Raw genomic sequence first — 57,671 nt, 5'->3', positions numbered from 1 at the left:
CATAATTACCTGCTCTTTCAAGCCCAAGGCGGCGATTTCGGCTTTTAAAAAGTCCTGATAATCCGGTTCCAAATCGTGTTTACCGCCAACCACTACACAATGAGCATCAGGATACTTCTGTAAAATTTTGGGCATTGCTTGCACCAATACGTGCATTCCTTTCCATCGTTGCAATCGCCCAACAATTCCAATCAACGGTCCGTGTAAAGGTAAGCCCAACTTCCGCCGTGCCTCTTCAGGAGAAGGTAAAGCATCAGGCTCAAATCGGTCTAGTGCAACACCAGGATAAACCAAAGGTGTTGGTCTGTGAGGCCAAATCTCTGCCTGTGCTTGCTTGCCATCTTGCGAGAGGGTGATAATCGCCCGCGCTGGGATTAAAGTAGCGATTCGCACCAACCAAGTCTGATCACTAGGTACTTCCAATTGATACCACACAGCAGGCAACCCCGCCAGCATTGCCGCCACACCTCCAGATATATGCGTGATCCACATCCAATTTACAATTATATCTGCACGTTCGCGGCGGGCGATCGCAGCTATCCGAAAAACAGCGCCAATAAAACGGTGGATTTGGCGTAAACGTCCACTTTCCACAACTCGCGCATCAATACCAAGCGACTTTACTTGTTCTACCATCGGGCCGTCTTCTAAAAATATCACCAGCCACTCAACACCGGCATTACGTCCCTGCTGCACCAAATCCCAAAGCATCATTTCACCGCCACCTCGTTGCTCGGCTAGTGGCATTACAATAATTACTTTCATAATCTATAACTATCCTATTTAATTTGTAATAATCAGAACTCCGACTTCTTATAGGCAATCTGAGGATTGCTATAGTATTTATGTCCTGCCATAGCCATAGCTAAAAACCCCCAAAGAATCATTCCTGCTACACTCAACATCCCACTACCAATAACTAACTGTGCAGAAGAACTGATACCAATGGCGCGGGCAGCACTAACAAAACTATCAAAACGACCTTCACCATAGCTGCTAACACTAATAATCAACAAGATTAATCCACCCATATAAAATATCGCTCCAAACCAACCAAGGGTGAAAAACATATCTAAAATCCCACTATCAATCACCACCACTTCAATTTGACCAGTTTTTTCGTTGACTTTCCAGATATTTCCTAAGCCGTTACCTAAACCATTAGAAAGGGCTAAACCAAGATTTTTGTCATAACTTCCTGATCTATCTTTAAAGCTGCCATCTTCTTGAAGATTAGAAAAAGTTTCCAATCGGGCTGCTAAAACCCCAGAAATTGGCTCGATAGTTGTCAATGGTACAACACAAATTGCCATCACCAAAATTATGATAATTAAGCGCATTTGAATCTGGGCTTTGACTGAACCCATAATCATAATTATTCCAAATAACCAGCCTCCCCAATTAGTACGTGCTTGTGTTAACAGAAAGGATAAGTAACCAACAGCTGAAGCCGGAAAAATTAAGTTTCCCGAACTGGTAAATAACAACAGCAACCCAGCCTGCATCACGGAACCAAAGGGACCGACTGAGTGCAATGTACTCCAGACGCGCATCCCGAAAGGCACAGGGTTTCCCGAACTCATGAATAGTTTTGATTGGATGAGCCAGTACCTATCCCACTCAGGAGCTACCACAAATTGATATACGCCATAAGTTCCTAAAATCAACACACACCAGAGGAATGTTCGCTGAAAGTTCTGGCGATAGCTGGGATAATCTCGCCAGTTTATAAATAAGTGAAAAGCGAAAATGATCGGACTGAGCCAATCCATCAATCCGCGTGCTACAGGGATAGGTGGATTGTAAATTAGACCGATTAGAAAGCCATAGAACACTCCGATAAAAGCCAAAACAAATGGCAAGCCCCCTTGACGAGCGGCGCTGGGAAAGTGTCGGAAGAATGTTGCTATGGTGACAAACACCACTAAGTAGGGTGCTATGAGCATTTGACGGCTAGGGTCCCAGCCCACCCGATAGTCAACTAAGCGGGTAGCTAAGGGTGTGAGAAACCAGATCCACCAGGTAAAGCTGATGTAGAGAATGGGATGCCGCAAGTATAAAAATACGGCTACTACTAAAGCTGTTACGGGGTAAATTAGGCGCAATGCGGCAGTAGCACCAGCAAAATAGCAAACTACAGTTAGTAATACAAAGCCTGCGATCGCCATCCAACCCTGTAGCGATCGCTCTTGGGGAGAATAGCTTTCTTGTAAAAAACTATTGAAAAGTATCTGCTTAGAATTCATTCAATTTGAGATTTGAGATTTTGGATTTACAGATAACGCCATCTGCGACTTTCTCTCAAACCTAACCCCCAAACCCTTCCCTACAAGGGAAGGGGAGCAAAAATCAAAGCCTATCGACCTTTCGGGGAGAGGTTTGGAGAGGGGTTCCAAGGATAAGTCGCACATCGCGTCACATAAGTAAATTTGAAGGCTTAAAAATAATTCACAATGAAATAATCGGTCTACAATTACGAATTACGAATTACGAATTACGAATTGCTTATATCCTTGCCAACGCCCACGCCAGGATGCTAATAACTTCTTACCAGCCAACTGCCCTTGGCTAGGTAAAAATCTCAGGCATTGTACTAAACCTAAACTATCGCAGGTACCCACAAATACTGCCCATAACAAAAATATAATTCGGCGGATAAATGGCAGATGCTCTAATAAAACTAAGGTTTCATTATGGACTAAATTAATAAAAGCAATTTCATTAAAGTTATTTCGCTGATCTTCATCAAAACGTTGTGCCGGATAGTGATCTACAGCAACGTTAGGATCATAAATTATCTTCCAACCAGCCCGCTTTAATGCCAGAGTAAATGCCATTTCAAAGTGTACCTGCGCTCCTGCACCACGCATCCGCTTATCAAAGCGCAATTGCCCGATTGCTTGGGTACGAAAACTCATATTTACACCTTTGAGAACATCGACTTCGCGCGGTTCTCCTACTCCCAGATGATGGTTGCCAATCACTCGCCCAAACCACTGCAACTGTCCAACTACTAAACGGGATTCGTCTTCTAATTTGCTGCCGTGGTGTATCCAATCACGTCCTCCCAGACCGCCGAGACGACTATCACAGGTAAAGTAAGCGGCGATCCGCTCTAACCAATCCGGGTGGGGTGCCGCATCATCATCAGTAATAGAAACAATATCGCCCTCCACTGCTGCTAGTCCGGCGTTGAGGGCTGCTACTACCCCCGGTTGTGTCACTTTCACAGTATGCAGTGGCAGTTTGTGTGCGTTGAATTGGGCGAGAAATTGCCAAGTTTCTGCATCTGTATCGCGGACAACCACTATCACCTGATCCACAGGTTTAATTTGCTCCTGTAGCGCCAAAAGGCAGCGTGAGAGGTCTTGTGGACGGCGATAAGTCGGTATGAGAACGGTGTTCCGCATTCTTGCTTAACTCCTCAAATAGATCCACATAAGTTTGTGCCATCTTAGTCCAGCTATATTGTTCTGCCACAGAGCGAGCAGCTTGACCCATCTGTTGCATCAGGGCGTCTACACTCACCAAAGACATCAACGCCAGAGCTAAAGCATCGATATCATCTGAGTCAGGTAAGACGATGCCACATTCTGGTGTCACTAACTCTGCACCTCCGGTAGCTGTGGCAGTAATTACTGGCAGTCCTGAAGAAAGTGCTTCTAACAATACGAGGGTGCAAGCTTCGTATCGGGAAGGAAAAACAAATAAATCTACTGATCGCATAATTTCGGCGATATCACGTCGATATCCGACAAAATGCACGCGTTCATTTAACCCTAATGATGCTGCCAGTTGCGGAAAAGGGCTACCTTCGATATGACCCACCACCGCCAGATGTAAATCAGGAACTTTCACCAAGGCGTGCAACACTGTATCTAAATTCTTTCTGGGTGTGCGAATGTCTCCGGCGAACAGTGCTAGGGTAACGTTCTCTGGCAAACCTAATTTTTGGCGATGCCTACACTGGGCTACGCCTACGCTTTCACCAGGGGCAAACTCTTCTAAGTCTACGCCATTGACAATTACGCGAATCCGAGAACGCGGTACACCAATGTTGACTAATTCTTGAGCTACCTTTTCGGATACAGCGACAACAACCTGCGCTTTTTGGAAAGCCTGTTTTTCCCAACGGGCATTAAAAGCCGTAAACAGCCATTGGTAGAAACCATACAAATCGCGGCGGTTGCGGGAAATGTGAACAGGCGATCGCAACCATGAACTGTGGACAAAATGTACAGCATTCACATCAGCCGCAGCCAGATTAATTGCTCCATTGATTTTAACTAAATCAATGCCAGAGCGATTTTTACATAACCAATCTGCACTTTTTTGGGCAAATATGAAATTACGAACAAATTCTGTAGGATAGCCTTTGACTGGAATTTTAACCCAATTAACTTGGCTATTATCTTCTAGTTTTGGTGCGACTTCACTAGCCAATAATGTCAGGTTATGCCCACGACGAATTGCTTCTTGAGCAACTTCGTAATTTACCCGCCCCTGACCATCACCTTTTTTGATTTTATGGGTAACAATACAAAGTTTCATACACTACCTTCCTTAATAATAAAATCTCAGGCAAAGGCGGAAAGCAAGAATTAAAAATAATCTTATTCTTATTCTCTCTGTGTCCTCTGCGTCTCTGCGGTTAGTTAAAAAAATAGTTTCTACAACTCAAACAATAGTGTTATATTATTTTGATATTTTCATTAACTTAGTTGCTAAAAATCGGGGACTAAAACTAAGAGCAAGTGCCGCCATAGTTCGCAGATTAAACTTTTGTTTTTTCAATGCCTGCCAAAAATAAGGACGTGCTGCTGCCATTTGTTCACTTCGTAGTAAACCAATTCCCAAAGTTGTATTAGCTTCCAACCATTTCTGTTGAAAATACGTCCTAAATTCCTGTAAACGAGCATCTTCCATAAAGACTTGATAACAAAACATTTCACTTTTAGCTTTGCGGATTTTCGCTTGCACATCTCGACTACCACTGAGCATAGTATCAGTTTGCTCATGGGCACGATATCGCGTCAATCTTTCTGGATAGTAGTAAGCACCATAACCAGATATACAGCAAAGATAGGTTAAATATAAATCCCACATACCACCAACTTCTGAGGGAATACTATCCCAATTCACAAAAATATTGCGAATTACACAAGCTGCCGCAGTCGGTATACTTTTATCTATTAACCCAATTTTATAGAAAGGTTGATGAATTCCTGGTGTTAGTTTATCTCGCTTGTAACCGTGTGTGTTTTCTTCAGTTCCAGCATGATTAATTCTGCCATCTGCATCTATGATATATTGGTCACAAAAAGCAATAATTAACTCAGGATTTGCTTCTAGTGGGGGTACAAGCTTTGCTAAAAAGTCTTCATTCCAGATATCATCATCATGGAGACTAGCAAGATATTTACCTCGTGCTATTTTGAAGGCATGCTGCTGATTAGCTAACATACCTACATTTTGCTGATGTCGCCAAAATCTGATGCGTGAATCACCAAAAGATGCAACAAGTCCTTGGGGATTGTCTGAACTACAATTATCAGAAATAATAATCTCAATATTTTGATAAGTTTGTTTTATAGCACTAGCGATCGCTTGCTTGAGATACTCTGGTCGATTATATGTGGGAATAATAACGCTAACTAAAGGTTGTGGGGATTCTTGATGCAATAACATATTTTTTTATCTTTATATTTCATAGTTAAAAGATGCACTATTTGATGTTTTGCTCAAACTAAGCTTATTTAGCTTGAGGGATGCTATGTGTATATAAACTTTTCCTTCTAGAAGAAAATTCAGCGATTGTTTTTGTATAAATTCTCCGCAGACTTTTTACATGAGCATTCATTGTAAATTCCTTCATCAATAAAGCATGACCTTGTTCGCCCATGTGTCGGCTTTTTTGATGATCTCTATACAATTCATTAATGGCATCAGCCAGCTTTTTGATATTATTACTTTCAACAAGAATACCCGTTTCACCATCTTGTAAATGTTCTGGAATACCTCCGACTGCACTACCAATTACAGGTCGATAACGAGCATAAGCTTCTAGAGTTACAAGACCCGCAGGTTCAGGCCAAACACTGGGAAAGATGACTGCAAAAGACTGTTGATAAAGTTTATTTAATTTCTCGCGATCGCACCAACCATGCCAAGTGATTCGGTTACTCAATCCGACGGTGTTTACTAACTTTTCTAAACGCGGTCGTTCCCAGCCTTCACCTGCAATATCAAGTTGAATTTGCGGGTCTGTATGTATTAAGGTTTTGAGTAACCATTCCAGACCTTTATCAGAAACAATCCGTCCAGCAAACAAAATTCTATGATTTTGGTGGACTTCTAAACTTAGAGGTGCATCTGCTGTTTGCGGTACAGATATACCACAGTGTAACGTTACAGTTTGCTCAGGGGGTACACCATTTTTAATCAACTCTTGTCGCACATATTCACTATTAGCAATAAAAGTAATTTTTATCTTTTTTAATACATCTAAAAAATTTTGAGTAGTTTGAAGTTCTTTAAAAGTTCTTAAGGGTCTACGGCTACCACATTTATCTACTAATTTACCCCGGATACATCCTAAGTAAGAAAAGTTGCGATCGCAGATTGTGCGCGGCTCTGCTAAATATTTTGTGCCACTAGGACAGTAGAATGAGTGATTATGAACACTGAAGATAGTCGGACATTCGCCTGTAACCTGTAATAGTAAATCTGGGCTGTGAATGTGCAGCAATTTGAATTGACTTTGGTCAACATTTTTAAGCGATTTTATCACGCGATCGCTAACATCAGGTGGTCGATGTTCAAACAGAGAAGCTAAATAAGTTTCAACACCTCCGCCTTCACCTACGTCAAAATTTGAGCATTGGTAAATTAGGTCTTTATCAAATATTTTCTGGTACATATTTTGTGTTCTTGTTCAGCGATACTATTTCCCCAATAGCTAGGGGCGTACACTTCTACGCACCTACAGCCAATTTATCTGTGGCAAATATTTTGGGAAATTGATTTAATTTTAACGAAGTTTTAGATAAGGTTTCTAATCTGATGGCCTTACTTCATACTGCATTTGATGATATTTCCAAAGCTTACCTTTGAGTTCCAGGAGTTCTTGATATTTACCTTGCTCTACTATCCGTCCCTGTTCTAAAACTACAACTTTATCTGCTTTAGAAATGGTAGAAAGACGGTGAGCGATCGCAATTACTGTTTTCCCAACAGATAGCTTTTCTAATGAATCTTGAATTAACCGCTCAGATACAGAATCTAAGGCACTAGTTGCTTCATCCAAAATCAAAATTTCTGGGTTCCGTAGTAAAGCTCGTGCAATCGCAATTCGCTGTCTTTGTCCTCCAGATAACCGCACACCCCGATCTCCTAATTGGGTATCAAAACCTTCCGGCATTTCCAAAATAAATTCTAGTGCATTCGCTAGTTGAGCAGCTTCTTTAATTTCATCATTAGTCGCTTCTGGAGTACCGTAAGAAATATTCTGCCAAACATTAGTATTGAAGATAAAAGTATCCTGACTGACGACAGCTATTTTGCGCCGTAGGGAGTTAATTTCAAACTGCTGGACATCAATTTCATCTATGAAAAGATATCCATCTGTAGCATTATAAAATCGAGGAATTAAATCAGCAATAGTTGTTTTACCAGCGCCAGATGCTCCGACTAATGCCGTCATTTTTCCCTTTTCAATCGTTAGGGTAATATTATGCAGCACTAGATTGTCATCATCATAGCCAAAATCTATAGAGACTAAATCTATTGACCTTTTTAAACCTTTAAACTCAAATTTGCCATTTTTAAAGTAATATTTTTCATCACTTTTCAACAGATTTTTAATGTTGTCTGCTGAACCATGTAGAGTACTGAGATATGCTCTCGTGCCATTAATATCTTGAACGAATGGTATGAAGCGAAATAGCACAAAGAAAAAGGTTAGCAAAGAAGCAACTTGTAGTGTTCCATTGGTAACAAGGCTAGTAAACGCCAAAATAATCATTCCGATCAATACCGTAGTTGCTACACCTTCGGCAATTGGTTTAACAAGTGTCCAAGTAAACACAACTTTTGTTGTAGTACTTATTACCTTATCACTAGCTTTGTAGTAACGCTGACGCTCAAATTCTTGGGTACCACAGGAATGAACAGTGCGAATGCCATTAATAAATTCTATGGCTGTTGATGTAAAATTAGCATTAGCAGTTGTCATCCCAAAACTTGATTCTCTGACTCTAGCGTTCAGAGTTGACAACCCCACACCTAAAAGTGTAAATAGTAATGCTGAAATCAGTGTTAGTTGCCATGATATCAAAAACATTGATATTAAGTAAACAAAGGTTGTGAGTCCTCTAGTTACTAAAAAGGCTGCGCCACTGAAACCCTGTCTGATCCTTTCGATTTCTGTAGTAATTGTGTTAATTAGTTCACCAGAACGAGTTTTGGCAAAGTAACTTAGCGATAAAGATTGTAACTGTTCAAAAATTTGCTTACGTAAGCGATCGGCAAGATGTAGTTGAGATAATTCAGTATAGACTTGAGAAAAGTAGTTAAAGGTTGCACGTAACCAAGTACTGAATAAAATCAGCAAGGATACGCGGTATAGACGATTAATTGCGGATGTTTTAGCACCCAGAATCCAAATATCAAACCAGCCTATTCCTGTGTGGACAGGTTGAGCACTGGGGCTAGTTAAACTTTGCAAAAATGAAAGTAAAAAACCAATACTCACACCTTCAAAGGTTGCCGCCAGAACTGAGAATATCAGAGCTAAAATTGCAATTTTGCGAAAGTGTTTAAATTCTCGCAATATCAAATAGTTGTCTTGCCAAAAGCTGGTAGCTTTGAGCAGATTGCTGAGTGGTTGAGGAAATTTGAAATGCATGGAGTTTATAATAATAGTTTGGCAGGGTAGATAGACGGCTATAGATCAATACGGTTCAGTTAAGGCTTTACTTTTTGCCAAAGTGAATTTTTTTAACGAACCGCCTTCGCGCAGCGTCTCGTTAGAGAAGGACGCAGAGGACGCAAAGGAAGAGAAGGAAGAGATGGAATAAATGCTTAACTAAACTGTATTGCGCTATGGATGCTACGTGAGCAATTTTTGTTTTAGCTAGGACTTACGCAAAATTGTCTCAAAAAGCCGATTTGTCGTAGTGGTAATTCATGTAGCTTTAGCTTTCCTACGGAACGCTACGCGAACCCGCAGGGTATTACCGCTACTTCAGAACTTTTTTGCGTAAGTCCTGTTAGCTTAAGTGCGGTAGATCAAATCATCAATTACCGCACAGATAAATTACAGTGTTTGGCTATCCAGATGTAAGAGGTGAGGCTGGGTTTCTACTTCCCATGAAGCTGTAATTTCTGGTAGTTTATTTAGCTGTACTGCATCTTCTAAAGTCCAACAACAAGATCCGGTTAAACTCATGTCACCCCGCAGCACGTTAAATAACTGGGGCAAATTGTCAAAACCGTATTTACGCATCCAACGCCCTAGCGGTGTGATGTTGTGCTTTGTAGTTGTGCAAAACATCATCGCCTGAAAGAGTTTACCCCGTTCTCCAACACGCCACTCACGACAAAAAAGTGACCCTGGCGAGTAAACCTGCATTAATACAATCAATCCCAACATGACTGGACTTACTAATAACAGCAACATGAAGGCAGCAATCCAATCAATTAGTCGCTGTAATTGTCTCCAGGGATGGTTAGGTAGTTTATTGCTAGCGGGTATACTTAGGAATATTGGTTTTTGAGCTTCTTTACATGCATCTGCCCAAAAGCTGAGTAAAGCCTCACCCAATTTTGGATCTATGCTTACCAAACTTACAGGAGAATGTTGTAAGCATTCTACTAGCGATCGCTTACTATCTAATGAAGGCAGATATGGTTGTTTAACTCGTCCAAGCGGCTTCACCAACAGCTTACCCCGTCGCCAATACAGTGTGCAATACCCACGATTATCTTGGTGTTGCTGGGTTACATCATATAAATTCTCTAAAGTTGGAATTATTGAAGTTGTCATATGTCTTTGGGATTATACAGGAGTTAATTGCTGAGGAGTTATCAAAGGCTATCAATGCCAAAGACCCAAATCCAAATCTGTTGTAAGTCCAAAAAGTTGGAGTAATTCGTAATGACGTTCTCTGCGTACTCCTGGCGGAGGACAAGCTACGCGCAGCGTGTCGTTCGCGGTAGCGTTGCGTAGCAAAGACAGAGGCTACGCCTAGCTTGTCCTCCGCAGGAGTACGCGGACTCGCTAACGTAACTATGTTTGATATCATGTCCGCATAATCACTTATTAAAAAACTCTCCGCGTTAGCCTAAACAATCAGTCTTTAAGCGAACATGATATCAGATGTAGTCTAAACCGCAGTCTGAAACAAAGCTACCTGTGGAGTTGGGATTCTTAAACCCTATGCTTAATTACGAGCAACTTTACTATTAATATTCATGGGCAAATCATGATTTTCCGGAAAGTACTGACAGTAGAGAAATCTAGAGGGAAATTACCCATGAATCTATATCTACGTTTAATTACGCTGAGGTGTTCATTGTGTCGATAGATTTAACAAAACCAGTCCACTGTTATCTTCTAGCTTTTTGAAGGTGCTTTAATCTCTAGATTATAAGACTATGTGGAAATAGCGATCGCTCAAATAAATTCTTTATGTACTCTTTAAAGAGCCAGTGATTTCTCTGATAACCCATAAAGATAGCATAAATATACTGAAATTTTCCTGATCGCAATATCATGACCTCGTTCCCAGTCTCCGACTGGGAATGTCTATTTTGAGGCTCCGCCTCCCTGACTCGCGGCAGAGCCGCAATGAACAGCATTTCCAGTCGGAGACTGGGAACGAGAAAAATGCGAAATCCCCGACTTCTTTAAGAAATCGGGGATCTATAATATTGCTGTACTAATTACTTTTCTACAGCTTGTCGCAGCGCTAATTGCTGTTGTTTGATATTGGGTACGTAATTAATGCTAGAGTTTGATACCCCGTTAGCTACAACCCCAATTAGATTTAACTTACTTAACATGGCTGTAGCTTGAGTCAACTGACTTCGCGTTACAATACCAATGCTTGCCACCATGATCACGCTACGACAAGATGATGCGGTAAGCATGGCATCCACTAAGCCGAGAACTGGGGGAGCATCGATGAGTACCAAATCGTAGTTTTCCTCAAATGCTGCCATTAATTGCATCATCCGAGGGGAACTCAACAGATTAGCTGGATCAGCAGGTCTCGGACCAGCAGTCAAAATATCAATGTAGGCGGAACCTGAGTATTGAAGACTAATTTGGTTGGGTAGAGTTGCATCACTCGCCAATAGAGTTGAAAGTCCTTGTTCATTCGGAAGATTCAGTTGTACGTGCAGACTGGGATCACGTAAATTAGCATCAATTAGCAACACCTTTTTGTGTAAACGGGCAGCACTCATTGCCAAACCCAACGCCAAAGCTGATTTACCCTCATCGGCTAAAGCCGAGGTGATCATCAAAGATTTCAAGTTAGTAACAGTATTTAAAAGTTCAATGTTTTTGTAAATCAGATCCAGCGATTCCCAACGCGGTGGAGATTGCAATACCTGAATTGTCCAGGGAGCGAGAACTTCTGGTTTACCAAAAGGCAACTTAATCATTGATTCTCTAGGTTTGGCTGGCGGTAATTTGGGAGTTGTTCCCAACAACGGCATGGCCATTTGCTTCTCTAACTCAGCAGTGGTGTGAACTGCATCATCAGCCGATTCCCGAATAAAGGCAGCAATACCTCCTAACATGAACCCAACGACAGCACCTAACAATAAGTTCTGCTGGAGATTGGGGCCTAATTGTGCGCCTTTTTGGGGTTCTTCTACAACTTCCCAATTAAATCCACCCTTGGAAAGTTCTTGCCGTAATTGCTGTTCTGCTCTTAAAAGTTGCTCTAACCTTTCACGACTAAATTGCAACTGCGGTAGCATTCGATTGTAATAAGCCAACAGAGGCGGGAAGCGTTTAATTTCCAAACGTAGCTCGTTTTCTTTCTGAGCTAAAGTTTGATCACGAGCAGTTAAAGCAACGATAGTGGTCTGCGTTTCTACTAGCTGACCAGCAAGGCCGAGATCAATTTGACCAAGCTGCCCTCGTTCGAGAAGAGAATCTCCAGAAGTGAATCCACCAGCAGACTTTTCGCCTAAAGTTCTTCCTACTTCTTGTTGCAATAATTCCTTCTGGCTCTGAAGCTGTTCTTTGAGCTTTTGCACACTCGGAGTTTGATCTGTAAAGCGTAAGCGTTCTTGTGCTAGTGCTAGTTCGCTTTTTTGGATTTCGTTCAGTAAACCTTGATAGCGAGTAGATTGACTCAGACGAGAAGCAACTAGAGCATTTTGGGGAGAACGATTAAGTTGTTCTTCTAAAGATTTTTGACGTGCTAAAGCTTCCCCATATTGAGCGCGAGTTGTCTGTCTTTCTTGGGCAATATTGTTCAAAGCTGTCTCAATTGCTTTCGCCTGTGACTCTGGATCAATTAAGTTCTGATTTCTCCGAAACCTTTGTAAATTTGTCTCAGATGCGTTTACTTCTTCACTGGCTTTACTTAACTGTTCCCTAATAATTTGCAGACCTTTTTGTAAACGCGAATTCTGTTGTTCTTTGTTATATTCCACATAAACTTGTCGAATTGCACCCAGAACTTTTTGTGTCTTTTCTGGATCTCCAGCAGTGTATTCAACTTGAAATATTTTAGTAGCGACATTATCTTCTTTGCTCCTTAGTTGAGTTAAGACCAAAGAAGCTTTAATTTCAGTTGAACTTATATCTGGATAATCAGACTGAAGTTTATCAACTGCTTTTTGGATAAGTCCCGAACTTTGCATCAAGTTAAGCTGTGTGGCAGTATCTATGACCACATTAGAGTCAGTAAACTGGTTGTCTAACCCAGCACCTTCTGTTTTACCTTGATAGTTAGGTTCTACTAGCAGTTGCATGGAACTTTTATAAGTAGGCTTAGTCTTAAAAGTTACCAAGCCCGCAAGAGCAATAGAAGTAATTAATACTGCTAAGAACCAAGGAAATCTCCTCACAAATACGGCAAACAATTGTCCGTAACCTACTTCACTTTCAGAAGCTGGACTTATCTGAGGATTTAGACTATTTTGAACCACTTTTATTATCCTTGTCTTCAAGACTTACGCTAAGAGATTCTCCGAAGAATACCTATTTTTTTACAACTCGCCAACGAGGAAATAGAAAATAAATAGGTAATCTTATAGTGAAAAGAGATTCAGAAATCAAATGAATAATTGATGTACACCACAAGCTTGGTTAATAATTTGCTCAACTTTACCAAAAAATGCATTTTCTGAAAAGTTTGCTACAGCATGATTACGGATGCGATCGTAATCCCAAGAAATGCCCTTGGCTTCTAGTAATGCAATTTGTAAAGATTCGGGTGTTTGTCTTTTGAAAAAGACTCCTGTTTGACCTGGGATTTGAGTATCTAATACTCCACCTGCTCCATAGGCGATGACTGGTGTACCACTAGCATTAGCCTCTACTGGCACTAATCCGTAGTCTTCTAGGGCTGCGACAATAATAGACTTGGCTTTGGAAAACAAGTCTTTGCGGCTTCTATCACTTACATGTCCTAAGAACTCAATATTTTGTAATGCTTTGGATTTTAATCGTGCTTGTTCTGGCCCGTCACCTGATATTAATAACCGCCACCCCAACCAGTTAAAAGCTTCGACTATTATATCAAGTCGCTTATAACTGATCATCCGGGCGGAGGCCAGATAATATTCATCTTTTATATCTGAAAAAACAAATTTACTAGTATCAATTGGATAGTTGACCATCATTGCCTTTTTGCCATAAATATTTTCAATACGGCGGGCAACAACACTAGAATTAGCAATGTAAAGGTCAGGCTCCTGTGCATATTTCAGGTCTACCTTTCTCATGACTTGGAATACTTCTTCGATTAAAGGAGCAAAATATCTATAGTCTCCATACTCTTTTAAATAAGTTGCTGTATCCCATAAGAAACGGGTGACATTATGGCAAAAACAAATGTGGTGGGCATTGGGATTTTTTCGCACTGCTTTGGCGAAGCTGGTGCTACTGCTAATAATTAAATCGTAATCTTGCAGATCCAAGGAACGAAAGGCAGGAAAATATAGAGGAGCCATCGACCTGAAATATTTTGCCGCACACGGAATCTTTTGTAAGAAAGTTGTATTAACTATGCGATCGCCTAAATCAATAGTTTTTTCTGGATCGTACAAAGATGTGAAAATATCGGCTTCAGGATACCGTTTACAAAGCAGTTCAAACACACGCTCTGCCCCACCTCGCTGGGTTAAATAATCATGGACTAGAGCAATTTTCATGAATTTGACCTAAAGTTTCGATCAGGTTTGCTTAAACGCTCCCCAGCAAGTTACTATTAACAACTTTAGTGTCCCGCAGTATAGCTTCCTATCCTCTTTACGAAATTCTTGCTACAAATTAGATGCCTTGGAGATCCCCCCAACCCCCCTTAAAAAGGGGGGCTTTATCTGATCTTTACCCCCTTTTTAAGGGGGTCGCCGCAGGCGGGGGGATCTTATCCAAACCGTATTAGGGGCGTACAGCTGTATGCCCCTACAGCCAATTCATTTGTTGCAAATGTTTTTGAAACCGATATTACCCAACCGCTACTAAGATTTTTTCTAGGGCGAAATAACTGTTTTGCTCAGTTCGTAGTTGGTCACAAAGTCTGCCTTCAGGTAATTCTACATCCTCGTATGTGAGGACTTGATCCTTAGAAATATCTCGTTTCAGGCGACACCCTTCAGCTAAACCAATTGGTAGGAGATTTTGCTGTTGGACGATATCGGAATTCTCACATTGTCCGTAGGTCATGTAGTAGCCGATGCCATCTAAGGTTTCTCCTGCTTTCAGGTCGATTTTGGCAGTGGTGATAACATCTACTAGCGGGCCTGCGAGTGGAGACATAACGGCATCACCGAACAGGACAGCACGCGCTACAGACAGGGGAACTTCAAAATGACAGAGGTGATAAGGAGTATAGAAGCTGTAAAGAGGGCCTTCGCCTAATTTGTATAAGTTGAGATAGTGGCGTTGCTTGGGATCGTCGTGAGTGGCAAATACATATACGCCTGGGCCAGGTTTTGCTCCAACTACATAATCGACAATGCCGCCCAGTTCCTTGAGTTGTTCAACATCATATAACTGGGTCATTTCATCGACATAACCGTTGAAGTCATATCCCAACATTCCCCGTTTGGCGACTTTCATCCCTGTGGCATTGGCAACGATCGCTTGCTCAAAGGAAATTTTGGTTCCGTCGGCGAAGCTAGCCACCATGTGAGGCTTTTGACCCCAACGTTTAGCAAATCCTTCCTGGGTGGTGGGATTGCGATAGGGGTCTTGGAGTCCTTTAATGTTACCGCACAATAAGGGAGTTAAACCAATGCTTTTCACAAAGCGGTAGAGGTTCATTTGTACCCCTGGCTGATCGCCATCACAGGCGCTGAGAATGACACCTGCTTTGTCAGCATAGACTTTCAGGATGGGGCCAATGGTGCCGTCGAGTTCAGCATTCATCATGATCACATGTTTGCAATGGGCGATCGCTTCCATGACGATCACAGCGCCAAATTCCACTGCACCTGTGACTTCGATTAGTGCGTCAATACCCTCAGCCCGACACAGTAACTTAGCGTCTTCTGTGACTGCATATTTACCGTTAGCGATCGCATCTTCTAATTCGCTGACAGTTGCAACAACTTGAATCTCCTCAATTCCGGCTTCCGAATAAGCTTGTTTAGCTGCATCAATCTGGCGATTGGAGATAGCAACTAACTCCATTCCTGGCACTGAATTGACAATTTGGTTGGCAATTCCTCGACCCATAAAACCAGCACCAATCATTCCCACTTTGATAGGATTTCCTGCTGCTGCACGGGCTTGTAAGGCGCGATCGATAATAATCATGAACTAAACTCCTTTTTGGAACTGTTTGTTGTGTTACAAATTCTCGATAATTTTGTACTTAATAATTTGTTACAGCTAAATATTAAGTACATTTTCATGGGAAATTGGGATTAGCGATCGCTACTAACTAGCTGTTTGCTAGATCCTATCGAACCAGTCTGTTTTTTCTGACTATGATTTTCGATAATTTGCTCCACAGCATTTCTATAAGCTTGGGCAAATTTTTCTTTGGTATGATTTGCTCTTGCATATTCCCAAGCCTGACGAGACATTAGCTTTAGGTTTTCAACAGGCAAATTGGAAATACTTCTAACTTTCGCCTTAATTTCTTCAAGGGAAAGATTATCAAAAATCACACCAAAATCATGAACATCCACACCAGATTCGTAGCTTAAAATCGGAATTAATCCGGCTTGCAAGCTAGTTATTACTGCACCTGCCTGTCCCTCAGAAACCGAAGGATAAACAAGTCCTAAACAATTATTTGTAACCTTTAAAAAGTCAGGGCTGCTAACATCAATCCAACCATAGGTGTGGATGTTTGGTGTTTCATACAGTTCTTTATAGAAAGCTTGTTCAAACTCTTTGTCATTACTTACCGGGCCACAAACTGTTAAATGGTATTCCGGCATTTGAGCAAAGGCATCTAAAACTAAGTCTAACCCTTTGAGAACTAAAGCACTACCACCAAACCAAAGAAAATTATTTCTTACCGCTTCAAAGTCTTTCTCGTCGGGAGAGGGATAAACGAGTGACGAAGAAATGGGAATACGATACATTGGTTTGTTCGCATACTTGAATGTGTCAACTGTGAAATTGTTGCCCAATACAGTAGCGTAATCGGCATATTCAATTCCCAAATTGGGCGTTTCAAATCGCTGTGGACGTAGGCTAATTCCTTTGCGCTGTTGGAGTTCTAGAAGTCTATTGCATTCAGCTGCATTGCGAAATATCATGTTAGCAATGTCAACGTGGAAAATCTTGATGCAATCTTTATTCAGCTTTGGTGCAAGCGCTTCTAGACGATGACGGATATCAATGAAAAATGCGTAGTCTTTTTGAGGAACGAATTTATCATTGTGGAACTGGATGACATCAACGTTATAGCCCATGTCTAAAAAAGTTTGGGCGATTAGTAGACATTCCCAGTTCCAACTCTGGTCATTAGGGATAGGCTGACCTGGTTTTATAAGAAATGGTTCAATCCGATAAGAAAGAAGTACATTACCTTTGGAAGGCTGTTTAGGCTTTAGGGAAACAACCTGTAAGCTCTTAGCATAATTGATGCGAGCTTGGACTTTTTTGGAGACAAAAGAGATAGTATTACCGACACGAGATAGAATACTATTTAGCATTTATTTCTACCTAAATTAATTATTTTACCCTCGTATAGAGGAGCGAGTGTGTTGCGCGGGTTAAGAGCGTTGTAGCAACTGGCGTCGCGCAGAGAAAGAGCCTATAGTTATCTAGAAGCTGTACCGCCAACAGTCATCATTCTCAACAAAGGCCAATTTAAATCTTTCTCAGATATTTCAGTCACATCTAGAGGCCAATCAATATTAAAGAATGAGTCGTCATAGCGTAAACCTCTTTCATACCCCGGCGTGTAAAATTCACCTACTTGATATACGACTTCAGTCTCATCTGTGAGTGCTTGGTAGCCATGAGCAAACATTTCTGGAACATACAAGGCGCGGTGGTTTTCTGGAGTCAGTTCTACACCGATGTGTGATAAAAAGCTGGGAGATTCAGGACGCATATCAATAATTACGTCATAAATTGCACCTTTAGTACAGCGAATTAATTTCGTTTCTCCTGCTGGCAGAATTTGATAGTGCATTCCCCGGATAGTGCCTTTTTTGTAGTTAAAAGACAGGTTACATTGAGCAACTATTGGCTTTAAGCCATGTGCTTGAAATTCTTGAGCGCAGAAAGACCGAGCAAAAAAACCACGGTGGTCTAGCTTTTCTTCTAAGTCAATAATGAATGCGTCTTTGAGTGCGGTTTCGGTGAAAATCATATATTCCTTTGAGATGAATGTTGATTACAGAAAATACTTGTTAACTGCTTAGTGTTTGCACCAGAAAATAACAGTAATGAACGTGGATTTAATCACCTACAACTTTGTAGGGTGCGTTAGGAAGGTAACGCACCCTACGAAAGGGTACTAAGTCGAAACTTTAACTACATCTGATGCAGAACGTAACTCTGCTCTGGGATAAGTATCATCCCAATATTGGGTGCAGAGGTCTGGTTTTTCGGGAGGATTGGCGGTGTAACAAAAGAATAGCGCTGACCGTTCTTCTGTGCGGACTCTGCCGTGATGCAAAGCATTTTTTGTATCTACAAGAACAACTGTACCTGCTGGCCCTGGGCAGGATTTCCAAGCTGATTTGGGGATGACTGGTTTAACTTCTTCATCATCAATACCCATATAGCCTGACTTCCAAAGTTTGTAATAAAGTTGAAAATAATTCCAACTAAATAAGGAAGTTAAAGAGCGCGGAATATATTCAAAAGGCCCAGTTTTTTGTTCTACATCATTCAAGTAAATAAAGATTTTGATAATGCGACGGTCTTCTGCATCGCTATGCCATAGCAATGTCCCAAACTGATGTTTGCTTTTGAAATCTTTGCGTAAATGTACACCATGAAAAGCAACAGGAAGACCAATATAATTTTCGATGATGTTGAGAAGTCTTTTCTCTATCCCCCAAGCATAAAATTCTGGTAGACCTGTAACTGTAGAAATTTGGGGTAACTTTTCATCTAGATGGTCGTTGTTGGAATTTTGCATCTGAGACAATTGATAGTAAGCAGCTTTGAGCAGTTCCGAGCTAGAGTTTAACCCTAAATCTGCCAGTGTTGTGACGCAAACGCCGTCTTTTTTGAGTGCATTAAGGATGTTGCGATCGCGTCCTTCCAATGCTGGCAGATTTCTGCTATGCTGCCAACGGGCTACGTAATATTTAAAGTCAGAAGACAGTGTAGATATTTTGCGTTTAATCGCGGTAAACATGGTGTAAATACCTTGTAGATTTGATGTATATTTGTCAGCAATTTAGTAGCTTATGGCTTATAAGTCCGCACTTCCTGAGTAGATATTTCAATTGATTCTGCTAACCCTAACTCTTTAGAAACCATCACGTCAAAAGCACACAAACTAACTAAAGCTAAAAATGGAACTACTGTTTTGATGGCGGACATAGGCCATCTTCTTAAAGCACCTAAGAAAACTTTCAAGTTGACTTGTTTACCGTTCTGCAAAAGCATCCGCCTGCAAAACTGCTTAGAATATCCATTCTCTTCCAATTTCAAAATCACTTCGGGTATGTGTTTGTATTGCATTAATAGTGCAGATTTTGGTTCTTTCTGCCAATAACTCACACCAACAACACATTCCAAATAAGTTTCTTTAGTAACAATTACACTGCCATTAGCAGCACAATATCCGGCTAAATATGCTAAAGATATCCAGTTATTCTCAGCATCTTGCCAATTTTGGAGAGCGCGTTTTACTAGGTCAGTGCGGTAGATTGTAGCAGTCAGAAAAATAACTGCACCGACACTTTTTGAGAAACAATGCTCAAATATAGTTTTACCATCACCATCACCATCTTCGGTATCAACATCAAACCAGCGATTACCAACAATTGTTGGTGGATGAACTGGTTCGCCAGTAATTTGGTTACGACCGGAAAAGTTGAGGAACAATAATGATAAATTTTCATGTTGCTTGAGTTTGCTAATCACATAAGCAATGGCTCTATCTTGAATTGGGTCATCATCACCAATTGTCCAAACATATTTTGTTGTAGTAGATTTTAGGCAATACATAATATTTTTAACTACGCCTAAATTCTTTAAATTTTTATTTGATTTAAATGTGATGCTGCTAAGTATTATTTGCCATTTTTGGATCACCTCCTGAGTCTTATCTGTTGAACAATTATCAGAAACTAAAATTTCACAGTCATCTTCAAAACCTTTGATAGCTTGAGCCAGCCATGCTAACTGTTTATCAAGTAACTCAGCACGATTATAAGTCGGTATAGCAATGGTCAGTAATTTAGACATGGCAATAAATAGGAGTTAATAAAATCTGTATATGAGTGGTTATCGCCAAGAACTAGTGTTAACAGTAATTTGGCAATTGACATACTAAATTACAGGCTAGTCTCTAGCTGTTTGGGTGGAAAAAGGATTGCCCAAGCTGATATGCTTAACAAACGTAGGTAAGGAATAAATATCTTGATTGTCAAGAGAGGCCAACGTTTTAAAGCTCCTAATAAGATTTTTAAGTCAGTTTTTTGTTGGAAATTCTGCCAAATCATTTCCTGACAAAATTTCTGAGGATATCCTACCTTTAGTAGTTTTATATAAACTTCAGGTATGTACGCATATCGCATTCTAAAATTCCATGTTGGGTCAAGGTCTAAAAGACTAGCACCCATAGTACATTCTAAATAAGTGTCTTTAGTGATAATGACACTTCCATGAGCAGCGCAAAAGGCAGTCCAATATGCTTGAGATGCCCAATTACTAGTAGCAGATGGCCACTTTTGTAAAGCTTGTTGTACTATATTTGTGCGATAAATTGCTGCTGATATAAAAAGTACACCACCAAAATTTTCGTTCAGATAACCTTGGAATACAGCTTTACCATCAATTCTTAGCTCATCGTTATCACTATTTAACCAGCGTTCTACAACAAGTTGACCTGTTCGTTTTTGGCGACCGGAGAAGTTTAAAAACATTAGCGCTAAATCTGAATGTTTTTTTAGTGTTGTTAACACATAATCTATAGTTCTCTCCTGAATTGGATCATCATCACCAATTGTCCAAACATATTTACTGGTTGGGGCTTTCAAACAACAAGCGATATTAGCCATTACGCCGATATTTTGGCTATTTCTGTTTGACGTAAATCTGATATTACTAAGAATTATCTGCCACTTTTTAATTACTTCTTGGGTATTATCTGTAGAGCAATTATCAGAAATAAAGATTTCACAGTCAGACTCAAAACCTTTAATAGATTTAGCTAGCCAAGTCAGTTGTTTATCTAAAAGCTGGGCACGATTGAATGTTGGAATGGCGATGGTCAGCAATTTATTCATATTAAGCTCAACTCTGTAGTTAATAAGAATCAGGACTAACAACAGCTTACTAATTAGCAAGCTGTTTTTCAGTCTAATTTTTTGGGCTTTGGCGGCACAAACTTTATAAGAAATTCGCCTTTTAATTACTATTTAAATATTGTCTATTGTCAAAACAATTAACAATTAGTAACAAAAAGCATTTTTTGGCTTATAATTAGTCATTACGATGCTATTAAAAGCCTATCCGCAATAGGAGATGGATAAATTTTTACTTCAGGAATTGGCACTACAAACTGTCCACCCCATTCGCCAATAAATGCCATTTGTTCCATAATTTCCTCCTTGATATTCCAAGGTAAAATTAGGACATAATCTGGTTTTGTTTCGCGGATTTTGTCTGGTTCAAAGATAGGAATATGGGTTCCAGGTAAAAATAAGCCTTGCTTGTAGGGACTGCAATCTACTGTGTAATCAATAAAATCTTTCCCAATCCCACAGTAATTGAGCAATGTGTTGCCTTTGGCTGGTGCGCCATAACCAGCGATTGATTTACCTTGTGCTTTAGCCGTCAAAAGAAAATTTAATAGCTTGTGCTTTGTTTCTTTGACTTTCTCGGCAAATGTAATGTAAGTCCCTATCTGATGCAGTCCAGCAGCGATTTCTTTTCCTTTTAGATGGCTAACTCGGTCGCTAATGCTAGGATTATCAGCGTAATCATGTTTGGCATAAATTCTTAGGGAACCGCCATGAGTTGATAATTCTTCTACATCAAAAAGTTGTAAGTTGTGCGCTGCAAAAATTTTTTCGATAGTCAGGAATGAGAAGTAAGAAAAATGCTCATGATAAATCGTATCAAACTGATTTTCTTGAATGAGTTGTAAAATGTGAGGAAACTCCATCGTCAAAATGCCATTGGGTTTGAGGATGAGTTTCATCCCAGCGATGAAATCGTTTAAATCTGGTACATGAGCTAAAACATTATTGCCTATCAAAAGGTCGGCTAATTTTCCTTGTATCACTAGTTCTTTAGCAGTTTCAACTCCAAAAAACTTGTTGATACTAGGAATGCCTCTGCCTTGAGCAACTTTGGCGATATTTGCTGCTGGTTCTATTCCTAAAACTGGGATTCCCTTTTCTAAAAAATATTGTAGTAAGTAGCCGTCGTTGCTGGCAATTTCGATAATTTGATTATGATGATTAAAGCCAAACCTTTCTACCATCATATCAGTGTAAGCTTTAGCATGTTTTAGCCAACTTAGCGAGTAAGAAGAAAAATAAGCATAGTCGCTGAAAATGTGATCTGGAGTTTCAAACTGTTCTAATTGAACTAAGAGAGTCTCTTCAGAGACATAAGCATGAAGAGGATAAAATTTTTCGGCATTATTTAGCTGTTCTGCTGTCAGATAAGCATTGGCTAAAGGTGACATTCCTAGCTCAATAAAGGTTTGGCGCAGAGGTTGACCACTGAAACGACATTTTGCGATCGCCATAATTTTCAACTCACTGATTATAAATAATTTGATGGATGAAATAATTCCGAATAAATATTATTAATTTCGGAACTCTTGATGTTATTAGTGTGTAAAAAATGATTTATTTACACACTAACAGCTAACTCTATCTACTTTTTATTCCAGAAGAAATCTTTGTCAATTTGCTCGGTACGAATCAGATACTCTAGCTGCTTTAAGCGGGTAAATCCTCTAAATAAGAAAGTATCTTCAGCCATATCTATTTGACTGAATAAATCAAATAACTGTTGGGCACCAAGTTGGGCATCCCAATCACATTTAAATCCGGGTAAGATTGTGTTGATTTTTGCGAAGGATACCCGATAGCTGCGGTTATCTCCGGCGTTGTCACCAAAGGACAATTTACAATCTGGGAAAATATCAGCAATAATTTCAGCGATTTCTTTGACGCGATAGTTGTTTGCTGTATCTCCTACGTTGAAGATTTGGTTATGTACAATGTCCCGTGGTGCTTCTAAGGCGCAAACTATTGCTTTGCAAATATCCAATGCGTGGACTAATGGACGCCAAGGTGTACCATCACTGGTCATTTTGATTTGTTTGCTAGTCCATGCCAACCCTGCTAAGTTGTTTAAAACAATATCAAAGCGCATCCTGGGAGAAGCACCAAAGGCTGTGGCATTCCGCATAAAGGTGGGAGAGAAGTCATCGTCAGCGAGTGGTCTGACATCTCTTTCTACGAGAGTTTTGCATTCTGCGTAGGCTGTTTGGGGATTAATTGGGGATTCTTCTGTAACATCACCTGCGGTAGCAACACCGTAGACACTGCACGAAGACATATATACAAAGCGACGCACACCCATAGCCTTAGCCAGACTAGCCAGACGAACTGAACCTACATGATTAATTTCGTAGGTAATATTTGGTGCCAATTGTCCGGCTGGGTCATTGGAGAGTTCCGCCATGTGAACTATTGCTTCAATACCTTCCAAATCATCAGGGGTGATGTTGCGGATATCTTTGTTGAGGGTTTTGGGTGTTACACCACTAGGGTTGTACAGCCAACCAACTTTATAGAAACCAGTATCTAGACCAATAACTTCATGTCCCCGTTCAATTAATAGAGAAGGTAATAACGAACCTAGATAGCCTTCTGTGCCAGTTACTAATATTTTCATTGTGGTTAATGCGTTTGTATTGATGAGTTAAATTCTTCGTTTGGTAGGGTCGCACAGCTAACTGTGCGATGCATCCAAAAGGGAACCGCTATCTGAATCTGCTAACAGTCATTACGTAGTTACTAAAACCTTTTGCAGCCTTACCCATTGGGTAGCAGCACTCTATAACGGTTCTGAATTGATGCACTACACTTTTTTCTTGTGGGATGGACATCTTGCCCGTCCCTTATATTTCCAGGCGAACAAGTCACCCCACAAGATTCATCCCTTAATTCAGCAGTTCCGGAAATAACAACTATCTATCTATGCAGTTACTACATTATCTAGATGCGAGAGTTGGGGAATTTGAGTGACTAGTGCTTTGCCAATTTCTAGAGAGGATGTGGCAGCAGGAGAAGGAGCATTGCAAACATGGATGGAGTTTTGACCGGAAACAATCAAAAAGTCATCTACAAGCTTGCCATCGTTCATTAAAGCTTGAGCGCGGACTCCTGCATGGGTGGGAACTAAGTCTTCTGCTTGAACTTCGGGAATTAGTTTTTGCAAACTTCTGGTAAAGGCTGCTTTACTAAAGGAACGAATAATTTCTTGGATGCCTTCATCAGCGTGTTTTGCTGCTAACTTCCAAAAACCAGGATAGGTGATGACTTCCAGAAAATCCCGCAAGTCAAAGTCGGTTTTTTTGTAGCCTTCGCGTTTGAACGACAGAACCGCGTTTGGCCCTGCATGGACGCTACCATCAATCATCCGGGTAAAGTGGACACCCAGGAAGGGGAAATCTGGATTGGGAACTGGGTAAATTAGTGTCTTGACCAGATAGCGTTTTTCTCTTGTGAGTTCGTAATATTCTCCCCGGAATGGGACAATTTTTGCTTGGGGTTCAACTTGACCTAGTTTGGCGGTGCGATCGCTATGCAATCCAGTACAATTAATTACAAAGCGTGTTGCAAAGTTACCGTTGTTTGTTTCCAATACCTGATTTTCACCACTTGGGGAGATTTTCAAAACTTTTGTATTCAGGTGTAAATCCCCACCCTGCTGTTCAATTAGCTGGGCGTATTTCAAACAAACTTGCTTGTAATTAACAATACCAGTTGAGAATACCCGAAGCCCACCTACACATTTTACGTGAGGTTCAATTTCCTTGACTTCTTCCGGGCTGATTCTCTGGACTTCTATGCCATTGTCTAAGCCGCGTTTGTAGAGATTTTCTAAGCGTGGTAGTTCTTGTTCTTCAGTTGCAACAATTACTTTACCACAAACTTCATGCTCAATTCCATGCTCTTGACAAAACTCTACCATAGAGCGAGAACCATCACGACAAAATTTAGCTTTGAAACTCCCTGGCTTGTAGTAAATACCAGAATGAATCACGCCGCTATTATTGCCGGTTTGATGAAATGCCCATTGGCTCTCTTTTTCTACTACTAAAATACGCGCATTGGGATAGCGTTTTCCTAAAGCCAACGCTGTAGAAAGCCCAACTATTCCCCCACCGATAATCGCAAAATCATACATTAGTATTATTCTAGTTGAAATTACAGTAAATCTTTGAACTGGGGAGTGGGGAGTTAAAATTCATAACTCCTAACTCCTAACTCCTAACTCAATACGGTTCAATTAAGGCTTAACTCTTTGTCAAAGTCAATTTTTTTAACGAACCGCCAAGGACGCAAAGAACGCAAAGGAAGAGAAGAAAGAAATCCTTAACTTAACTGTATTGACTCCTAACTCCAAACTCCTAACTCCTAACTCTCTTTCTACCAAACCTTCCAAGGAGCCTGACTATTTTTCCATAGCCCTTCGAGATAGTTTTTATCGCGTAAAGTATCCATCGGTTGCCAAAAACCATGATGTTTAAAAGCAGATAGCTGTTCCATATCAGCTAGCTTTTCTAATGGCTCTTGTTCCCACACAGTAGAGTCATCAGCAATCAAATTGATTACTTCTGGTTCTAACACAAAATAACCGCCATTAATCCAAGCTCCATCACCTTCAGGTTTTTCTCGAAAGCTGGTGATTTTAGTTTGCTCATTTCCTAAGGAAATGGCTCCAAAACGTCCGGCTGGTTGAACGGCTGTGAGTGTTCCTAAACTATTTTGTTGTTTATGAAACTTAACTAGCTCGGTGATATTAATATCACTTACACCATCACCATAGGTAAAGCAAAAAGTTTCATTACCAAGATGTTCGCTGATTCGCTTTAAGCGTCCGCCTGTCATTGTATTATCACCCGTATTTACTAAGGTGACACGCCAGGGTTCAGCATAACCAGAATGCACGTTCATCTGATTAAATCGCATATCAAATGTAACATCTGACATGTGTAAGAAATAGTTAGCAAAATACTCTTTAATTATGTAACCTTTGTAACCACAACAAATGATGAAGTCATTAATGCCGTGGGCAGAGTAAGTTTTCATTATGTGCCAGAGAATTGGCTTACCACCAATCTCAACCATCGGCTTGGGTCTGATACTGGTTTCTTCACTGAGGCGTGTACCAAGCCCTCCAGCCAAAATCACCGCTTTCATGCAATTACCTCGGAGATTTGTAGGGATATTATTATTTGACTTTATCGACATGAAGAGGATGCACTTAGATAGAGAAAAATTTATTTCTGATTTCTCTTTCTCAGTCAACAATCTAACTGTAATTTTCCCCAAAATTATGAAGGAAATATAAATTAAAATCTTTTCTATATAAAAGCTCTATGAATATCTAGAAATACGGAAATCAATTACTCAATTAAATAAAAATGCCACCCATAAAATAACTAGGATTAGCGTCAGCTAACCCTAGTCAGGCTTGATTTCTGAAATCAAAACTAATAATATGTCAGTAACAAAACTTACTTGTTTTTAGTTAGTTTTTTGGATGCTAGTTGAGCCTTGGAATAAAGGGTCACATTTGTTTTCTACGACTACGCACATATTACTGAGTGCTTGCTGATAATTATCCATATCATCTTGGTCAAGAAAGATTTTGGCAGATGCCTGTATATCTTGGATAGCTTTCGTCTGGTTTTTGTTAGATTGACTACCGCCATATTGTGCCAGTTCATAGCGAACCATACCTCTTTTGAGATATGCTTTAGCTAGTTTGGGGCTAATAGTTAATGCTTGGTTAAAGTCAGCGATCGCTAGCTGATATTCTTGCTCATAATTGCTGCTATATTGAGCAATTTGATAATAGACAACACCCCTCTGAAAGTAAGCTTCGGCTTTCGATACATTAAGTTTTATTGCCTGAGTAAAATCTGCGATCGCTCTTTTGTAACCTTGTTGAGATTCACCGCTATATTTAGCCATTTGGGTGCGGACAATCCCCCGTCTGACATAAGCTTCAATTTCCTTACTATCCAGACCGATAGCCCGATTATAGTCAGCGATCGCTAGGTTATATTGTTGATCAGGATCGTTGCTATATTCGGCGAGCATATAGCGGGCATTGCCCCGATTTACAAGAGCTTTGATTTGATTGGGGTTGATTTGGAGAGCTTGGCTATAATCTGCAACTGCTCCTTCGTAGTCTTTCAGGTTATAACGGGCATTACCACGATTTACAATAGCGATCGCAAATGTAGGTTCTTGTTCAATTACTTGGGTAAAGTTGGCAATTGCTTTTTCATAGTCTCGCTCTTTGTAAGCAGCATCACCCTGCTGATTGTAATCAGCGACGCTGAGTTTGTTATTTGTCTGGCGAGAATTCAATGCTTGTTGGGTGTAAGCATTTTGGGAAATAAACGGCTGAGTAAATTTAATCATTACATCCGCATATCCCAATAAACCAAAACCCAGCAAGCAAAAAATAATCGGGTACAATTTTGACTTCTTGGAAGCTTTATAATATGAACCGCTTGGGGTAATTGCTGGTTGCCAATAATTAGGTAGGTGCGATGACATGGCTCGCTGTGGAAAACGCGGTGTCTGCGTGTAGTGCTTTTTCGCTTTGATTCGCGGTTGTAGATGTTCTCTAGCTTCTATAGCCCGATGTGATGGAAAGGGGTCGCGTCCGCCTAATCGCACGGTACGTTCACACCACGGACAGGCACGCATGTGGTTGTTGTAGCGATGCTGGGGATTTGTCGTGCAGGTAATCAGGGAATCTTCGGCTTCAGCTATTGCTGAGAGCCAAGCCTGGGCACTGGGGCGCAGCAGTGGGTTATTGTGACCCACTTCAAAACAACGGAGAAATAGTTCCTGTAAGGCGGGATGGAGAATTTCCCAAGGAGGTGCAATCGGTGTAGGTAGGTAGGGTACGTGCCGCTTTTCGCTGTAAGTGAAATGACCCGATGCAATCCGGGCTTCGTAGGGTGGTGGCTCAATAGCGCCTTGAAAAATCCCCGAAAATGGGTGGGTGCCTTCCATTAAGAGTTGAAATACCAGCACCGATAACCCGAATAAATCGTGAGAGATTTCGCGATCGTGTTGGGCAAAAGTTTTATTCTGGAGTTCTGGTGGGGTAAACTCTGGTTTACCTACTGGGCAACGATAGACAACATTATTATTTCGGTCCGGTACTTGGAAAGAGTCTGTATCTATCAAAGTCACCAGTGCGGTGTCACTGACGAGGATATTTGACTCGTTCACATCACCAATGCAATATCCACTAGCGTGCAAAGCTGCAAAAGCCGCCGCCAGGTTCCGAGCTGTGCGGAGCAGGTACTGATAGTTGAATAGGGGGCAGTGTTGGCGACGGGTTCTGGGGTTGTAAAAGTCGATGATTGGACGCATCCCCTGAATATGTGGCATCAAAAAGCCAAGGATGCTATTTTTGCCATCTGCTGCCCGTAATAAATCCTCTGGCCAAGCGATAGAGATATGCCCCAAACTAGCCGTCGGGTTTTCTGGCGGATTCGCAAGCATCGCCTGGAGTTTATCAGCATGGGCAGTCGTTGGCTTATGATAAATCTTCGCCACCAAGTTGCTATCGGATGGCACTGCATAAACACAAGCTTCACCGCCACGCCCCAAACTGACATTGAGGCTGAGGATTTCTTTTCTAGGAGAACAACGTAGTACCTGCATAATGAAATTACCGTTAACGGAAGTTATTGTAAGATGTGAAACCTGTAGATGTATTGCTTATGACTCGTTGAATGCAGCTATAATGAGTGTCAAATCATCATCAGTGCGTTGTGTAATCCGCTCTGAGCGTAAAAATTTTACTAACTGCTCCTTGGCTTCTGCCTTATCCTTGGTATTGGCTACAAATTCAAACAGGGGAAAAAAGAACGGTTTGTGAGGTTCGCCAACAACCATATTCAAAGCCAGCATTTGTAGTCCGTCGGTTGTGATAGCAACATTTACGATGTCTGTGCGCCATAATCTCATCTGCACTGCATCTAAAGCGTTAGGCGAAGTTAAAAAAGTGGTTTCGTTAATGTATTCGCCGCTATCAGGTATAGTCAGTGCGAGGAGATTGCCCATGCTATCTTTTGCCACTGCCAAACCATCACCTATCTGTGCCACAGCAACAACTTCTGGTGTGGCAATCATCATAATTAAGGTGGTTGCTAAATCTTGAGGCTGTTTGTCACTAGTAGCCGCCTCAGCCTCCACAGCTTTTTTAGCAGCTAGTATGGCATCATTTAAGAGCGATCGCACCAACGCATCATCAGTTAAAATTTTTCGGGTCACTCCAATGGTTGAAATGTTTTCTATTGCTGTCTCCACAGCAACCATCGCTCCCACTTTTCCCAGACTAGCAGAACCCGCCCCATCTGCTGCGGCCGCCACTAGAATATTATCTGACAATATCTGCCAATGATGAGCATCCTGACATAACTGCTTGTTTTTTAAGTGACTTGTACCACATACAGAGGCAGCCACAATCCGCCATTGAGTAATCTGTTTTGATATGTTCATAGATTTTTTGCCAGCAGCTAGCTGTGTAAACATCAAGCTGCGATTTTTAATTAGACAGTCCCCCAACCAATCGGCGGTAGTGCTACCTGTTCGTCCACCTGCGAATGGGAAACAGCCGCCATACTAGTTGACAACCAGACAAACATCTCGATAAAATTTAATCCTTTGAGTTTTAAGGGGGTACGCACAGTTATTTGATTTAAACGCGTCATATTCGCATTTTCTACACCAACTGTAAAAAATGCTACACGTTTATTTGCTTCATCTCCCTGTAAGCGCTGCGATGCTTGCTCTACCACATGCTCTAACTCACCTTGCGGTTCTCCATCGGTAATCATGAATACCCAAGGACGATAGTAAGCAATTCCATTGGCACGATACTGAGATTTCCGCTCTTGAATTATGTCTAAAGCTTTATGAATTCCTGCACCCATCGTAGTCAAGCCCTGTGCTGTCAAAATCGGCGGATTGAATTGATCGGCAGTCACAAAATCTTGTATTACATTGATATTACTATCAAAAGTGACGATCGCCACTTCCACGCGTCTGGCAGCTAAGGAATTTTTGACTAATTCATCCTTTAGACTTAGTAAACCCTGATTTAAAGCCTCAATTGGATCTCCCTGCATCGATCCAGATGTGTCTAGCAACAGCACACAAGGACAACGTGGTTCTGGGTTCTCAGCAAATTCTACTACTTCATCAAGCCTTAATGTATCATGCATAACTTTTTGTGTTATGTTAAAGTTCAACGCTTTATTTTCCTTTTGTCAGAGTATATATTGAAAGTTGCCGAAGCCACTACAGAATATAGTATCTAGTCGTAGATCGTCTAATCTTTATTAAACAAATTATTTTCATGAAGTTCTCTATATTAAGATGAACTTGAGCATAGCTTAGTTTATCAAAACCGACCATTACCTGTTGTAATATATCTACCAAAAATTTATATCCATTAAACCTACAGTACAATAAATACGTAAACTTTCCTAGATAAGTTTTTAAAGATTTTATGTAGGAGAATCGGTTCTTTAGAGAAAGGTGATTAACCATAATTAAGATCATTAGCTCTAGAAGTATACCAGTGTAACTACGGAAACTTAGAATCAAATTTGCCTCTTTAAGAGAGTGGGCATAAATAAACGTCATTATTAAGGTCTTCAGCCAAGCGTTGTCGGTAGTGAGTAAAGCTTGGAAGCAACCAATATCTACTGATAGTCTAGCCATAATCAGTGTTTACCTTTATTCATACCCACCTACTTGTTTTTTGAGATAAATTAGGTATAATGTGCCAAATGTAACAAATATATTCTAAAACTTATAATTTTTAATATAGTTATACATATTTTAAAATAGATGATTTGTGTGTATAGAAATATGACAAAGAAGAAAATGTTTCATCGCTGATATTTTCAATTTACAAATGTTCGGTTGTTGATTCCGTAAAAAACTTGAAAAATATGAATAATTCAGGTGCATTCACCAAACTACGTCCTCTAAGTTTATTAAGACAGTTATCCAATTGCTCCGACAGTACTTGTTTACAAGCATTAAGCAACTCAGTTTCTTGGTCGATATACTTAGAACAGGGCAAAATAACCTACGCTACTCATTCAGTGGAACCATTTGATCGATTAGAACGTCATTTGCGTCGCCTCAGCCACCAAATTCCACTGCTTACTAGCGAGGTTCGTGTTCAATTACGTCTGATGTTTGAACCTGATTTACACAATCAGTTAATCGAACATAATAGCAATTCCATCAGCCACCCTCCTGAATATCAGGCTATATCCTGGCTTGTTAGTCAACAACATCTACATTCTACACAAGCCGCAATGCTGGTTCAAGAATTAGTTAAAGAGGTGATTGAATCATTTTTACTCATCAAAGAAGGTACTTATCAATTAACAGAACCACTGAAAAGAATGCCAAAAAATTGTCGGCTAGATGTAGAAAAAATTCTCGAATGTTGCCAAATAGGATTACAGAATTGGCAGGCTTTTGTTCCCCAAATTTCTTCTCCCTATCAACGTCCATATCTGTTGATTAACAGCAAACTTGAGGAAAAAGATTTACCAAACCTCCAGCCACATTTAACTAATTGGATGAAGGGTTTTAGCCTGCGTCATCTGGCTGTAATTTTGAATCAAGATGAAATTCAACTGGCTGGCAATTTATACCCTTACATCGTTAATGGTGCGATTATCTTGCATGAACCTGATCCACCATTTGATAGATTACCAAAGATTTTTGAGCAGCGATGTCTACGACGGGCTACGCCGGAGCTTTTCTCAAAATCAATTACAGACTTAGTTCACAGCAAAGAAAAACTAAATATCACCCTCAACTCTTACGCAGTTATTTCTGAAGAGAATATAGTTCCTGTTCAGCGATTACCAGAGATTTCTGCTCCTCCAAAAGCAAACTTTCAGGAACCAACAATATCAAATAACATAAATCCTGCTTCCCAAAGAGTAACGGCTGCTACTGTAACGGCAGAAAAAGTCCACAAAATCGTTTCTGTTGATGATAGCCGCACAATTCTAAAAGAAATTAGCTATTTCTTAGAAAATGAAAATTTTTCTGTAGTGACTATCAACGATCCAATAAAAGCCGCTTTGTCAATTATAAGGCACAAACCAGACTTAATTTTGCTGGATTTAAACATGGTAGGAATCGATGGTTATGAGTTGTGTCGAATTATACGAAATAATTCCATATTTAAGAGGACTCCGATCATTTTTGTCACTGGGAATAAAGGAATTGTAGACCAAGTAAAAGCGAGATTAGTAGGGGCATCTGGATATCTGACTAAACCGTTTTCTCGTACAGAATTACTGAAAATAGTCTTCATGCATTTGACTTAAATTAACCACAAAATCTTTCGTAATTCGTAATTAGAAGAATTTCTACATGGCTACTAATCTAGAAATTGACGAAAACTTAATTAAGGAGAGCTTCTCGAACTTGGTGGTCATCCAACTAAGGATGCTGTTGTTGAAGAGGCATTACGAGAGTATGTGCAACGTCGAAAGCAACTGAAAATTCTGGAGCTATTTGGTACGATTGAATACGACGATGATTATGACTACAAGCAACAGCGTTGGAGTCGATGAAAGTCATTGTTGCTACTTCAATTTGGTCTTTAGCTCTCAGAGGTTGTTTGAAAAGTGATATGTTGTGATTTTAATCGAATTGTTACCCCCCTTAATCCCCCCTTGTAAAGGGGGGAAACAAGAAAAATTCGGTTCCCTCACGCCACTTGCTTCAAGTCGGGCATTGCCGCCCAACGCAGTGGCTCCCCTTTATAAGGGGAGGGTTAGGGTGGGGTAAAAAATATTTGATACATCAATCATGACTTTTCAAACATCCTCTCAGACGCAATTATAAAGTTGACGACTCACCCCATGTTGCAGTGTTTCGAGAATTAGTTGCTGATGGTCGAGTTGCTTTGTTAGGTGCTGTTCGGCAAGAGATACTCTCAGGGATTCGTGACACCAACCAATACAATCGGCTGAAAAATTATCTCCGTGCATTTCCCAATCTTGAGTTAGATATGGAAGACTATGAACTTGCTTCTGAGTTTTATAATACTTGCCGAAGCAACGGTATTCAAGGTATTATGCTTTCAACAGTGATTTAATTCGCTGCTTCACCATGTGATAAATGTTGTGTAAAAAAGCCATCCGCCTTTGCCTTTCTTTTTTGACAGCTTGTTCAGCAGGCCAATTAGACCAAATTGAATTATCAAGGTATTGAAAAAATAAATCTTTGTCAGGATGGTTGCAACTATTGTGCCAAGGCTTATCCCCAGTTGAAAAATGAATAATCTCAGGATTATTAATTAGCTGATTAAATACATCTTCTGTAAACGGACTATCTTGCCAAGATGAATCTTGAAATAAATATGGCATTTGATTCCATCTGGGTTCAAGTTCTCCCCATTTTCCGGCAAGAATAGCATTCAAAGCATCTTGATCATGCCACCGCACATATTGTTTATTTATTGTTAAATACTCCATTACTTTTTCAAAAATTTTATCTTCCCGCCATTTTTTGAGATTCATTACTAGAACCCCGGAATTAAAGTACTTAGATTCTGGAGGAATGCCAAGCTCTTGATAATTGATCAGTCCTCTTGGCGAAGATACATAAGGCGCTCCCATATCTTGTGCTGCCAAGAGATAATATTCTCCAATATCAATATTCCATAATCCCTCTATATTTCCTTTTACAATCACATCGCTATCAATGTAAATTGCCTTATTAAATTGCTTTGGCAACAGTTGAGGAATTAAAAGCCGATAGTAAGCAGCAGTTGTAATAGTAGATGAAGTTTGGGCATTTTTGAAGTGCTGTTTTCTAGGCTTGAGCCAATTGATACTGACTTGCTCAGATTTTAAGTTTTTGATAATTCTGTGTTTGTTGAGTTGACTAATTCCCCCATCAATAATATATAGAACCAACTTGTGTTCACTTTGGAAATTGGCAATAACTGACCGGGTAGCCGATGCTATAGGCATAGAGTAGTTATCATCAGCAGCGCAAACAAGAACAATTGGTTTTTCGTTTGATAGGATTGTCATTGTTGCATTTTTATATATTGTTTAGCATAAGAGATTATTCTGCCAGTCTAAGAGGATGTTTGAAAAGTCGGTAGAGTGGTAAAAAAGCTTTCTAGGTATTATAGCTTTTGGATTGGCATTTATAGCTTTTGGATTGGCATTTATAGCTTTTGGGTTGGCATTTATAGCTTTTGGGTTGGCATTTATAGCTTTTGGGTTAGCACTACTATTCTTTACGATCGCACATCCTACCTAGTTAGCTAAATTGTGTGTAGTATATTGTTCTGCCAGTCTAACGTAGTAGGATTGTTCAAGTGAAAGGGTACGTCTTGCGGGACGAGTAGCCATCGATCGCTAGTAAACACCCTAAAATTAGAGCAAAAGACAATTCCTAAAACAAGCACACTCCATGCGTATTTCTCTAAATTGGCTACGCGAACTAGTAGAGATAAAACTTAGTCCAGAAGAATTAGCCGAAACCCTGACAATGGCGGGGTTTGAGGTTGAAGAGATTGAAGACCGCCGCACTTGGGCAAATGGCGTGGTTATCGGGAAAGTGCTTGAGCGTCAACCCCATCCGAACGCCGATAAATTGAGTGTTTGCCAAGTGGATATCGGTACAGGTGAGACTTTAAATATTGTCTGTGGTGCTGCGAATGTGAAGGCAGATATCTATGTGCCAGTGGCAACTACGGGTACTTACTTACCCAAGATCGATTTAAAAATTAAACCTGCAAAACTGCGTGGTGTCCCTTCTCAAGGCATGATTTGTTCTTTAAAAGAACTCGGTTTGCCCACCGATGTAGAGGGAATTCATATTTTTACTCAGGAAAATTTACCATTGGGTAGTGATGTCCGCCCTTTGTTGGGTTTAGATGATGTAATTTTAGACTTAACTGCAACTGCTAATCGCGCTGATGCTCTGAGTATGGTAGGCGTAGCACGGGAAGTAGCAGCTTTGACAGGTGGAAAGTTGAGCATTTCTGAACCTGATGAAATCTCTATTCCCAAAAATGCCGGAAATTTAGCTTTAAAAATCGCCGATACCCAAGCTTGTCCTGCATACATTGGTACGGTAATTGAACAGGTAAAAATTGCTCCATCTCCCGAATGGTTGCAACAGCGTTTACGGGCGGCTGGGGTACGTCCCATCAGTAATGTAGTAGATATTACTAACTACGTTTTGTTGGAATGGGGACAACCACTGCACGCCTTTGATTGCGATCGCCTACAATCTCTTGCAAGTAGTGAAAATTTAACCATCGGCGTCCGCTTCCCCACTGCGGGAGAATCCCTCAAAACCCTAGATGGACAAACCCGCACCTTATCAACCCAAAATTTGTTAATTACCGCCAACGAAAAACCCGTTGCACTGGCGGGAGTTATGGGTGGCGAAGAAACGGAAGTCTATGAAGGTACTCAAAGGCTCGTTTTAGAAGCGGCGTTATTTGATTCCGTGGCAATTCGTCGTTCTTCCCGGAGTGCAGGCTTAAGAAGTGAGGCTTCTGGTAGATATGAACGGGGAGTTAACCGGGCTGAGTTGGAAATTGCTAATCGCCGCGCCTTATCCTTAATTAGCGAATTGGCTAGTGGAATTCTTGTACAGCAGGAAATTGCCGACACCCGCCCCGATAAATCTACGTGGAGTCATTCCATCGCACTGCGTTTAGATCGAGTTAATCAAATACTGGGGCCAATCGATTTGGGAGAGGACACAGGTGAACTCCAAGAACAAGATGTTGAGCGCATCCTGACTGCATTGGGATGTCAGTTGACTCCTTCAGGAGAAGATAGTACACATCAACCTACATGGTCAGTTTCCGTACCACCCTATCGTTACCGCGACTTAGAGCGAGAAATTGATTTAATTGAAGAAATTGCCCGTCTCTATGGGTATAACAAATTTTGTGATACCTTGCCAGAAAAAGCGGAAGCTGGCTATCTGCCTTTAGATGAGGAACTGATTCGCAAGTTACGAGCTTTTCTGCGGGCTGAAGGATTGACAGAATTAATCCACTATTCTTTAGTCAAACCAGGAGAAGACAGAGGGATAGTATTAACAAACCCCTTGTTTGTCGAATATTCGGCACTGCGAACTGATTTGATGTCTGGGTTAATTGATGCCTTTCGATATAATTTAGAGCAGGGTAATGGTCCCCTTAACGGTTTTGAAATCGGGCAAATTTTCTGGCGAGAAGAAGACGGTTTGCAAGAAACAGAAGCCCTTGCGGGGATTGTGGGAGGCGATCGCACCCTTGGCAAATGGGCAAAAAGTGGACGCGAACAACCGATCACCTGGTTTGAAGCCAAAGGCATTTTAGAAAGTGTATTTCGGCAACTTGCCTTGGAGGTAGAATTTCAACCCGATCGCCGCGACGATCGCTTACATCCAGGGCGCACCGCTTCTCTGTGGATTCGGGGTAACAGGCTGGGTATTTTTGGGCAACTCCATCCCCAATTACGACGAGAAAAAGGCTTACCAGATTCCGTTTATGTTTTCCAGTTGGATCTAGATGTGCTTTTAGATTCTCTAGGACAAGATGAAATTCTCGTTCCAACATTCGGTTCCTATTCTACCTATCCAGCTAGCGATCGCGATATCGCCTTTTTCGCACCCGTGAAAATCTCAGTTGCCGAAATTCAAAAAGTAATTACCAAAGCGGGTAAAGATTTGCTCGAATCGGTAGAATTATTTGATGAATATCGTGGTGAAAATGTCAAAGAAGGGCAGCGGAGTTTAGCATTTCGTTTAGTTTATCGGGCTAGCGATCGCACTCTGACTGAGGCAGAAGTCGAACCAGTACACAATAAAGTTCGTGAAGCCTTGGTGGAAAAATTCGGCGTCAACCTCAGAAGTTAGTCATTGGGCATTGGGCATTGGGCATTGGCCATTGGTTGGTTCATCTCTCTCATTTCCCCCTGCTTCCCCCACTCCCCACTCCCATTTGGCTACGCTCACGGCAAGCCTACTCCCCACTCCCGTTCATTTTTTTAAATTTTTAATTGATTAACCATGCCTAAATATGTAGTCTGGGGAAGTTACTGCGAAGACGTTCTCGAAAAACGTACCCCCCACCGTCAAGCTCATTTAGACGGATTAGCAAAACAAAAAGAATCGGGTGTGCTGATTACTATTGGCCCCACCAAAGATGTTACAAAAGTTTTTGGGATTTACGAAGCCGAAGACGAAGCCACTGTGCGCCAGTTAATTGAAAATGACCCCTACTGGAAAAATGGCATCTGGACTGAATATTCTGTTAAAGAATGGATTCAGGCTTTTTAAATTGGGCATTGGGATGGGAAGATGAGGGAAATGAGCATAAACGTTGAACCTTTGAGCATGAAACTTGAGCCTCAGAGCATAAACGTTGAACCTTTGAGCATAAACGTTGAACCTCAGAGCATGAAACTTGAGCCTTTGAGCATAAACGTTGAACCTTTGAGCATAAACGTTGAACCTTTGAGCATAAACGTTGAACCTTTGAGCTTGAAACTTTCAGTTTTAACTCTCCCCATCCCCCCACTCTCCACCTATGAAAATTTGGCAGGCTGATTTTTATCGTCGTCCGTTACCAGATGCATCTGGACAAATTTTATGGGAGTTGTTGATTTGTGACGCAACTCGCAGCTTTCAATATGAAGCTAGCTGTCTCCAGTCAGCAGCAAATTCTAATTGGGTTGCTGCTCAACTTGAGTTAGCCTCTGGTGAAAAATTGCCAGATGTGATTCAGGTATTTCGTCCTCAGTCACTAAGTTTAATTGAGGCGGCTGGACGCAATTTAGGTATTAATGTCGAACCTACCCGCGACACCTTGGCATTGAAGCAGTGGTTACAAGAAAAGCAATATCCTTCAACACTGGATAAACCGCCCCCAGTACCATTACCAGAAAACCTCTGGGGAGAACAATGGCGTTTTGCGACTCTAGCTGCTAGTGATGTAGAAACGAGATTTAGCGATCGCCCCATTCCCATTTTGCACATCCCAGAATTTATAAAACCCATCAATTTGGGTTTGGCGTCAACAATGCCCGTCCCTGGTGTAATAATTTATGGTGGACGGCAATCAATGCGTCTAGCACGGTGGTTGCAGCAAGCGCGCCCAGTAGCGTTAAACTACATATCTGGCGCACCGGATGGCTTAATATTAGAAGCTGGTTTAGTGGATAGGTGGATTGTTGCGACTTTTGAAGATCCAGAAGTTACAACAGCAGCCCAAGCATTTGAACAACGTAAACAGCAAAGCCGAGGATTGCATTTTTTGTTAGTTCAACCAGACGATTCTGGGATGACTTATAGCGGCTTTTGGTTGTTGCGGACAGAAGATTGATATTAATTGCCAAAAATATTGTTCTGTTTATTCTTGGCTCTTTACTTACTTTGTTAATCAGCAGTTCCACATTTAATTTTCATAAGTAAAGTAATCAAAGCACTTGGCTAAATAGACTTTCTTCCCTACGAGACACTACGCGAACATTTTTAATTTTTAATTGCTTATGACTATTAGCCAATTTCACCCCGATCTTTCTCCAGAAGCATACCTAGAAGCTGAAAAATCCAGCCTGAATAAACACGAATATATTCAAGGGCAAATCTATGCGATGTCAGGGGCAAGTGATGCCCATGTGACAATTACTACTAATCTCATTGCCCTCTTGAGAAATCATGTTCGCGGTACAGGATGTCGCCTTTACGCTACAGATATGAAAGCTCGTATTGAATCACTAAATATTTTCTATTATCCTGATATCCTAGTTACTTGTGACCAAAGAGATATAAAATTTGAATATTTTAAACGTTACCCCTGTTTAATTATTGAGGTTCTTTCTCCATCCACAGAAGCTTTTGATAGAGGCGATAAATTTATTGACTATCAAGAATTAGAAATATTTCAAGAATATGTCTTAATAAGTCAAACTCGCCAGCGTGTTGATTGTTTTCGTCGCAATGCTGAGGGAAGATGGGTTTTATATAGTTATAAAGGAAATCAAGAATTACAATTAATCAGCCTAAACTTTGCCTGTTCCCTAGCGGATATTTATGAAGATGTATCCTTTCCCGAAATATAGACTTGGTAAATTATATGATGATAAAATCATACTAAATAGTAATACTAAAAATTCATACAGATGCTCAAAGTCACAATTAGCTTAGAAGAAGATATTCTACAATTCGTAGATCAGTATGCACAAGGAAATCGTAGCGCATACATCAATACGCTGCTAGCAGAACACCGCCGCCGAATTTTAGCTACAGAAATGATTGCAGCCCTCAAGCAGGATACAGAAGATCCAGAGTATCAAGCTGAAATTGCTACATGGGATAGCGTTGCTGGAGATGGTATTAACTTAATTCATAATCCATTAAATATAAAATTACTGTAGTATATGTTAGCGTCAGGGTAACGCATCTAGTTGGCTCTTTTGGTGCGTTATGGCTTCGCCTAACACACCCTACAATAAAATAGCACTTACTTAAGACCAAGGTCTTGCGCTGATTATCAGTTAAGGAACATAATTAAAAGATTGAGCAAGTGTGAGCTTAGATTTATCTATTATTTCTTGAGTAGAATATAAGCTTTTTATAATCACTTCCTGAGCCACAGCTTTAACTACATTAATACTCACAGAATTTCCCAGTTGGTAATAAGCTTTATCATCATTGGGATGAAGTATAAAGCTATCAGGAAAACCTTGCAGCCTTGCAGCTTCTCGCGGAGTTAATCGCCGCACTCTCTGATTGTGATAAACACCCAATCTATTAGCATCACTAGCAACCAACGTTACCGAAATTTTATTTGGATCTACAAACTTATAAACTTCAAATGAAAAGTTACCCGATAAAGGTTTATATTTATCATTAATAAGTTTTAGATATTTTTTTGTAACTAGTGAATTCAAAACTCTCCCTAAATTTGGATGTACAAAAAAGCTAGCTATTTGCTCCTGAGTTAATAGTTTCCCATCTTGTTCTTCTCCAAATTCTTTATTCCGTCTCTTTAATATGAAACGGTTCATTAGTTCAATTTCCTCAGCACTACACTCGCCACGCAATCCTAAATCCCACGAATGAACAGAGTTTCCACCCCGATAATCAATCAACCTGATCCCATGTAAGCGATTTAAATCATTATTAAATATTCGTTTCAAAGCATTAACAAACTTTGGTGAGCAATTATACTTTTCATCTGGATTACTTTCCAAAATATCGGCAACAGTTACAGATTTTGTTGGTGGATAAAACAAAGATAACTGCTGAGGATTATATGAATGGGAGTCTTTAGGCCCCACATCAGAAATCAATTCAAAAGTGGGAGAAGCATCTAAAATTCCTATCACATAAATGCGGACACGATTTTGCGGTAAGCCAAAGTTTGCACTGTTAAGTAAAAAAGCATGAAAACTATAACCTCTTTTTTGAATTTCATGCTTAATTGTTGCTAAGGTTTGCCCTTGATCATGACTATAAAGCCCTCGAACATTCTCAAAAATAAAAGCTTGTGGTTTATAGGTATCAAGTAATCTTGTGATTTCAAAAAATAGCGTGCCTCGTGTATCAAGAAACCCTTCTTTTTTGCCAGCATGAGAAAAAGACTGACAAGGAAACCCAGCTAATAAAAATTCATGTTTTGGGAGTTGATCAATTAATCGAATATCACCTAAAGCTTTTTGACCAAAGTTTTTTTCATAAACTAATTGAGCATCTGAATTGATTTCACTACTGAAAACACATTCACTTTCTATATTTAAAGAATCAGCCGCCTGTTCAAAGGCTAATCTAATTCCCCCTATTCCTGAAAATAAATCCACAAACCGAATTTTCTGCATAGATATTAAATTACTCTTATCCCAAACTTCATTGGAAGACGTTGGTGCAGGCATCGCTAGCTAAAAGTATATTATGCTAGATAAACCTTGTAAGATAATCGCTAGTGTTTACATAACACCAAACTGTCATTGATATTAATATATTACTCAGCTTTAAATTGATTATTCGTAGTGATATCGACAAGTGAGAAAATCAATCTGAGTGCTTCCCACTCGATATACAAGCCGATGTTCTAAATCAATTCGCCGCGACCAAATATCTGCATCCATATATTTTAATACTTCTGGTTTACCAATACCCTCAAACGGGTGTTGCATTACAGCTGTAACCAAATCTAATATTTTTGATGCTTTCTGAAAATCTTGCTTGAACCACCAAGCTAAATCTTCTTTAAATTTACAACTAAAACCAGGACTTCGATTAACAACAACTGGCTTAATTTCACTAGATTCAGCTTTCTTTTTCTTCTTCTTGCTCAATTCCCAACTCCTGCTGAAGTTCTGCGATCGCTTGAGGTTGGATATTGCCAGTTTTCGACTCCTCTATTGCATCTAATAAACGACGCGCATTAGCAGGCGATCGCAAAAGATACACCGTCTCTAGCAAACTTACCAAATCTGACTCAGCAATCAAGGCTACATTTTCACCATCACGACGATTGATCATATACACTTGATGATTTTCGACTACCAGTTCTAACAACTTAAAAAAGCAATTTCTTGCATCGGTTGGAGATGTGATTTTGTAAGGCAACATTACTTGATGTACATAAATCTGTACATATATTATAAACTATGCCAATATCACAATGATAGATGAATACTTGCCCTGGCTGATAGACAGTAGTTTCGCTCAGTTTACTGCTGTAATGCTTGTATAGCAAGACTTTTAGGCTAGTGTGGCTCTGGTGTCACCAACCATCAGTGCGATCGCTTCCCCGATGGCGTAGCTGATCACACTGCTATAAAAAAGGGTTGGGTAATAAATTATTTACTGTTCTATCAAATTAACGTTGTTAAGTTACTCAGCAGGTGTAGTTTTCACCTTCAGGCTGTGTTGTGACGCGAAACAGGAGTATAGATACGTTGCGAAAGCTTTCTCCAGAATCTCCTCTATTTATTCTGTTAATCATTATTAGTTTTCTAGTAGTAACTTTGTCAACTTGGTTATCATCTAAACCATTCGTTTTAAAACCATTTGGGGTTAATGATATTATCCAGGTACTCACATTACTTTTATTTATATCTTTGTTGTTAGAGCGTTCTTTAGAAGTTTTTATAACTACTTGGCGAGGTCCATTTATCGAGCAATTAGATATTAGTATTCAGCAAGAAAAGGCTCTCATATCTGATCAGATAAAACTTATGGAAACCCAAAATAAACAGTTTGCTTCTTTGGAATCGAATCAAGTCAGTGGACTCCCGGCTGAAGGAATGAGTTTAGAACAGCAAATTATCCAAAATTTTACACAAAATCAACAAGACTCATTAAAAATCTTCAAGCCACAAACTGATAATATAAATTATAAAGAGCGCCAAAGAACAGCTTATAAATCTGATACGCGAACAATTGCTCTATGGACATCTCTTTTATTCGGTCTTTTAATTAGTGCAATAGGCATTCGCTCAATCGAGCCACTTGTAGTTATTGATTTAGATAATCCCATACAAGTAGTTATTTTCCGTTGTTTAGATGCATTCCTGACAGGAGGTTTAATTGCCGGAGGTAGTGAGGGAATCCATAAGCTCATAAAAGTTTTTATCGACTTTATGCAAGCTACATCTAAACAAATAAAAAGTCAGTGATTATCTTGATCATACGAAGTATTTTTCCTTGTAAAATACAAGATAATATTGCAAATATCTATGAAAATTACATGATTAATATCTATTTTAAATATATAGTGTTATCTTCCCATAGATAATCTTTAATATCTACAAAATTTTTGTTTAAGTTGCCCACTAAATTTGTCTCAGATAAAACTTTAACTCCTTCAGTTTCCAACTTATTTTTTTGTTGGTTTACATAAGTTATCAAATAACCCTTAGAGTCTAAAATTCTATGTAGCGGATAATCAGCAGCCGAGGTTTTTTTCAGGTATGTAGGAATAGCTCTTAGATAGCTATTATCTACTCCCATGCCTTTGATTATCTGTTTATATGTAACTACTTTCCCACTTGGGATTTTGATCATAAAATTTAGGAATCGTTGATAGGGATTTTCAGATAATGCTGGAAATTTATGAGCTTGAACCTGAAAATTATTATTAACCTGGATTTTACCTGATTTAATAACTACACCTAAAATTCCTCTTTTACCTTGGATGCTCTTTAATGATTTTACCAAGTGGGCTATTCGCTTACACGGTTCGCAGTGAAAAGTTAGACGAATTTCGGCACCACTTTCAAAGGTTAGCAGAGAGCCAGGAATAAAATTATCAAATTCTATACCTGTTACCACAATATTTTCTCGCAATTCTCCTGGTTTAATTGATAAGTTTAAAATATCTTCATGCCTAACAATTAAAACTTGCCTTGGACTTATAGAATAGGCATTTATATCTCCTTCTATACCATAACCTATCTTTAAATTTAATGTTTTAAGCTCTACCATCATAGAAGCTGGTTTTACCTTGGTGAAAAGATGCATTATTGAGAGAGCCATATTCATTCGGTGGCGCGTTCAATTTCAATTTCAATTTTAGAAGGTAAAGTCAGGTAAATCATGGGATTTACTAAGAATAAATAAACTTCCATCTCCTCCACGTCCAATTCTTAAGGTTTCATCTAAGTAAGTAATGTCTAGTGTGGCAGTTCGGCTAGTAGGATTATTAGCTGGCACAACCTTAAATGGGTTGAGTTGGGGAGTATTAATGCTAAGAATCTTCTCAATTGATAGGTAGCGTTTGTCAAAATAAACGTTGATGCGTTTGTGCAGTAGAGGCTCTAAATCTTCTTTGGCTGGCTCAAAGCTAGCTGTCACTTTCACATATCCCGATACTAGCCCCAAAGAATGTTTAACTTTAGCTAGATTAAAAAACAATTTATTTGCAACATCAATCACTTGATAAACTTTACCCAGCTTTAATCCCAATGGGAGAGAAACTAAAGAACGGATTTCTCTGGCAGTGGAGTATTGCAGTTGCCAAGCCCCCTGCAGCAAAGAAGTAGCGTGGAGAAGAGGATAGAGATTGGGATTGACACTCTCCAGTTCCGTCGTCAATTGTTCAATTTCTTCGGCTAAAGTTTTGTCTAGCTGCAAATCGGTAACGGGAGAGCCATCACTTTTAGTTTGAATCTTCTCAAGCTTGGCTTGTAATTTTTCCTTAATTAAAAGTTGATTGTTCAATGGTTGAAATTTTTCCTTTACATATCCTATTGCTTTAGTTCAACTTTTATGCTGAAACTTTACAAAAGTTGAATTATCTAGATGATATTAGTCAATGAGTTGTGGGGTGGAAATTTGCACATCGATATCTGCTTGGAACAATTTTGAGAAACTGCATGCATATTTTTCTGCTTTCTTGAAAATTATTGTTCACCTCTACTGAAATTTTACCAGACTTGAAAACCTTAAAAATTACGATCGCAATCGCCGCAAACAATAGCCATAAGATAAATAGTGCTACAAGTTCTCCCGAATGTCCAAGTAATGCTTAAATTTAGCCTGTACTGAAGTGCAAGAGGTAAATTGCAATTCCTACTTTGGGTAAATCACACTTAGGGAAAAGTTTCTTGGTGGTGTTTAGTGAGTTGTCGAGCCAAATCTTAAGCAACAAGGATATAATTACTCGGACTTAATTAGACTAGAAACTTAGCTTAATTAAAAGTATCAATTCTAACTATACATTTACTTAATTTTGGTTAAGTTTTTAGGAAATACAACTTTGGATAAATTCAAGCTAATTTTCCTTAACTATATCTTAGGAGGGGTGACTAATCATTTTAGATATGTAATATCTGGTGAAGAATCTTGATTAAAAATTGCAATCAATTAATTACCTATAGCGGTTCTCAATTGTATGGGATACAAACCACTCGTAGGGGCAATACCCTGCGGTCAGCTAAAGCTACATGAATTGCCCCTACTATCTGTTGCATCCATAGACTGCTATATAAGTAGCTAAACACAACATTGAGTAGAAGCATCAAATAACAAAATCACACATATTATTAGAATGACAGTGTTATCTAATGTTTTTACTGGGATTAATTATTTCAATTGGTATTAGGAATTTTACTAAGATGCTCTCTTAAAATTAGGATGTAAAGAAATGATTTCAGCAGGAGTCGAAGTAAAAATAAATCGCTTGGAATCTATTGTTGAACAAATTGGGGAAGCAGTACTCTCTACGACTGAGACAATTGAACGTCTTGCAGAAAGATTGGACACTCTCAGCATCCAAGTCGAAGCACAGGGACAGCAGGTACAACAGCAAGGCTATCAAATTGTTGCGTTGTGTGATACGGTACAGACTCTTGCTGAATCTCAGCATGATTCACTGCAAAAACTCAACCAACTGACACAAACTCTAGATCGGTTTATGTCCGTAATTCAAGCATTAGATGACTAGTAGCAATTTTGGATTTTGGATTCAATTGTCATTGTTAACTGAATGTCAAAATAATTCATAATTACGTACCCATTCTTTAATTATGAATTACTAATTATTCGGTTAAACCTTTAACTGAGTTACTGCTATATTGCCGGAAAAACATACATCCACATCGCTACCAGAAGTCCGATCGCGTTTGCCATATTCCCCTACATAATAGAAATTATCGCCTTCAATTCGATAGTTCACGGGCAAAGGTTTAGTACAGGGTTGGCAAAACACCATCTCAGGATGTGATTCTCCTGGTTGCAGATGCGGCAGATTCACATTCCAGAAGCTTCCCGGTTCTAGGGGACGCTTGAGTAAGTCTGCTAAAACTTCAACTGTGAATTTGGCGGCCAAATCCCAATCAAAATTTTGCTTGGCTTTGCGATAGTGGGAAATGGCAACTCCAGGAATACCGTGCATTGCGGCTTCGCGCACAGCGGCCACTGTGCCAGAAATATAGACATCGACTCCCAAGTTGCCTCCAGCATTGATACCTGAAAGTACAAATTTGACATCTGTGCTAATTTGTGTAATAGCAATTCTCACACAATCGGCGGGAGTACCTGCGATCGCATACTCAGTCTGAGAACGTCGCTGGAGATTGATCGCACGAGTGGTAGTAACTTGATGTCCACAGCCAGAGTGAGGATCGACAGGAGCAGCGATAATAGCATTTTTGCCGTTTACAGCTTTGAGCAGCGCTCGGATACCGGGGGCATCAATGCCGTCGTCGTTAGTTAAAATTATGGTCATCTATATATTATATTGATATAGATTTAGTTAAAATATCATAAAAATGCAGATATCACGCATCAATGGCTACAGCAGGAAAAGCTACTTACAGATTGGCAGTAGCAGAAACTTCATACTGGAGAAAACCGAGAACGAGGTGATTTTTACAGTAGTTCTGTAGTATTTTTGGTGCAAGTCTGTCTTAGGGTTTATACGATGAAACAGCTCCTCAAACAAGTATTTAGCAGTCAAAAACACCTCATTCGGCTAATTCTACCTTTGGTGACGGTTATTTTAGCAGCTTCGCTGTTTGCCGCACCTGCTTTAGCTACAGGTGTGTATCAAATGCCCAACCTCAAAGCAGGGAATGACACCTGGGTTTTAGATCAAGCTGAAGTCATCAGCCGTCTAAATGAAGGTAAGATTAGCAGCGCTTTCGAGGATTTGGCAAAGCAAACTGATAAAGAAGTCAGAATTGTGACTGTTCGCCGCCTCGACTACGGGGAAACACCGCAAAGCTTCACCAAGGAACTGTTTAAAAAATGGTTTCCCACAAAAGAAGCCCAAGCTAATCAAACCTTATTAGTTATTGATACAGTTACCAATGGTACTGCCATTATGACTGGGGATCAAGTCAAGCCTTTACTCACTGACTCTATTGCCGAGAGTGTAGCTACTGAAACAGTCAGTGTGCCGTTACGCAATGGTAACAAATACAATCAGGCATTTTTAGATGCAAGCGATCGCTTTGTCGCCGTCCTCTCTGGCAAAGCCGATCCAGGTCCACCTAAAATAATTGACAATGTACAAGTAGGAGGCACTTTCAAGAAAGCAGAAGAAACTAACCAAGGTAACGCCACTGCTTGGGTAGTAGGATTGTTAATTGCCGCCACCGTTATCCCAATGGCGACTTACTATATCTATCAGATAAATCAGCCATCATCTAATGGGTAATGCGGGAGTGGGCTTGCCGTGAGCGTAGCCGAATGGGAGTGGGGAGTTAGGAATTTTAACTCTTAACTCTTAACTTTTAACTCCTCACTCCTAACTTTAATCCTGAACATACTCTTGCTTTGTGAGTAAAGCCACCTCAGCCCGAACAAATTCTCGACCCAAATAAGCTGCATGATCTAATAGAGTTATTGGAGGGGGCTGAGTTTCTTCAAAAATCTTCACGCAAAGTTCTTTCGCCGTCCTCGCGCTAAAAACAGTTGTGTGAGTTCGTTCTACCTTTTTTCGCGCCGGAATTACCTTTCCCGTTTCTGGATCGATAGCTAAACCGCGATCGTCAATTACATTTGTAAAATGCTTGGCATAAATTAACCCTGCGTCTCGATCTAAGTAAATAATGAAATATCCACCGGGATCAAGGTCAATATGACGCTGGGAAAGTTTATCATCAATTGCGGCTAAATCTTCAACTATTAAATCCATAAGCATTATAAAAAGAAATTTTCTTTCTTGAGGGTTTTTACACTCTACATCAAGTGTAATTCCTATCTTCCTTAGTCTTATTGATATCTTTCAGATATTTTTGATTCCTTTTACTTAAAAGCAAATCAGAGAAGTTGCTATAAATTACACTTTAATCATCAAATTATCTGCAATCATATCAGTAAGTGAATTTACTGAAGCCATAGTTATAAAAAAAAATACTGAAGCTAACAGTAGGAGGATTGCAGTCTGGCATTCTATCGGATGCGAAATTGCACCACTGTCTGGTAATCTTCAGATGGGTAAAGCTGAATTATCAAATCCCATCGTATACATCAATACTGGAAGGGTTCCAACAGACTATGGTGGTTCTGGAACCCCTGGAAGAATTTAGAAAAGTCAAGGGCAAAATTCAGGAACTATGGCGATCGCACAAGAATTTTTCCAAAGTGGGCGTAAATTGGCCAAACAAGGTCAGCATCAAGAAGCGATTGGTGAATATACGCGTGCAATCGAGCTTGATCCTAACTATGCCGAGGCTTATTTTTATAGAGGTAATACTCTGGCTTTAGAAGGACAACCACAAAAGGGAATTGAAGATTTCCAGAAAGCTGCTGCTATTTTCACTTCAAGAGGAGAATCATAAAGGGCACAGGCAGTACACCAACACGAAGAAATTATTCGGCGAGGCATTCAAGAGGGTGAATTTTGATAAATGGTAGCACAAATACCGTCTTGATCGCCAACAGTTTAATTTCACAATTTTGAAAATAAGGAAAATTTGCATCTGTTTGCCGAATAAAACTGAATTATTCGGCAAACTCTGCTATGAAAGTAATTCCTTTTCCTCAATCATTTTTCTCACTAAATGGCAACTCTGCATTAATTGCCTCAATCTCCTGCTGTTCGAGTTGATTCACTTCCTTAATATAGGGACGGATAATTTGTCCTAAACGATTATTGTAAAAGCGGTGCAGACTGTGATTGGGCATAGCAGGGAAACCGCGCCGTTTTTTGTGACGCCCGCCCGCGCCAGGGTCAAAAATTTGGATGCCGTTAGCGATCGCCCACTCAATTGGTGCATAATAGCAAGCATCAAAATGTAAGCAATCTATCTCTTGAAAACTCCCCCAATAGCGTCCATAGAGTTTGTCATCTTTAAACAAACAAAAGGACATTCCTAAAGGATGAGAGTTATCTTCCTCACTATATGCAGCAACAAACAAGACTCGATGGCGATAATCGGTATGTAGTTGCTCAAAAAACCGTTGTGTAAGATACTTGCTACCCCACCAGCCAAACTTATCACAGGTGTCTGCATAGAACTGGTGCATTAAAGGAAATAAAGACTGAGGAATTTGATCACCACTTAGCGGTTGCAATCGTAAACCTGCTTTCTCCACAGCTTTGCGTTCCCGCTTGATATTGCGGCGCTGATTGGCGTTAAACACTTTCAAGTAATCATCAAAAGTTTTAAAGCCAGCATTTTCCCAAACATAGCTGTGGTGCAGCCAAGTTGTAAAGCCATGCCGTTCCAGCATCGGACGCCATTGGGGATCAACGTAAAGAAAGTGACACCCAGAAATCCGATTTTTGGAGCAAAAAATGTCAATTTCATGCAGCATTATGGCTGTGATTTCATCTTCATCTTCTCCTGGGGCGATTAAAAACCGATAGCCTTCAGCAGGAGTAAATGGTGTCATTCCCAGCAATTTTGGGTAATATTGGACTCCGATGCGATCGGCTAACTCTGCCCATTGATGATCGAAAATAAATTCACCAGAACTATGTCCTTTGAGATAAAGTGGTGCAGCAGCAATCAGCGTTCTATCTCGCCACAATGTCAAGTGATTTGGCAACCAACCAGTTTTAGCCGTAACACTCTGGGAGGTTTCGAGATTGTTCAGCCACTCCCATTCTAAAAACGGTGTTTTGAGTGGCATTGCCAAAGCATTCCAGGCATTTTGGGGTACTTCAGCGATTTTGTTCGTCCAAACGACAGAATAGCGAGGCTTAAGTTGTTCCACTTTTTAGGGAGTAGGGAGTGGGGAGTGGGGAGTGGGGAGTGGGGGACAAGGAGAATAACCCATGCCCAATGCCCCATAACTTAACTTAGCGTAATCTAATCTGCTGGTCGTTGCAGTCGATAGTGCAAAAACACTTCTTGCTCAACTGTATGAACTTCTAGAAGTTGCAACTTGGGGGCTAAATCTGATAAAAATCCTTTCCCTTCTACGGGTGTGGGTGCGTTATTGCCACCTAAAATCAGCGGGCAGACAGTCAGCCATAATTCATCGATTAAATCTAATCCCAGCAAGGAAGCGACTAATTCACCTCCACCCAAGACTACCAAGCGTGTTATATGTAGAGTGGCTAGATGCTTTAAAGCTGCGGGAATGTCAATTTCTCGCGTTGGTGTTTCAAAAACCAGAATCTGCTGAAATTCTGAGCGTCCTTTCCAGGAAAATGCTCCTTGTGTTGTCGTGAGTAACCAGCGTCTAACTGGTTGCTTAAAAAACTTAATTTCCGGATTCAGGTTTGCAGAGTGTGTAGTCAGTATATGAACTGGCTGCGGAGGCTTCCCTCCTTGTGCCCGAAGTTTGACTAGAGTTGGATCTGTTACGGTAAGTGTTGTTCCGTAAGCGGCCAGAGTACCAGCACCGAATAAAACGGCATCAGCAGCAGCGATTTGTTTTTCTAAGTGTGCTTTATCAACCCTTGAGCCAAACCGAGCAGGCGATCGCCTAAAATCTGCTATCTTGCCATCTACACTCATTGCTAAAACAACTGTAGTATGAGGACGATGTGGGAACATTAAATTGGTTTGATAGTTTTATTATTTTATTTGCTAGTGTGTAGATTCTCAAAAAAATCCATGCCTGCAAGCTACTATTTCCAAATTTTACCACTGTATTCGTATGCAACATAAATCGCTTTTCCATCTAGCATATATGACTTTTGGTATACCACGTTTCTTTTTGAATTATAGCAATTTGTTATTTTGAAACATTGAAAATAAAGTTGTGATATTTTAATAAAATGTCTCATCTAGCTGGTCTAATTGCATATCTTTGCTGTTGTAGTTTGCAGATGCAAAGTGAGACACTTGATGACTAATTCCCGTCAATCATCCTTTCGTAGAATTTTAGTAACGAGAATATTGCTGGTGTTCGTTCCAGTTTTACTTGTAGGCGAAATTGTTGCCTTGAATAAGGCACGTTCTAGCATATTGGGAACTGCACGTCAAAATTTAACAGAAAGCGCTATCAGTAAAGGGGAGAGAATTGTCGATGCGATCGCTATCTTAAAAGCTAATTTGCTGAGTGTTAGTAAAACAACGGTGATTCCGTCGGGTTTGCCGATACAAGAGCAAGAAATTCTCACGCAGTTAAAGCAACAACTTCCAGCCACTATTGAGTGCATCCAATTAACGAATCTGCGAAACCAGAAGATAGTTGCCAGTAGCTGTGGGGATCAACCAATTGGAGAATTGAGATTACCTTTGCCTAGTGACGGAATTGATGTTAAAGCAATCTTTCCACCAAAGGCAGGAATAACTGGTAAAAGAAACACCCAAAATCAATTGCGATTAGTGTTATCTGCACCAGTCTCTGATAGCCGAAGAAATTTAGTTTACAGCTTAAGTATTCAGTCTGCATTGTACCAACCAACCAGAAATCCGCCGGGATCGCTGACAGGCGCTATGGTAGTGATTGCTGAAGATGGCACAATTTTGGCGCACCCATTCACAGACTGGGTGGGAACTAATATCAATCAGCATCCAAATGCTTCCCAACTCCAGAGCATAATTAAAAATGCCATTGCGGGACAAAACGATTCGATAAATTTCTCTTTTACAGATGGGAAAGAATTAGTAGCTGGCTATACAGCTATTGCAAATCCAGTCAGCCAACAGCAGCAGGAAAAATGGATAGTCTTAGCTGTTACTAGTGTCGAGAATGCGCTTTTTGGTTTACAGGAAATCAAACTAATTCTCATAGTTTTGACAGTTGGTTTGATTGGTGCAAGTTTGTTAGCATCCCTATATCTCGCTCCTTACTTGGCACGTCCTGTAGAAGAATTGCGAGACTACGCTCTCAATATTCACTCTCACCACGCTGCACAACCAGTTCCGCACAATTTTCAAATCCGGGAATTCAATCAACTAGCCCAAGCATTAGACCAAATGGTAGAACGGCTCAAAGCTGGAGCAGAAGAACTGGAAATAGCTTGGAAAGAAGCAAAAACTGCTAACCAGATTAAAAGCCAGTTTTTGGCTACGACTTCTCATGAATTGAGAAATCCATTAAATATTATTATTAACTGTATTCGCCTGGTTGAAGATGGCTTATGTGATGACCGGGAAGAAGAAATGGATTTCCTCAAACGTGCCGATGAAACAACGATTCACTTGCTAGGTATTATTAATGATTTACTCGACATTTCTAAAATCGAAGCAGGTAAGCTTTCAGTCGTCAATACACCTGTTGACCTCCGACAAATATTGTTAGAGGTGATTAATTTACAATCAGTTAATGTTCAACAAAAAGGCTTGCAGTTGAAATGTGAGTTAGATCCCCAAGCGATACCAATTAAGGCAGATGCAGCCAAACTGAAGCAGGTGCTAATTAATGTTATCGGTAATGCCACTAAGTTCACCGACACCGGAAGCATCACTATTAGTACAGAACTTCAACATAGTAATGGTAAATCTCAGGTGGTAGTGGCTGTCACAGATACAGGTATAGGCATTGATCCAACTCAACAGCACAAACTATTTCGCCCCTTTGTAATGGTGAATGGCACAACTACGCGCCAATTTGAAGGTACTGGACTGGGATTAGCAATTTCACGAAACTTAATCGAACTCATGGGAGGCAGCATTTCTCTTGAGAGTGCGGGACTTCATCAAGGTACGACACTGAAGATTACCATACCTTTGATTGATATCTCCCTGTTACCTGTTCCCAAGAAAGAAGAAAATGTCGGGGATTTGGGATTTTCCTCTGAGAATGAGGCGGCAAAAGCCAGCCGCTACCCTAGCCTACAAGAGTCTGGGGGAAGTTCTTCTTTAGGAATTAACAAATCTGTCAAAGCAGGGATAGACAACGATAAGTTTCCAAAGTCCCTGCTGGTACTTGGTAAGGAGACTTGCGAGATTCGTCTTTCACCATTGCAAACTATCCTGGTAAGTCTTCCAAAAGGGGGAGTTTGTGCAAATGCGACTTTGAAGAGGTAATTTAGTCAAAAGTCCGAGAATGCGATCGCTTACCAACACCGAACGAATTACCGCAAAATCCCCTTTTTGGCGATCGCTTCACCCCGAATTATTCAACAACGCGATCGCTATGGTTTTGACTCTGATTTAGAAGCGTTACTAAATAACCAAGATAAAAGATTAGCAACCGTAGCAGCCCCAAAAGAGAACAGCGCAATAATTGCATCACGAGGTAAAACGCCATCTAACCAGCTACCCTGTATTCTCGAAACTGGAAAATCTGGATCTAGACCGATTTGAATCTCTTTAGTTTTCCCAGAAAAGCGGGCTTCTATGCCCTTTTTGGGAACAATTTCCAGATGGTGTATTTCTTTAATGTTTAAAGGAGTTTTAATAGGATCAGGTTTGTCACCCATGAGAAACTGATTTTTTTTAATCTCCTGTTCCTGTCCTACCATGCGGATTTTACCTTCTACAATAGTAGAATTTTTTAAATCGTCTCTGGCATCTTTACCAGGTATATCTAAATTTATAAATTTCACATCTTTGGTTTCTATCTTTCCTCTAAACCATTCTTCTGATTCATATTTGGGAGCTTTGGCTAGGGTAATATAAAACTTGGTATTTGGCGCAATGTTTAGGTTAAGTTGTTGATTATCTGGATTAACAATAAATTCTAGTGGTGTTTGCTTATCTGGTTGATTTGGTAATTTTAAATCTGGTGGTAATTCATATCCTTCTAATATGACCCTGATTGGTTGTTTACCTAAATCTAGTTCTAATGTATTTTGGTTGTTTTTTAAGTCTAATTTAGAGTTAGATTGCAGGGAAAAAGCAAGTTGAGTGCGTAAAAAATCATAACTTAATCCAGCTACTTTTGTATTGGGTTGCAGCCGGAGTTCTTTTAGGGTTATTAGATTGTTTTTATCACTTGTTGCTTGCAGATTATTTGGAGCAATAATCCATCTACTATCGTTATCTTTAAGGTCGATTATTAAAGAGTGTAACTGATTAAGTTCTGGCCAAGTTTCACATTGAAAATCGCCTGTGAAAGTCAGGGTTTGTCTGCCATAATTTTCTAGTTCTTTAATGCTGCTAATATTTTGAAGAAAGAGTTTTGATTCTTCTCCGTTATAGGTAAAAATCATTTCTTGAGCAATGATATTACCTTCAAATGTATGAGTCCCAGGTACAATAGCGGCAAAGGTGACGATAGTCAATAATAAAAGTAACAGCAACACCAACAATGAATTTTGATGGTTTGAAAGAGTTCTTAGTAAGCGCTTTAGCACTGAAGTGCTTACTACAAACAAAGCAACTAGAGATGTTTTCAGAAAATTCAACCATTGGCGAATTTTGATGAAGTCGGGAAACTTTTGTTTGGCTTTTTGCCGAGATGCCATGATTTATTTCAACCAATTTGGGTTATGTTCAAATACAATTCGCCTTTCAATGCGATCGCTAGGTTGATTTCTTCGGTCAATATTAGCAACGTAGCGCAGTTCATAACGCCCTGCTGGGGCATTGCGTCCATCCCAGGTAAAAATAGTTTCACCCTTTTTCGGATTCTTGCGGGAATCGCTATAGATTGATTTTTCACCTTGGGAGAGGATTTCAAAGTTGGTAAATCTCACTCTGTCTTCGGAATAAAAGACAAATTCATACTTACCCGAAGTTTGCCCCAGAATGACTGGAACATACACAGGTTGGGAACCAAGGTTATAGAATGCCACAGCGCGAAGGCTGTTAGCTGGTATTTTTGCTTGCCTGAGAACGTAAGTATCCCAGCTAAAGCTGAAACGCGAATCCTTGTTAGACAATAACAAGTCATCCATTTGATAGTGATAATTATCTCCCAAGGATTGCACAAGTACTTGAGGATTGTTACCACCACTGAGGCGGGGAATTTGCACCGTCAAGGTGTTGCCAAAATTGGTTAGGTTGCGGGTAGCAATAGAAATCAAGTTTAAGCTATTGCCGCTTAATTGTTGTTCTTTGATGCCTTCACAGCGATTGGGTGGTTTGCGGTGGATATAATCGGTAGATTTGGGGTTCCCTTCTGGGCAAGAAGCAGCAGCAGGAAGATGACTGAGGCTAAGGATTAATAGGCTGGCAAGAATAGTTTTATAATTCATGGCTTGTTTAAAGTAATGCTCCAGGTAAGCAGTTGTTTTTGAATCTTAGACATGGGATAAGCCAAATCTTCTTTATCTTTTGTTGCAACGACGATACCTAAAAGTTGATTCTGTGAGTCAATTACAGGACTGCCAGAATAACCGGGTTTGAGTGCGGCTTGAGATATTTCTAATCGCTGGTTTTGATAGCTGATTTGTCCTGATTCCATAGACCAAGATTTATCTTCACCTCTTTCAGCAGAATGACCAATAATCCGAATGGGGATTTTTGGGGTGATCGCAGTTGAGGAGATGGGTAAAGGCTGGATATCTTCTGGTAGATTACCGCTAACTTCCAAAACGGCTAAATCGAGTTCTTTGTCTGTAGTCATTTTGAACAGCTTGGCATCTCGCCGCATTCGCACTCGGTTTGGTGGTGGTGAACTGAAAAATTCAATTTGAATATTTTTACCTTTTTCATAGCCATCAAAAATGACATGACGATTAGTGAGGATTAATGTTCGGTTGCCTTCTCGCTTAATTATTACACCAGTGCCAATCTCAGTTCCCTGGCGTTCACGGCTAGAAAACTCGGCAGTGATGCGTACCACAGAACGCTTAATGGGTACAGTTGGATCATCTTTAGGCAACCATTGGCGATCGTCTTCTATGCCCTTAGCTTGGGTATCGTCTTTCGTTTTCCATAACTGCCTTGCTTCTACATTGTTGTTACTGGCATAGACATAATTGGGGTCAATCTCTTCTGCTTTGTCAAACTGTTCAATGGCTTCTTTTAGTTTCTCTTGCTCTTGGAACACTAAACCCAAGCCATTATGAGCAAGAGTATAGTCGCTGGCTGGTGGCCCAGGCGTATCTGGTAATGTTAGGGCTTTCTTATAAGCGGCAACTGCTGCATCTAATTTCTTCTGCTCTCTCAGGGCATTGCCGAAATTGTTGTAAGCAAGAGCCAAGCTAGGGTTGAGTTGAATTGCTTTTTGGTAGGCGGCAACTGCTGCATCTAATTTCTTCTGCTGTCTCAGGGCAAGACCGAGATTGTTATAAGCATCAGCATCCTTGGGGTTGAGTTGAATTGCTTTTTGGTAGGCGGCAACTGCTGCATCTAATTTCTTCTGGTCACTCAGGGCATTGCCAAGATTGTAGTAAGCAAGAGCATAGTTAGGGTTGAGTTGAATTGCTTTTTGGTAGGCGGCAACTGCTGCATCTAATTTCTTCTGCTCTCTCAGGGCAATGCCGAGATTGTAGTAAGCAAGAGCATAGTTAGGGTTGAGTTGAATTGCTTTTTGGTAGGCGGCAACTGCTGCATCTAATTTCTTCTGGTCACTCAGGGCAATGCCGAGATTGTTGTAAGCAAGAGCATAGTTAGGGTTGAGTTGAATTGCTTTTTGGTAGGCGGCAACTGCTGCATCTAATTTCTTCTGGTCACTCAGGGCATTGCCGAGATTGTAGTAAGCATCAGCATCCTTGGGGTTGAGTTGAATTGCTTTTTGGTAGGCGGCAACTGCTGCATCTAATTTCTTCTGCTCTCTCAGGGCAATGCCGAGATTGTTGTAAGCAAGAGCATAGTTAGGGTTGAGTTGAATTGCTTTTTGGTAGGCGGCAACTGCTGCATCTAATTTCTTCTGTCTCTTAAAAATGTAGCCAAGAAGATTGTGAGTTTTTGCATCTTGTGAGTTTAGTTGAACAGATTTTTGACAAGCTGTTATTGCTTCATCAAGTTTGTTCTGGTCATCCAACACATCACACAGCTTGTAGTAAGCAAAAGCAAAGTTAGGGTTAAGTTGGATCGCTTTCTGCAAGGCGGTGACTGCGGCATCTAATTTCTTCTGCTCTTTCAGGGCAATGCCGAGATTGTAGTAAGCAAAAGCATAGTTAGGATTGAGTTGAATTGCTTTTTGATACGCAGCGATCGCAGCATCTAATTTCTTCTGGTTACTCAGGGCATTACCTAGACCATTGTAAGCAGTAGCCAAGTTAGGGTTGATTTGCAAGGCTCTTTGGTGAGATGCGATCGCCTCCTCTAGTTTCCCTTGAGCATTTAGCACATTCCCTATACCAACATAAGCATCAGCATCATTAGGATTGAGTTGTAACGCTTTCTGGTGAGCTGCTAATGCTGCATCTAGTTTCCCCTGTCGCCGCAAAGCATTCCCCAAATTGTTATAAGCTTTGCCATTATTGGGTTCAACTTGTAAAACTTTACGCCAAATTGTCTCTGCTTGGGAGTTATTACCAACTGTTTCGGCAGCATCGCCTCGTTTAAATAGCTGTTCAATATTGTTTTGAGCAACTACAAATAGGGGTGTGGTAGCCAGAGATAGAGTTAAAAATAAAGTAGTAAATATACGGTTGTGCATAATCATGCTCATGCGTCAGTTGATTTTATCAGGACTTACCCGAAAATCGCTAAAAACCGGAATAATTTTTGATAAATATTCGTGAACGAGTCTTTGAACTCCGTTGATCAACCTCAGAGCTTCGTGAACGAGTCTTTGAACTCCGTTGATCAACCTCAGAGCTTCGTGAACGA

Annotated in this window: 49 protein-coding genes (1 of these 49 running past the window's edge); 13 read left to right on the top strand and 36 right to left on the bottom strand. The window is 40.2% G+C overall.

The window, feature by feature from the left end:
* From V7K15_RS24815 to V7K15_RS24705, 23 genes are all read right to left on the bottom strand, one after another.
* Positions 1-765: the 5' portion of a glycosyltransferase gene (locus V7K15_RS24815; protein WP_334909821.1), read on the bottom strand. It extends 357 nt beyond the left edge of the window; only the first 765 of its 1,122 coding nucleotides appear in the window; it begins with the start codon at positions 763-765; the stop codon falls past the left edge of the window.
* A gap of 32 nt (positions 766-797) precedes the next feature.
* The gene (locus V7K15_RS24810) at positions 798-2,246 is read right to left on the bottom strand and encodes an O-antigen ligase domain-containing protein (protein ID WP_334909818.1); all 1,449 of its coding nucleotides are present in this window, start codon (positions 2,244-2,246) and stop codon (positions 798-800) included.
* 234 nt (positions 2,247-2,480) lie between these two features.
* Entirely contained in the window at positions 2,481-3,410 is a 930-nt protein-coding gene (locus tag V7K15_RS24805) for a glycosyltransferase family 2 protein (RefSeq protein WP_334909816.1), read from the bottom strand.
* The gene (locus V7K15_RS24800; protein ID WP_334909814.1) at positions 3,328-4,551 is read right to left on the bottom strand and encodes a glycosyltransferase family 4 protein; all 1,224 of its coding nucleotides are present in this window, start codon (positions 4,549-4,551) and stop codon (positions 3,328-3,330) included. Before V7K15_RS24800 ends, V7K15_RS24805 begins: the two co-directional genes overlap by 83 nt.
* A gap of 144 nt (positions 4,552-4,695) precedes the next feature.
* Positions 4,696-5,688 (bottom strand): glycosyltransferase family 2 protein, encoded by a 993-nt coding sequence (locus tag V7K15_RS24795; protein WP_334909812.1) that lies wholly within the window; start codon positions 5,686-5,688, stop codon positions 4,696-4,698.
* 64 nt (positions 5,689-5,752) lie between these two features.
* Positions 5,753-6,919, bottom strand: coding sequence for a glycosyltransferase family 4 protein (locus V7K15_RS24790; RefSeq protein ID WP_334909810.1), 1,167 nt, complete (start codon positions 6,917-6,919; stop codon positions 5,753-5,755).
* A gap of 135 nt (positions 6,920-7,054) precedes the next feature.
* Complete coding sequence (gene hepA, locus V7K15_RS24785; protein ID WP_334909808.1) at positions 7,055-8,905, bottom strand: heterocyst formation ABC transporter subunit HepA; 1,851 nt, start codon at positions 8,903-8,905, stop codon at positions 7,055-7,057.
* A 411-nt stretch (positions 8,906-9,316) separates the two neighbouring features.
* Complete coding sequence (gene hepC, locus V7K15_RS24780; protein WP_334909806.1) at positions 9,317-10,045, bottom strand: heterocyst development glycosyltransferase HepC; 729 nt, start codon at positions 10,043-10,045, stop codon at positions 9,317-9,319.
* Positions 10,046-10,944: 899 nt separating this feature from the next.
* Entirely contained in the window at positions 10,945-13,173 is a 2,229-nt protein-coding gene (locus V7K15_RS24775; protein WP_334909804.1) for a GumC family protein, read from the bottom strand.
* A 126-nt stretch (positions 13,174-13,299) separates the two neighbouring features.
* Positions 13,300-14,400, bottom strand: coding sequence for a glycosyltransferase (locus tag V7K15_RS24770; protein ID WP_334909802.1), 1,101 nt, complete (start codon positions 14,398-14,400; stop codon positions 13,300-13,302).
* A gap of 295 nt (positions 14,401-14,695) precedes the next feature.
* A complete protein-coding gene (locus tag V7K15_RS24765) occupies positions 14,696-16,009 on the bottom strand; it encodes an NAD(P)H-dependent oxidoreductase (RefSeq protein ID WP_334909800.1) in 1,314 nt (437 codons plus the stop codon).
* Positions 16,010-16,119: 110 nt separating this feature from the next.
* Complete coding sequence (locus V7K15_RS24760; protein WP_334909798.1) at positions 16,120-17,364, bottom strand: glycosyltransferase; 1,245 nt, start codon at positions 17,362-17,364, stop codon at positions 16,120-16,122.
* Positions 17,365-17,471: 107 nt separating this feature from the next.
* Complete coding sequence (gene rfbC / locus V7K15_RS24755) at positions 17,472-18,029, bottom strand: dTDP-4-dehydrorhamnose 3,5-epimerase (RefSeq protein WP_334909796.1); 558 nt, start codon at positions 18,027-18,029, stop codon at positions 17,472-17,474.
* 147 nt (positions 18,030-18,176) lie between these two features.
* Positions 18,177-19,028, bottom strand: a complete 852-nt coding sequence (locus V7K15_RS24750; protein ID WP_334909794.1) for a phytanoyl-CoA dioxygenase — start codon at positions 19,026-19,028, stop codon at positions 18,177-18,179.
* Between the two features lie 50 nt (positions 19,029-19,078).
* Complete coding sequence (locus V7K15_RS24745) at positions 19,079-20,086, bottom strand: glycosyltransferase family 2 protein (protein WP_334909792.1); 1,008 nt, start codon at positions 20,084-20,086, stop codon at positions 19,079-19,081.
* 89 nt (positions 20,087-20,175) lie between these two features.
* A complete protein-coding gene (locus tag V7K15_RS24740) occupies positions 20,176-21,171 on the bottom strand; it encodes a glycosyltransferase family 2 protein (protein WP_334909790.1) in 996 nt (331 codons plus the stop codon).
* A 161-nt stretch (positions 21,172-21,332) separates the two neighbouring features.
* Complete coding sequence (locus tag V7K15_RS24735; RefSeq protein ID WP_334909788.1) at positions 21,333-22,601, bottom strand: class I SAM-dependent methyltransferase; 1,269 nt, start codon at positions 22,599-22,601, stop codon at positions 21,333-21,335.
* Between the two features lie 131 nt (positions 22,602-22,732).
* Complete coding sequence (locus V7K15_RS24730; protein WP_334909786.1) at positions 22,733-23,761, bottom strand: NAD-dependent epimerase/dehydratase family protein; 1,029 nt, start codon at positions 23,759-23,761, stop codon at positions 22,733-22,735.
* 303 nt (positions 23,762-24,064) lie between these two features.
* Complete coding sequence (gene lhgO, locus V7K15_RS24725) at positions 24,065-25,279, bottom strand: L-2-hydroxyglutarate oxidase (protein ID WP_334909785.1); 1,215 nt, start codon at positions 25,277-25,279, stop codon at positions 24,065-24,067.
* Between the two features lie 242 nt (positions 25,280-25,521).
* Positions 25,522-26,295: a glucose-1-phosphate cytidylyltransferase gene (rfbF, locus tag V7K15_RS24720; protein WP_292790662.1), complete on the bottom strand. Its 774-nt coding sequence runs from the start codon at positions 26,293-26,295 to the stop codon at positions 25,522-25,524.
* 327 nt (positions 26,296-26,622) lie between these two features.
* Positions 26,623-28,791, bottom strand: a complete 2,169-nt coding sequence (locus tag V7K15_RS24715; RefSeq protein ID WP_334909783.1) for a tetratricopeptide repeat protein — start codon at positions 28,789-28,791, stop codon at positions 26,623-26,625.
* Between the two features lie 57 nt (positions 28,792-28,848).
* Entirely contained in the window at positions 28,849-29,631 is a 783-nt protein-coding gene (locus tag V7K15_RS24710) for a PP2C family serine/threonine-protein phosphatase (RefSeq protein ID WP_334909781.1), read from the bottom strand.
* A 50-nt stretch (positions 29,632-29,681) separates the two neighbouring features.
* Positions 29,682-30,356 carry a vWA domain-containing protein gene (locus tag V7K15_RS24705; protein WP_292790684.1) on the bottom strand — a complete coding sequence of 225 codons (675 nt, stop codon included), beginning with the start codon at positions 30,354-30,356 and terminating at the stop codon, positions 29,682-29,684.
* Positions 30,357-31,091: 735 nt separating this feature from the next.
* On the opposite strand from V7K15_RS24705, the gene V7K15_RS24700 reads away from it, so the two are divergent.
* The gene (locus V7K15_RS24700) at positions 31,092-32,498 is read left to right on the top strand and encodes a response regulator (protein WP_334909779.1); all 1,407 of its coding nucleotides are present in this window, start codon (positions 31,092-31,094) and stop codon (positions 32,496-32,498) included.
* A gap of 548 nt (positions 32,499-33,046) precedes the next feature.
* A complete protein-coding gene (locus tag V7K15_RS24690; RefSeq protein ID WP_334909777.1) occupies positions 33,047-33,274 on the top strand; it encodes a hypothetical protein in 228 nt (75 codons plus the stop codon).
* On the opposite strand, the gene V7K15_RS24685 is transcribed toward V7K15_RS24690, so the two are convergent.
* On the bottom strand, positions 33,252-34,217 hold the full coding sequence (locus tag V7K15_RS24685; RefSeq protein ID WP_334909775.1) for a glycosyltransferase family 8 protein: 966 nt from the start codon (positions 34,215-34,217) through the stop codon (positions 33,252-33,254). The genes V7K15_RS24690 and V7K15_RS24685 overlap by 23 nt on opposite strands.
* 388 nt (positions 34,218-34,605) lie before the next feature.
* On the opposite strand from V7K15_RS24685, the gene pheT reads away from it, so the two are divergent.
* The 6 genes from pheT to mazE all read left to right on the top strand — a co-directional run bounded on the left by pheT (position 34,606) and on the right by mazE (position 39,578).
* The gene (gene pheT, locus V7K15_RS24680; protein ID WP_334909773.1) at positions 34,606-37,056 is read left to right on the top strand and encodes a phenylalanine--tRNA ligase subunit beta; all 2,451 of its coding nucleotides are present in this window, start codon (positions 34,606-34,608) and stop codon (positions 37,054-37,056) included.
* A gap of 153 nt (positions 37,057-37,209) precedes the next feature.
* Entirely contained in the window at positions 37,210-37,479 is a 270-nt protein-coding gene (locus tag V7K15_RS24675; protein WP_334828820.1) for a YciI family protein, read from the top strand.
* Between the two features lie 30 nt (positions 37,480-37,509).
* Positions 37,510-37,749 carry a hypothetical protein gene (locus tag V7K15_RS24670; protein ID WP_334909771.1) on the top strand — a complete coding sequence of 80 codons (240 nt, stop codon included), beginning with the start codon at positions 37,510-37,512 and terminating at the stop codon, positions 37,747-37,749.
* Positions 37,730-38,524: a Tab2/Atab2 family RNA-binding protein gene (locus V7K15_RS24665; protein WP_334909769.1), complete on the top strand. Its 795-nt coding sequence runs from the start codon at positions 37,730-37,732 to the stop codon at positions 38,522-38,524. The genes V7K15_RS24670 and V7K15_RS24665 overlap by 20 nt, the downstream gene beginning before the upstream one ends.
* 166 nt (positions 38,525-38,690) lie before the next feature.
* Entirely contained in the window at positions 38,691-39,263 is a 573-nt protein-coding gene (locus V7K15_RS24660) for a Uma2 family endonuclease (RefSeq protein ID WP_334909767.1), read from the top strand.
* A 60-nt stretch (positions 39,264-39,323) separates the two neighbouring features.
* The gene (gene mazE / locus V7K15_RS24655) at positions 39,324-39,578 is read left to right on the top strand and encodes a type II toxin-antitoxin system MazE family antitoxin (RefSeq protein ID WP_334909765.1); all 255 of its coding nucleotides are present in this window, start codon (positions 39,324-39,326) and stop codon (positions 39,576-39,578) included.
* A gap of 120 nt (positions 39,579-39,698) precedes the next feature.
* On the opposite strand, the gene dcm is transcribed toward mazE, so the two are convergent.
* The 3 genes from dcm to V7K15_RS24640 form a co-directional block, all read right to left on the bottom strand.
* Positions 39,699-41,075: a DNA (cytosine-5-)-methyltransferase gene (gene dcm / locus V7K15_RS24650; RefSeq protein ID WP_334909763.1), complete on the bottom strand. Its 1,377-nt coding sequence runs from the start codon at positions 41,073-41,075 to the stop codon at positions 39,699-39,701.
* Positions 41,076-41,183: 108 nt separating this feature from the next.
* A complete protein-coding gene (locus V7K15_RS24645; protein ID WP_334909761.1) occupies positions 41,184-41,501 on the bottom strand; it encodes a Txe/YoeB family addiction module toxin in 318 nt (105 codons plus the stop codon).
* Entirely contained in the window at positions 41,473-41,778 is a 306-nt protein-coding gene (locus V7K15_RS24640; RefSeq protein WP_334909759.1) for a type II toxin-antitoxin system Phd/YefM family antitoxin, read from the bottom strand. The genes V7K15_RS24645 and V7K15_RS24640 overlap by 29 nt, the downstream gene beginning before the upstream one ends.
* A gap of 398 nt (positions 41,779-42,176) precedes the next feature.
* Here V7K15_RS24640 and V7K15_RS24635 point away from each other — a divergent pair, with 398 nt between their 5' ends.
* On the top strand, positions 42,177-42,827 hold the full coding sequence (locus V7K15_RS24635; RefSeq protein WP_334909757.1) for a hypothetical protein: 651 nt from the start codon (positions 42,177-42,179) through the stop codon (positions 42,825-42,827).
* A gap of 82 nt (positions 42,828-42,909) precedes the next feature.
* Here the strand turns inward: V7K15_RS24635 and V7K15_RS24630 are convergent, their stop codons facing one another.
* Positions 42,910-43,692: an MGMT family protein gene (locus V7K15_RS24630; RefSeq protein ID WP_334909755.1), complete on the bottom strand. Its 783-nt coding sequence runs from the start codon at positions 43,690-43,692 to the stop codon at positions 42,910-42,912.
* 30 nt (positions 43,693-43,722) lie between these two features.
* Complete coding sequence (locus tag V7K15_RS24625; protein WP_334909753.1) at positions 43,723-44,370, bottom strand: PAP/fibrillin family protein; 648 nt, start codon at positions 44,368-44,370, stop codon at positions 43,723-43,725.
* A gap of 925 nt (positions 44,371-45,295) precedes the next feature.
* Here V7K15_RS24625 and V7K15_RS24620 point away from each other — a divergent pair.
* Positions 45,296-45,595 carry a hypothetical protein gene (locus tag V7K15_RS24620; protein WP_292791915.1) on the top strand — a complete coding sequence of 100 codons (300 nt, stop codon included), beginning with the start codon at positions 45,296-45,298 and terminating at the stop codon, positions 45,593-45,595.
* Positions 45,596-45,697: 102 nt separating this feature from the next.
* On the opposite strand, the gene surE is transcribed toward V7K15_RS24620, so the two are convergent.
* Entirely contained in the window at positions 45,698-46,378 is a 681-nt protein-coding gene (gene surE, locus V7K15_RS24615; RefSeq protein WP_334909750.1) for a 5'/3'-nucleotidase SurE, read from the bottom strand.
* Positions 46,379-46,573: 195 nt separating this feature from the next.
* Between surE and psb32 the strand changes: the two genes are divergently transcribed.
* Positions 46,574-47,311 (top strand): photosystem II repair protein Psb32, encoded by a 738-nt coding sequence (psb32, locus tag V7K15_RS24610; RefSeq protein WP_334909748.1) that lies wholly within the window; start codon positions 46,574-46,576, stop codon positions 47,309-47,311.
* A 96-nt stretch (positions 47,312-47,407) separates the two neighbouring features.
* Here psb32 and V7K15_RS24605 read toward each other — a convergent pair whose 3' ends face one another.
* Positions 47,408-47,791, bottom strand: a complete 384-nt coding sequence (locus V7K15_RS24605) for a DUF4346 domain-containing protein (RefSeq protein ID WP_334909746.1) — start codon at positions 47,789-47,791, stop codon at positions 47,408-47,410.
* 421 nt (positions 47,792-48,212) lie between these two features.
* Here V7K15_RS24605 and V7K15_RS24600 point away from each other — a divergent pair, with 421 nt between their 5' ends.
* Complete coding sequence (locus V7K15_RS24600; RefSeq protein ID WP_334909744.1) at positions 48,213-48,437, top strand: tetratricopeptide repeat protein; 225 nt, start codon at positions 48,213-48,215, stop codon at positions 48,435-48,437.
* 202 nt (positions 48,438-48,639) lie between these two features.
* Here V7K15_RS24600 and V7K15_RS24595 read toward each other — a convergent pair whose 3' ends face one another.
* Positions 48,640-49,818: a GNAT family N-acetyltransferase gene (locus V7K15_RS24595; RefSeq protein ID WP_334909742.1), complete on the bottom strand. Its 1,179-nt coding sequence runs from the start codon at positions 49,816-49,818 to the stop codon at positions 48,640-48,642.
* Positions 49,819-49,913: 95 nt separating this feature from the next.
* Positions 49,914-50,606 carry a RibD family protein gene (locus tag V7K15_RS24590; RefSeq protein WP_334909740.1) on the bottom strand — a complete coding sequence of 231 codons (693 nt, stop codon included), beginning with the start codon at positions 50,604-50,606 and terminating at the stop codon, positions 49,914-49,916.
* A gap of 294 nt (positions 50,607-50,900) precedes the next feature.
* Here V7K15_RS24590 and V7K15_RS24585 point away from each other — a divergent pair, with 294 nt between their 5' ends.
* Complete coding sequence (locus V7K15_RS24585; RefSeq protein WP_334909738.1) at positions 50,901-53,030, top strand: ATP-binding protein; 2,130 nt, start codon at positions 50,901-50,903, stop codon at positions 53,028-53,030.
* Between the two features lie 107 nt (positions 53,031-53,137).
* Here the strand turns inward: V7K15_RS24585 and V7K15_RS24580 are convergent, their stop codons facing one another.
* From V7K15_RS24580 to V7K15_RS24570, 3 genes are read right to left on the bottom strand one after another with little or no spacing between them, the layout of a single operon-like run.
* Positions 53,138-54,412 carry a hypothetical protein gene (locus V7K15_RS24580; protein WP_334909736.1) on the bottom strand — a complete coding sequence of 425 codons (1,275 nt, stop codon included), beginning with the start codon at positions 54,410-54,412 and terminating at the stop codon, positions 53,138-53,140.
* Positions 54,413-54,415: 3 nt separating this feature from the next.
* Entirely contained in the window at positions 54,416-55,144 is a 729-nt protein-coding gene (locus tag V7K15_RS24575) for a hypothetical protein (RefSeq protein WP_334909734.1), read from the bottom strand.
* On the bottom strand, positions 55,141-57,498 hold the full coding sequence (locus V7K15_RS24570) for a tetratricopeptide repeat protein (RefSeq protein WP_334909732.1): 2,358 nt from the start codon (positions 57,496-57,498) through the stop codon (positions 55,141-55,143). The genes V7K15_RS24575 and V7K15_RS24570 overlap by 4 nt, the downstream gene beginning before the upstream one ends.
* Positions 57,499-57,671 lie beyond the last annotated feature (173 nt).

This window comes from Nostoc sp., assembly GCF_036919815.1.
In the GTDB taxonomy this organism is placed as follows: domain Bacteria; phylum Cyanobacteriota; class Cyanobacteriia; order Cyanobacteriales; family Nostocaceae; genus Nostoc.
The sequence above is the reverse complement of the archived record's forward strand: the minus strand, read 5'-3'. Positions and strand labels throughout refer to the sequence as shown.

Bases quoted from the DNA above. Each gene is read 5' to 3' on its own strand.
- V7K15_RS24810 (WP_334909818.1), bottom strand. From the start codon at position 2,246: ATGAATTCTAAGCAGATACTTTTCAATAGTTTTTTACAAGAAAGCTAT.
- V7K15_RS24805 (WP_334909816.1), bottom strand. From the start codon at position 3,410: ATGCGGAACACCGTTCTCATACCGACTTATCGCCGTCCACAAGACCTC.
- V7K15_RS24800 (WP_334909814.1), bottom strand. From the start codon at position 4,551: ATGAAACTTTGTATTGTTACCCATAAAATCAAAAAAGGTGATGGTCAG.
- V7K15_RS24795 (WP_334909812.1), bottom strand. From the start codon at position 5,688: ATGTTATTGCATCAAGAATCCCCACAACCTTTAGTTAGCGTTATTATT.
- V7K15_RS24790 (WP_334909810.1), bottom strand. From the start codon at position 6,919: ATGTACCAGAAAATATTTGATAAAGACCTAATTTACCAATGCTCAAAT.
- hepA (WP_334909808.1), bottom strand. From the start codon at position 8,905: ATGCATTTCAAATTTCCTCAACCACTCAGCAATCTGCTCAAAGCTACC.
- hepC (WP_334909806.1), bottom strand. From the start codon at position 10,045: ATGACAACTTCAATAATTCCAACTTTAGAGAATTTATATGATGTAACC.
- V7K15_RS24770 (WP_334909802.1), bottom strand. From the start codon at position 14,400: ATGAAAATTGCTCTAGTCCATGATTATTTAACCCAGCGAGGTGGGGCA.
- V7K15_RS24765 (WP_334909800.1), bottom strand. From the start codon at position 16,009: ATGATTATTATCGATCGCGCCTTACAAGCCCGTGCAGCAGCAGGAAAT.
- V7K15_RS24760 (WP_334909798.1), bottom strand. From the start codon at position 17,364: ATGCTAAATAGTATTCTATCTCGTGTCGGTAATACTATCTCTTTTGTC.
- rfbC (WP_334909796.1), bottom strand. From the start codon at position 18,029: ATGATTTTCACCGAAACCGCACTCAAAGACGCATTCATTATTGACTTA.
- V7K15_RS24750 (WP_334909794.1), bottom strand. From the start codon at position 19,028: ATGTTTACCGCGATTAAACGCAAAATATCTACACTGTCTTCTGACTTT.
- V7K15_RS24745 (WP_334909792.1), bottom strand. From the start codon at position 20,086: ATGTCTAAATTACTGACCATTGCTATACCGACTTATAATCGTGCTGAG.
- V7K15_RS24735 (WP_334909788.1), bottom strand. From the start codon at position 22,601: ATGGCGATCGCAAAATGTCGTTTCAGTGGTCAACCTCTGCGCCAAACC.
- V7K15_RS24730 (WP_334909786.1), bottom strand. From the start codon at position 23,761: ATGAAAATATTAGTAACTGGCACAGAAGGCTATCTAGGTTCGTTATTA.
- lhgO (WP_334909785.1), bottom strand. From the start codon at position 25,279: ATGTATGATTTTGCGATTATCGGTGGGGGAATAGTTGGGCTTTCTACA.
- rfbF (WP_292790662.1), bottom strand. From the start codon at position 26,295: ATGAAAGCGGTGATTTTGGCTGGAGGGCTTGGTACACGCCTCAGTGAA.
- V7K15_RS24715 (WP_334909783.1), bottom strand. From the start codon at position 28,791: ATGCAGGTACTACGTTGTTCTCCTAGAAAAGAAATCCTCAGCCTCAAT.
- V7K15_RS24710 (WP_334909781.1), bottom strand. From the start codon at position 29,631: ATGAACATATCAAAACAGATTACTCAATGGCGGATTGTGGCTGCCTCT.
- V7K15_RS24705 (WP_292790684.1), bottom strand. From the start codon at position 30,356: ATGCATGATACATTAAGGCTTGATGAAGTAGTAGAATTTGCTGAGAAC.
- V7K15_RS24700 (WP_334909779.1), top strand. From the start codon at position 31,092: ATGAATAATTCAGGTGCATTCACCAAACTACGTCCTCTAAGTTTATTA.
- V7K15_RS24685 (WP_334909775.1), bottom strand. From the start codon at position 34,217: ATGACAATCCTATCAAACGAAAAACCAATTGTTCTTGTTTGCGCTGCT.
- pheT (WP_334909773.1), top strand. From the start codon at position 34,606: ATGCGTATTTCTCTAAATTGGCTACGCGAACTAGTAGAGATAAAACTT.
- V7K15_RS24675 (WP_334828820.1), top strand. From the start codon at position 37,210: ATGCCTAAATATGTAGTCTGGGGAAGTTACTGCGAAGACGTTCTCGAA.
- V7K15_RS24670 (WP_334909771.1), top strand. From the start codon at position 37,510: ATGAGCATAAACGTTGAACCTTTGAGCATGAAACTTGAGCCTCAGAGC.
- V7K15_RS24665 (WP_334909769.1), top strand. From the start codon at position 37,730: ATGAAAATTTGGCAGGCTGATTTTTATCGTCGTCCGTTACCAGATGCA.
- V7K15_RS24660 (WP_334909767.1), top strand. From the start codon at position 38,691: ATGACTATTAGCCAATTTCACCCCGATCTTTCTCCAGAAGCATACCTA.
- mazE (WP_334909765.1), top strand. From the start codon at position 39,324: ATGCTCAAAGTCACAATTAGCTTAGAAGAAGATATTCTACAATTCGTA.
- dcm (WP_334909763.1), bottom strand. From the start codon at position 41,075: ATGCCTGCACCAACGTCTTCCAATGAAGTTTGGGATAAGAGTAATTTA.
- V7K15_RS24640 (WP_334909759.1), bottom strand. From the start codon at position 41,778: ATGTTGCCTTACAAAATCACATCTCCAACCGATGCAAGAAATTGCTTT.
- V7K15_RS24630 (WP_334909755.1), bottom strand. From the start codon at position 43,692: ATGAATATGGCTCTCTCAATAATGCATCTTTTCACCAAGGTAAAACCA.
- V7K15_RS24620 (WP_292791915.1), top strand. From the start codon at position 45,296: ATGATTTCAGCAGGAGTCGAAGTAAAAATAAATCGCTTGGAATCTATT.
- surE (WP_334909750.1), bottom strand. From the start codon at position 46,378: ATGACCATAATTTTAACTAACGACGACGGCATTGATGCCCCCGGTATC.
- psb32 (WP_334909748.1), top strand. From the start codon at position 46,574: ATGAAACAGCTCCTCAAACAAGTATTTAGCAGTCAAAAACACCTCATT.
- V7K15_RS24605 (WP_334909746.1), bottom strand. From the start codon at position 47,791: ATGGATTTAATAGTTGAAGATTTAGCCGCAATTGATGATAAACTTTCC.
- V7K15_RS24600 (WP_334909744.1), top strand. From the start codon at position 48,213: ATGGCGATCGCACAAGAATTTTTCCAAAGTGGGCGTAAATTGGCCAAA.
- V7K15_RS24590 (WP_334909740.1), bottom strand. From the start codon at position 50,606: ATGTTCCCACATCGTCCTCATACTACAGTTGTTTTAGCAATGAGTGTA.
- V7K15_RS24585 (WP_334909738.1), top strand. From the start codon at position 50,901: ATGACTAATTCCCGTCAATCATCCTTTCGTAGAATTTTAGTAACGAGA.
- V7K15_RS24580 (WP_334909736.1), bottom strand. From the start codon at position 54,412: ATGGCATCTCGGCAAAAAGCCAAACAAAAGTTTCCCGACTTCATCAAA.
- V7K15_RS24575 (WP_334909734.1), bottom strand. From the start codon at position 55,144: ATGAATTATAAAACTATTCTTGCCAGCCTATTAATCCTTAGCCTCAGT.
- V7K15_RS24570 (WP_334909732.1), bottom strand. From the start codon at position 57,498: ATGCACAACCGTATATTTACTACTTTATTTTTAACTCTATCTCTGGCT.